This window comes from Desulfovibrio fairfieldensis (assembly GCF_001553605.1).
GTDB lineage: Bacteria > Desulfobacterota > Desulfovibrionia > Desulfovibrionales > Desulfovibrionaceae > Desulfovibrio > Desulfovibrio fairfieldensis.
The window spans coordinates 2,430,829-2,488,499 of record NZ_CP014229.1 but is presented as its reverse complement, the minus strand read 5'-3'; the positions used below and the strand labels follow the sequence as shown (position 1 = coordinate 2,488,499).

Below are 57,671 nucleotides of genomic sequence, written 5' to 3'. Positions count from 1 at the left end.
CCACCGCCGGGCGCGCCAGGGGGCCGCGCTTTCCGGAGAGCTCATGCGCCTGCCGGGCATCGGTCCGGCCACGGCGCGGCTGCTCTGGGAAACGTTCGGCAGCGTGGAGGCCATGCGCGCGGCGAGTCTGGAGGAATTGCGCGCCCTGCCGGGCATCGGCCCGGCCAAGGCGGCGCTGTTGCAGGAAAAGCTCAAAAATCTGGGCTTGGCCCTCATTAAAACGCCGTCCGCGAAAAGCTGAATTTTTTCGGGCAGCAAGGCGCAAAGGAGAAACCGGACGAAGCTGTGCTTTAGCCGTAGCGGTGCTGTCTTGATCCGTAACACTGCTTCGCCGTGAACGGCTCAAGCAAGCCGCTGGCGCGGCAACGGCCAGCGCATTTTTTAGGATTCTCCCGGCGCCAGCCATCCGCCTGCGCTTTGCTCCGGCGGAGCAAAGGTGGCTTCGGGCCTGTTAACGCTATGCCTTTTTGCCCTCCTGCCGCGTCAGATTTCACCTGCTTTTTCGGTCGAGTACCAGAAGAGTACACTCCCTCAAAGCAGGTTTATCTTCCTTGCAGGCGAACAAAAATTCTATAGTGTTAACAGACCCTCGCCTCTTTTTTGTTCGTTCCCCGATCTATCGGGGAATAAAGACTTTTTAGATGCGTCTGCCCTGTTGCCGTGAACATACCGCAAGGTCAATTTTTTTTGCAACGCCGCTGTACGGAAAAAGGCGGCTTTGCGGCAGGCGGGCAAACGCGGTGGGGAGTGGAGTATTTCAAGCCGTAAGTGCTAGTCGCGCGAGCCGTCAACCACCAGCCGCACGCTGCCGCTGGCCGGCTGCATCAGCAGGCCGTGCACCACGATGTCCGGCGGAAAGGCCGGGTGGGTGCGGAGCAGCTGCACCACGCGGCGGACATTTTGTTCCGGATCGGTGTGCGGATCCAGATAGGTTTCCAGAGGGCCGCGCATGGTTTCCACGGCTTCCTCGCCGATGCCGCGTCGGCGCATCTTGTCCAGCAGCACCGCCGAGGAGGCGTGGGTAAAGCCGCAGTCCTCGTGTCCCACCACTATGATCTCCTCAATATTTTGCATGAAGACAGCCACCAGCAGGCTGATGATCATGGTGCCCTCAAGCGTGCCGATGATGTTGCCGGCGTTGCGCAGCACCACGGCGTCGCCGCGTCGGATGCCCAGGGCGGGTTCCACCATTTCCACCAGGCGGGCGTCCATGCAGGTAAAGATGGCGCAGCGCCTGTGCGGAGTCTTTTTCAGAGCCACGGCCGCCGCGCGTCGGGCTTCACCCTCTTTCTCCGTAACGGCCCGATTGTGAGCCAGAATATCCTGCAATAATGTGGTCATGGTATTCCTTATGAATAAACTGTGTTTAAGGGGGACAAAAAAGAAGCGGGGAAGAATTTTCCGGTGACGGCAGGCGTGTTCAGCGGCCCCAGAGGGCCAGGAGGGGACGGGCCTGGAGCAGTTCCTCCAGAGGCATGTTGACCTTCTGCACACCGGCGGCCCAGGGTGCGACCTGATAGGGCTGGAAGTTGATGCAAATGCCTTCGGGCGTGAGGGTCAGGCTGGAGAAGTTCTCCACCAGGGGCTCAGTGCCGTCTTTGAGCATCTGGGCCGGGCGGCCCGCGCCGAAGCGGCGGGCCAGTTCCTGGCGGGACCAGGCGGACATCAGGTTGAGGGCTGTTTCCGGCGTTTCGAACAGGTCTACCAGGCCCAGGCGCTGGCCTGTGATCAGGCTGTAATTGAGAGTCATGATGTCCAGGTTGCCGTGCGCGCCGCCGGTATAATTCCAGATCTCAAAAGTGATGCTCACGGCCGCGTCGGACGGCCAGGACACGCTGTAGGAACCCCAGAGCTCAAAAGCCGGGCCGCTCTCGCCGCTTTGTTCCGTGCTGGGCAGGCCGAAGGCGTTGATGTCAAGGTGTTCCTCGAAGGCGTCGGCAATGCCCGTGACCCATTGACGGATGTCCGCGTCAATGTCGCTGCGGCCCAGTGAAGGATAGTTGATGTTGATTTCAGCGGCTCTGGGGTGTCCCGCCGGGCCGTCCGGCAGAGGGCGCTGCAGGAGATGGTCGATGACGCCGGGTCGCCGCGAGCCGGAAATTTCAGCCGCCGCGGCTTCCTTGCCGGAGGAATCTCCGGCGGCCGGGCCGTCCGTCGCTCCGATCGCCGCTTCGTCCACTGAAGTCCGGGAGGCCGCGAGGAGCGGCCCGTTTAACGCATCCGCGCCGGGCAGGGCCAGAGCCGTTACGGCCGGAAGACAGAGAAGCAGTCCCGTCAGGAGACAATACAATACGCGAGGCATGGATACTGACCTCATCCGGATGGAGTCCGACCTGACAGGCCGGACTCCATGTCAGTCTTTTAGAGCAGATTAACTTTGAGAATTACCATTCTCGACGTCTGCGCCGCCCTTATCCTATCGTTGCTGTCGTCATCCCAAGCCGCCCGGCGGCAACGGCTGACGCGTGATGGAAACGCGGTCCATCATTGCTCTCTTTATCCGTAGCGATGCTGTCCTTATCCGTTACGGCTCCTGCGGCGCCTACAGCTAAGGCAACGCTCGCTTTGCTCACGAACGGCTAAAGGCACCTTGGCTTCGGGCGCGGGCGTCTGCTTTTGCGGTTGCCGGAGTAAAGCAACTTTTCAACGTTGCGTTACTTTGCAACAGGGGCCTGGGGCCAGATCCGGGCTTCGGGACCGGCGGCGGCCAGTTCCGCCAGAGGCATGTCCACGCGCTGCGGCCCGGCGGCCCAAGGCGCGACCTGATAGGGCTGGAACTCAATGCGCAGTCCCTGCGGCGTCAGGGTCAGATTGGCGAAATTGCGCAGATCCGGGGCCACGCCGTCCCGGATCATGTCCTCGTCCGTATCTTCGCCCAAGCTGCGGGCGAGCTCTTTTTGGGACCAGGAGGACATCAGTTGCAGGGCCTTTTCCGGATCCTTGAACAGGTCCGCCAAGTCCAGACGCCGTCCCGTGCGCAGGTCATAATTCAGACAGGTGATTTCCAGGTTGCCGTGCGCGCCGCCGGTATAGCTGTAGACACTGAAGGTCACGCTGACCACGCCTTCCGACGGGCGCGTGAGCTCAAACAGGCCGGTGAGATCCCACATGCCGTAGCTGCTCGGCTTTTCTCCGTCCGGGCCGTCGGCTTTGCCGACCTCTTTTTCATAGGCGTCGGCCACGTCCGTGGCCCAGCGGCGAATGGCCTCGTCCACGGCGGTCTGATGCAGCACCGGATAATAAAGACTGACCGCCGGATTGCCGTTGCCGCCGCGCTGGATGTGCTCATTGAGCACATCGGGGTAGACGGCTTGCTCGGGCCCGCTGTCCTCGGTGTCCGGCGCGGCGGAATCAGCCGGAGGCGGCGTTTCCTCGGCCGCCCCGGCGGGCGAGAAAGCCGCCGGGATGCAGGCGCAGGCCAGCAGAAGGATCAGCAGCCATCCCGCCGCTGCCGGCGGGATGGCCCGGATATGGGAAAAAGCATGCGGCATGGCGCATCCTCCATGTATATTTAAAGGAGGGGGGGGCCAAATGCCGAACCTCTCTCCTTAAACTTTGAATCCCAGGCGCAACTGCCAGACCTTGCGCCAGTTCTTGATCATCAGTATCGCGGCCAGGGACAGATAGACCTGGGCGTAGAAATAATGCAGGCGCAACGGGTCGTGTGCCAGGCCCAGCATAGCTTCCAACTGTGCGTCGTACAAGGGCGACAACAACTGGGCCGCGAAGAGCACCAGCAGCCAGAAGGCCTCACGCACGTGCAGACGCAGATCCAGCAGCAGGGCCACCGCGAAGATGGACTGCCCGGCGGTCAGTAATATTTCCTGGAACTGGTGAGTGTCAAGGTTTATGGAAGGAGAAAGTCCGCCCGAGGACACCGCGTACACGCCGGGGATCATGCCCACCAGCAGGGTCCACTGATTGAGCTTGGAGGAGAGCAGGCTGCCCAGGGCCAGTCCGGCGTTGCCCCGGAAGGCGAACATCAGGGCCACGATGAATTCCGGCGCTTCCGAGGCGATGGGCGCAAGCCACTGCACCAGCAGGAATTCATTGACGCCCAGCAGCTTGCCACTGGCCACCAGGCTTTCGCTGAACGGTTCGGCATTGCAGAGAATCACCAGGGCGGCGAAGAGGAAAATGGCGATCACGGTCCGCAGCCGCCTCTTCTTGGGCAATTGGGCCAGCACGGCGGCCGGGCCTTCGGGTTGCTCCTCCTCGCAGGGACGGCGGGCGATGATCCAGATGTACCAGGCGTAAATGGCCAGAAAAACCACGCCGTCCACCCAGGTCAACGAGCCCTTGAGCGGGATCAGCAGGGCGTAGAGGGTCGCCAGTCCCAGAAAAAGCACGTCCGTGCGCTTGTCGTCGTGCAGGGCCACGGCCGAATGGTAGCGCCCGGCGAAAATCAGCACGATGGCCGACCAGCCCACGCCGATGAGCAGCCGGTTGGCCCCGGTCATGTTGGCGATGGCGTAGTGGGAATAGGCGCTTTCCGGGTGCTGGCCCGCCATCCAGGTGAAGTACATGTCCACCGCGTATTCCGGCAGCACGGCGATAAAGGCCACCACGGCCACGGCCACGGCCTGGGGGATGTCCAGCTGGGCCACTTCACAGGCCCAGGTCAGCAGGAAGGAAGCCCCCAGAATAGCTATGCCCGAAAGCACGGCCACCCAGATCGGTGAAAGGTCGGGATGCGCGAAACGCAGGGCCAGACCCGGCAATGTGAGCACTATCGCCAGAATGTAGGGGCGCAGAGCGCGGAGTGACATGGCGTCTCCTTGGGCAAAAGATGTACGGTCCGGGGCGCGGGCCGGAAAACAAAAAAAGACCCTGGCATTGCTGCCAAGGTCTCACTGATCGGCGTGGCCGACGACGGCACCAGACCAATAAGGTCATGCTGTTGATGCCGTCCAGGTTTCGGGAACCTAGTTACTCCCCTTGAGTGAGAAGAATGTATCCATAGCCCTCGGAGCTGTCAAGCGGGCTTTGTCCTCGTTTACTCCTCATTGGGCGGTTCGACGGGGTCCGGGCTCTTTTTCCGTTCCAGCCATTCCTTGCGCAGGGTGATGAACAGGGAGAGCGCGGTCAGGGCGATGAAGAACCAGCAAATGGGCGTGCTCCAGAGAATGCCGACATCGCCGTGGGAAATGAGCAGGGAGCGGCGCAGATTGTCCTCAAAGAGCGGGCCGAGGATGAAGGCCACCAGAAAGGGCGCTTCCGCGATGTGGTTTTTGCCCATGTACATGCTCACCAGGCCCATGCAGAGCAGCACCAGGATGTCGAAGGCGTTGTTGTTGATGGAGAACGCGCCGAACAGGCAGATGCAGAGGATGGCCGGAAACAGGACCATTCGGGGCGCTCTGGTGATCTTGTCGGCACCGCGCAGGCAGAAAAAGCCGGAGATCAGCAGAAAGAGAGAACTCAGGATGATGCCGAAGTAGAGCGCGTACACCAGGGGCAGATTTTCTTCGAAGAGCAGAGGGCCGGGCGTGATGTTGTGCATCATGAACGCGCCGAGCATCACGGCCGTGACGATGTCGCCGGGCACGCCCAGCGAGAGCAGGGGAATCAGGGTGGCTCCGCAGACGCCGTTGTTCCCGGACTCGGCGGCGGCGATGCCTTCCAGTTCGCCCTTGCCGAAATTGGCCGCGCGTTTGGAGTAGCGGCGGGCCTCGCTGTAGGAGAGATAGGCTGCGGGCGCGCCGCCGATGCCGGGAATGGCCCCCATGACCACGCCGATGAGGCTGCCCCGGAAAATGGAGGTGAAGCAGCGTTTGAAATCCGCCCAGGTCAGGCGGCTGTGCCCCATGTCCGCCTGGATGGCGGGCGGCGGGGTCGGCGAGGTGGCCTTGATGATTTCGGGGATGGCGAAAAGGCCGATGAGCAGGGGAATGAAGCTGAAGCCCGCCATCAGATTCACGTCGTTGAAGGTCATCCTGCCGGTGCCGAAGACGATGTCCATGCCCACGCTGGCCAGCAGCAGGCCGAAACAGGCCGAGATGAGCCCCTTGAGCAGGGACGCGCCGGACAGCCCGGCCACAATGGTCAGGGAAAAGCAGATCAGGGAAAAGAATTCCGCCGGTCCGAAGCGCAGGGCGAAGCTGGCGATCATGCCGGTGCAGAAAATCAGGGCCAGATTGGACACCATGTCCGCGAAGCAGGAGGAGTACAAGGCCATGTACAGGGCCTGTCCCGCCTTGCCCTGCCGGGCCAGGGGATAGCCGTCCAGCACGGTGCAGGCGGCCGCCGCCGTGCCCGGCGTGCGGATCAGGATGGCGGAAATGGAGCCTCCGTACATGGAGCCCTTGTAGATGCCCAGCAAAAGCATCAGGGAGGTGATGGGAGGCATGTAAAAGGTGAAGGGCAGGGCCAGAGTCACGGCCATGGCCCCGGTCAGTCCGGGCAGGGCTCCGATGATCACGCCGCCGAGCATGCCGCCGAACAGGGCGAGGATGTTTTCCACGGAGGCGATGAGGTGCAGTCCTTGTTGCAGTGCTTCAAGCATGGGCGTCTCCTGGGGACTGTTGCTAAATCGGTTCTTTTGCCTTCCAACTTCGGTGCAACGGTTGAAGCGAGTGCCATTGGGAATACATTTTTTTTGTAAAAAGCCTATTTCCCTCTCTGGAAAGGCAAAACTCCACAATTTGGAAGCAGTCCCTAAAGCTGTTTACACTGATGGTTGTCGTGTGCCGTATGCTGTTTTGCGGCGCGGAGTATACTGAATTCAGAGCGGAGCGATGGAACCTTTGTGACAGTACACCGTGCCGGAGCGAGGTGCGCCGGTTTTCAGAGGAAGGATTGCAGAATGCCCAAAGGAACGGGCACGGCGGCGATGCGGACGAAAAAGACGTAAAGCGCGGCGGTAAGGATGCAGTCCGTCAGCAGCAGGCGCAGCCAGTTGCGTTCGCCGCAGAGCCGGGCAAAGGCCGCGTACAGAATAAAACTGCCCAGCACCATGCCCACGTCGTCAATGAAGAAGTAAAAGAGAAAGAGCAGCCCGAAGGCCAGAAGGGTATGAATCAATGCGCCCCAACTCCGGGGCCCGGCTTTGTCCAGGCTTGCGGGTGGCGCGGCGGCGCGGCGCAGCCGTAAATGCTTCAGGATTGTGTTGGCCGTGAGCAGCAGCGAGGCGCCCAGTCCCGCCAGGGCGATCCAGGAAGGATAGGCCGCCGGGGAAAGCTGGCCGGGGTCATGGGAATGGGGAACCTCGATGCCCAGAGGGATAAGTACGAAATAGACCATGCAGAAAAATGCCGTGAGCGTCAGCCCCAGGATCAGATCTTGCCGTACTGTCGCGTGCATATGGCCTCCTTGGCGGCGGGGAGGGGCTCCTCCCCGCGCGGCGTCCGGAATATGTCGGAAGAGGTCAGGCCGGAAATTTCCCGCCGTGAAAGGTATGTTACCGGATGACCAGGCCCAGGGCCTGCCCCAGTTGTTCGAACTTCTGCACCTGGGCCCGCACAAAGGCTTCGGTTTCGGCCGGGGACAGAATATCGGGGATGGCTCCCATGTTTTCCGTGGGCTCCAGCCACTCCTTGTTGGTCTTGACGGCCTGCAGGGCCTGTGCCCACTTGTCCACGGCCTCCTGGGGCAAGCCCTTGATGCCGTACAGGGCGTTCCAGCCCAAAATGTTTTCCAGTTCAGGGAAACCGGCCTCGCGCACGGTGGGAATATCCGGATACTTGGGCAGGCGCTTGGCCGTGGTCACGGCCAGGGCGCGCAGCTTGCCGCCTTCGCCGAGCTGGTCAAAGGCCGCCGCCAGGTTGATGGCCCCGAAGTCCACATGCCCGCCCAGAATGGCGTTCTTGCCCGCCGCGTCGCTCTGGAAGGGCACGCTCACCGCGCCGTCCTTGCCCAGGCCTACGGCGTGCAGCAGCATATAGGAGGCGATTTCCTGAATGTTCAGGGCTCCGGCCGTGCTGAAGGTCAGCTTGCCGGGATTGGCCTTGACGGCGTCGGCCAGGTCCCGCAGCGTCTTGTAGGGCGAATCCTTGTGGACCACGACCACCAGGGGATTAAGATCCAGCAGGCCCAGAAAGACAAAGCTGTCCCACTTGTACTGAATGGTCTTGTTCAGCGCCGGGATGATGGCGGCGTTGGCAACGCGTCCGATGAGCAGGGTCTGGCCGTCGGGCTTGCTGCGAAAGGCCACGGTGGTGCCCAGCACACCGGCCGCGCCGGGTTTGTTGACCACGACCACGGGCTTGGCGAAGTCGTTCTTGACGGCGTTGGCCAGAATGCGGGCCGCCAGATCGCCCGCGCCGCCCGCGCCGAAGGGGCAGATGATGGAAATGGGGCCCTTGGGGTATTCGGCATGGGCCGTGCCCGTGAAACAGAGAGCCAGCAGGGCTAAAGCCAGAATGCGTGTGAATCGGTGCGACATGACGGTTCTCCTTTACGGCTGGTTTTATTCTGATCCACCCCCCGGTTCATTCCGGGGATGGCTTCCGTGCACATTGAGAACGGATTAATGTCCTCGCAAAAAATACAGGCCCTCGGCCACGGGGCGGAGTTCTCCGGCCGGGAATTTGAAGCCGCTGTCCAGATCCACCGCCGTCACCGCCGCCGTGGAGGTGAAGAGTTCCGGCGGGATGGACAGGGGCGCGCCCACGGCGTCGGGACCGGCCATGTACAGGGCGATGCTCTCGCCGTTTTGGCGGGTCCGGAGCCAGCGGCCCTTGGCTTCCATTTCCTCCACAGGGCCGATGTCTCCCCGGCCTTCGTTGAGCGCGGCGTGCAGATGGCCGATGACCCCGGCGGCCCGCCGGGGATTGCAGGTCTGGTCCAGCACGCCGTTGCGCACGAAATAGCCCCGGTCGATATCCGTAAGGGCGTCGGCAAAAACCGTGACGCCCGTGCCCGCGGCGCAGAACAGGGCCTCGGCCGTGCGCTGCGCCGCCCATGTGTCGTCGCGCATTGCCCCGGCCGGATTGAAGCCGGTCAGGCGCAGATGCAGGGAGGCGGGCAGACCGCGCGCGGCACAGGTTTTGTGGGCAAAGGCCGTGAGGGTGGGGAGGTCGTCGTGGCTCATGGCCCGGAATACCAGCCCGATGCCTTCCAGCCCCCGGAGCGCGGCCAAGCGGGCGATTCTGCCCGCGTCTCCCGCGGTGAATCCGTGGTTCATGACGTGAAAATAGCGGCCGTCAGGCGCGCGGTTGTCCTCATGCTCCCACATCCGGCTGAGCAGGATGGGCAGCTTCAGTTCGCGTCGCAATTCGCGTAGCCCGGCGGCAAGCCGCGCCAGTTCCTGCTCACGGAAGCTGATTTCCCAGCCGGAGAGCAGGGCGGCGTTGTCCAGAATGAGCTTTGCGTCGCGCGGCGTGGGCAGGCCGTAGGAATAGAGGGTGAAGGTCTGCCCCATCGGCAGAAGGCCGCGTATGCGCCGCCGGGCCTCGGCGTTGCGCAGGTCCTGAAGGGGGATGCGCAGATGGCGCACGCCCATTTCCCAGAGCGCCAGCAGGGGGTAGTCGTTGCGGACCTGCTTTCTGTCGAATTCATCCAGCGCGCCGCTGGGCGGGATGCCCACGGCTTCGGCCCAGCTCTGGCGCAGATCAAAGCCCAGGGCCGCGTAACGGTTGCGGGCGGGCGCGACCGGAGTCACGCTCATGGGCGGCGTTTCCAGCGGGTCGTCCGGGGCCGCGCACGCGCCGTAGGTCCGGACCATTTCACAGAGGTGCCCGCGCTCGTGCACGTGCACCAGAAAATAGCCCAGCTTGGCCGCGTCATTGCGCCCGGCTTCGGTTTCCTCCAGGGCGGGCGGGGCCTTGAACATTTCGCTGTAGTCCTGGCGCACAAAGGAAGTGGAGGGCAGGAGATAATGCCTGGTGGCGCCTTCGTTCAGGTACCAGAAATTATGGACGTGCCCGGCGAACAGGCCTTCCACGCCGCAACGGGCCATCAGCTCAAGCAGCCGGCCGCGCTCCGGCTCCGCGATATTGTCGTAATGCTCGGCCTCGTCCGTTTCGCAGAGAAAGGGCGGGTAATGGGTGCAGATGAAAATCCGTTGTCCGGCGTGGGCAAGAAGGTCGTCCTCCAGCCAGCGTTTCTGCTCCGCTTCGGCGGGCAGGCCGCTGTTCATCAACTGCGCGTTGATGACCACCATATGGATGCCGTTGTGGTCAAAGGAATAATAGTCGTCGCCGAAAGTCTCCCGCCAGAGCCGGATATAGTCTTCCGTAATGGAGCCCGCCGGGGCCCAGGGCATGGGTTTGTCGCCGATGTCGTGGTTGCCGGGGGTGAGGTGGAGGGGGGCGTTCAGTTCCCTGACCTGGGCGTGAAAACGCGCGGCCGCTCCGGCATACAGCTCCTTGACGGCGGGAACCGGGTGGATCAGGTCGCCCAGATGGACCACAAAGGCCACATCCCGCCGGTTCAGATCGCGGACCACATGGCGCATGCGCCTGTTGGCCAGCTTGTTGACCGGGAAGGGCGAATTGCAGTCCAATTCATCCTGATTGAGATGTGAATCAGCAATAACGGCAAATGTAAAAAGCCGTTTTCCCAAGTCATGAGGCTGCATGCTGTATCCTCCCTGCGGGTTGGGCCGTGGAGCGCCGCCAGCGGCGGCGGGGGGAGCGCAAAATCGCATTTTTTGCGCTGCGGCCTCCACGCCTGTTACGGCAGTACAGGCGTGAAATTTCAGTAGGAGCGGGAGAGCTTTCTGCCGGGGACGCAGAAACTCTGCCGGTATTCATAGGGTATCTCGTTGTAGGAGCAGGAAAGCATTTCAAGAAAAAGAACAGGGGAGTTTTCAGGCAGTTGCAGCACAGCGGCCACTTCCGGCAAGGCGGTGGCGGCGCAGCACAATTCACTGGCCGACATGGTGGGCGTGCCGTAATCCTCTTCAATGATCAGGGTCAGGGCCTCGCTTTCAAAGCGGCGCGGGTCCGTGCGCGCCAGTTCCGGAAAGCGCGCGGCCTCGAAATAGGAATGCACCAGCACAAAGGGCCGGTCGTCAATGGAAATGAGCCGTTCCAGCTTGAGCAGGGGCGTGCCTTCCTCCAGTTGCAGATAGCGGCAGATGAAGTCCTGCCCCGGTTCCGTGGAAGAGCGCAGAAAAGTGAAGCGCCGTTCCGGATCAGGTTCGCCGAAGGCGGCGTGGGTGCGGTAGAAACGGTGGTCTTTGCTGCGGATGAAGCTGCCCGCCACATAGGTTCCCTTGCCCTGCACCCGGTAGAGAAAACCGGCAATGACCAGCTCCTGCAAGGCCTTGCGCACGGTGCCGATGCTGACGCCGTACTCTTTGGACAACCGGCTTTCCGTGGGGATCAGGTCGCCCGGCTGCCAGGCCTTGCTTTCTATCTGGCGGCGCAGGCTCTGGCTGATTCTGGCATAGGCGGGCAGGTGATTGTCGGGATTGTGCCGGGATTGGAGGGATGGCTCATGGTATTGCATACGGCTTCCTTGTGCGCGGCGCTTATCGGAATACGCGTGGCCGGATAAATTCATATATATGACTAGTTGACTATAGTTCTGCTTACCCGCATTCCCAAAAACTTGTCAAGGCGAAAATGCGGACCGAGGAATTTTTTGGGCTTTGCCGTGCCGAAAGCGGCCATGGCCGGGTCGACCGGCTTCGGGCACGTCCGTGGCGGACTTGCCAGCACGCCTGCCTGCGGCTAATAGAGAAGGTACATTCGGCCGCGTGGCGGCCTCCGGGAAGCGCGCTTTCCGGTCTTCAAGCGTCTGGAGCATTTCCAAGCGTTAAATGCTCTATTGAGATGTGCCGCCGTTCTTCGGAATCCGGGCGGCGCGAGAGGAGCCAGTAGTGAATATTACCTGCCCGCAGTGCGGCTTCAGCCGAGAACTGCCCGCCGACCGCCTGCCCGCGCGCGCTGTCATTGCCACCTGTCCCAAATGCGCCTGCCGCTTCCGCTTTTCGCCCGAGGACGGGGTGCTGGAAACCCTTGACGCGCCCGCGCCACGCGACGGGACCACGGCGGGCTCGGCAGGGCAGGATGATCCCCTGCCGCCCGGCGCCATTGTGCCGGGCCGCCAAGTACGGGAAGAAGAGCCTGAGCGCGCCGCGAGCGAAGCGGAGGGCAAGCGCCGGGAGCCGCGAAGCGAAGACGGCGGCGCCTTCGCCGACCGCCCGGATGCCGCGCCGGAACAGGAGGAGGAAGAGGACATCCGCCGGACTGCCAGCCGGGCCTATGCCCGTGAGGCCGCCCGCCTGCGGGAGCCGGAGCGGGATGCGGACCCCCATGCGGAGCATGACTATGAGGCCAATCCCTGGGAGACGGCACCCGGACATGACGGCTGGCTGGCTTCCTTTTATCAGACGGTCATGCGGGTCATGTTCGCCGCGCCGCGCTTTTTCGGCTCGCTCAACCCGGAAGCGCCGCAACTGCGGGCCCTGTGCTTCTACCTTATTATCTGCGTGGTGCAGACGGTGGTGGAGCGTTTCTGGGGCGGCATACTGCTGGCGATCATGGCCCCCAGCGCGGCCACGGACCCGCAGCTGGAAAAAATGCTGGCTCTCCTGGCCCCACAGAGCAATCTGGCTATGACCCTGCTGCTGCGCACGGCCATGCTGGTTCTGCAACTCTATGTTTTCAGCGGCCTGACCCATCTGGCCTACCGTTTCGTGGCGCCGGACCGGGCCAGCTTTCCCCTGGTTTTCCAGGTCATGGTCTACAGTTCGGCCCCGGCGCTGCTCTGCGTCATTCCTGCGCTGGGCTCCCTGGCGGGCATGGTCTGGGGCCTCGCCTGCATGGCCGTGGGCTGCCGCGCGGCCCTGCGCCTGAACTGGCCGCAGACCCTGCTGGGTTTTGTGCCAGTCTGCATGGTGATGGGGCCCATGATCCTTCAACTGCTGTACGCGGTCCAATCCTGAGGCAATGGGCATGGCCCGGTTGTGGCGACGAATCCGCTTTCTCTGGCATGAATTTCGCAAACGTCGGAAATATGGCGCGGCGATCCGGCCCGAGGGCATCCGTGCCCAGGCCGAGGAGCTGGGGCATCTGGCGGAACTTGCCGGCAGAAGCGTGCCCCTGGCCGGACCGGAGGCGCGCCAACTGGCGGAACTGGCGCAGGCCATGGCGCACCTTGCCGACATGACCCGCACGGCGGATTTCTGCCGCCTGTCGGCCGACAGACGCCTTGCCCTCTACGACAACCTGCGCGACGCGCGGGAAAAATTGCTCGCCTCGATTCAGAAGGCGCGCCTAGCCTCGGAGAAACCGCAATGAAATCGTTGCCGCGGCGCGTATGCCCCTGGCTGCCGGGCCTGCTCCCGGTCCTGGCCCTGGTTCTGGCTTTTGCCGCCGGTTGCGCCAGCACCCCGGACGACAGCCGTTCCTCCATCTCCCTGGCCGGAGATTTCAGCACGCCTTTCCAGATCCAGATCGACAATTTCGTGCGCCGTCAGCCGCCCGCCGTCTATGTGTCCCCGCTCGGTCCGGCCGGGCACCGCCCACGCGCGCTTTTCGTGCCCCTGCGCGCCGTGCAGCAGATCACCAATGCCGTGACCTTCAGCGACCTGCTTTCGCGCCAGGTCTGGCAGATCTGGCTTTCGCTCAATGCCTTCGAGGCCCTGGAATACGCGCCCGAAGCCGGTCCCTTTGAACGCTCGCGCGCTCTGGCCCTGGCCCGGCAGCGCGGCGCGGAACTTCTGGTGGGCGGCTATATCAATCACTATATGGACGGCGGCAGCGGCGGCGACAGCTCCCTGTCCCTGGCGATTGAAGTGTATGACGTGAAGACCGGCACGCAGCTCTGGTCCCTGGCCCAGGGCGGCATGATGGAAGCCCGCCAGGTGCACGATTTTTATCTCTTTTCTATCAAGGAACGCAATCCGGCGGACCCGTCGGGGCTTATTGCGCGCTCTCTGGCCTGGGATATGGGCCGGGTGGTGCTGGCCTGGGTGGACCCGGCCGCCGCGCGTGAGCGCGGTTCCTCGTGGGGCAGCGTGTTCGGCCGGAAGGCATTTTAGGGGAGGATGGGCGTGTCCGGCGTCAGGCCGGAACCCCGGCCCGCGGGCTGAGATTGCCCCCGGCGGGCACGGTGGAGGAAACCAAGCTATTCCTTACAGGTAACAATAAATCCTTCAGTAAGATTGTATTTTGGTTTTTCGTTGTATGGGATCAATATTAGATTATAATTTTCATCTAACAAATATGCAGCACTAGATTTTTTTTCTCTTTGATAATCGTTCAACACCCTAATCATATCTGAGACATTTGTAAATTTTTTAGTGATTCCGCCAACACATCTCCTTTCCAAAAATGCACTTTCTGTACATTCCTCAATATAGATATTTTCACCTTTGTAATTTTCTGGAATCAGCGAGATTGCATCATCGCACCCATTTTTTAATAAAAAACCTCTATGGTTCGTCATATAGATAAGGACATCATTCCCAGTTCTATTTATAATAAACGCACTGCCCGGAGAATCGTTTGACGCGATCAGGTATGCTGCCCCTTTGTTTATCAAGGAGCATGCCGAACCTAGCAAAATGCTTATGGATATTACAAGGGTATACGATATACGGACTATCATATTGTCTGTATAATACATTTGTAAATCAAATCCTTTCTCTTGAAGTTGTGTAAATTTTCTTATTTACAAATAAGCCTTCCATTTTCTAATCTTTGTCCCTTAAATGGCCCATCATATGGAACCAATAAAAGATTAAAATTCTCGTCCAAGAGATACGCCGCACGTTTTCCTGTTTTCTCTTGGAAGTTATGCAGAGCATCAATCTTTTCAGCTACATTGCCAAAATCTTTGGATTGTATGTCAGGACATTTCCATGTCCTGTATAGCGCGGCAGGACACTCCTTTATTCTCAATCTTTCTGTCGTAAAATAAGAAGATCTTAGAGGGCTATAAATATCATCACAGCCATCTTTCAAAATACTTCCTATATTTTTTGTATATACAACAACATCCTTTCCACTTCTATTTACAATAAATGCTTCTCCAGGAAGTGTACATGATGTAAGTAGCACCACTGAAGTGATTGCAATAAAAATATTATTCATATCTCCATCCATTTTGAATTTTTTCATATATTCCAAGTGCTTTCATTCTTTCTCGTGCGTTGCTATTTGCACCTTGCTCAAAAGGATTTGAATTAGTCCACCATCCACCCATTATAAGATAAGCTGGGATATAAAGTGGTCCAAGAGCCTCTTGTTGAGGTATATATGCCCGAGTTCGTGCAAGCCAAGAACTATTTGGTCAGGACTATTATAATACTTCCATACATCAGTCTCTTTCGCACTTCCAAAATACATAATGGCATGGCCAAGTGTTACACCATCACCATCTATTCCAAATGGATGCCCTGTAAACTGCAAAGCCCCATCTTTATACTCTGTCTGTACGTCACCAAATATGCTTCCAAGAAAACCATAGGAAAGCCCGGCCAATGTATTTACTCCGGTCCAGGCCGTTTTCCATGTGGAGCCGTCTGCAAGATTACTGTCAAAATAAATTCCCATCCGTATCTTATCGTCCTGAGTCATTTCCTGCGCAAGGCCTGTGTCCCGATTAAGGCTTGTGAGGCTATCCACGGAACCGTCACGGGTGATGATAAGGCCGTCGCCCACGGTGGCGCGATTGATCTGCTCCTGATCTGTTTTGCTGTAATCGAGAGAGGTGACAAGGTTGTTCATCAGACCGCCGACCCCCAACCCTCCGGAAATGGATTCGCTTCGATTGGAATCGTGCAAATTGGAATGCGTCAACGTCCCGGTGTTCAACGTCAGATTGCCGTTGTCCGCCGCGATGACCGCGCCCTTGATGTCCGTATTTTTTTCAGTGTAGATATCCAGGTCTTCTTTGGCCGTAATGCTGGTCTGGCCGTTGACCCAGGCCATGGAACCGCTGCTGGTGCCGCCGCCGATGTTCAATCCGGAGCCGTTGCTTCCGGTCACCGGTATTCCCATGATTTTGTCGGGTACAAGACCCGTAGCGTCAAAGCCGATGCTGCCGCCCAGGGACCAGGAGTTGCCGGAGCTCTGGGCCGTGTCTTGCAGACTGTGCACATTCAGATCGCGGCCCACAGCCATATCCACCGTGTTGCCCTGCACCTGCGCACCCTTGATGTTGGTGTCGCGTCCGGAAGTGGTTTCCAGATGATTGCCCGCCGCTACCAGGGCATTGGTGTAGCTTGTGCCGCTGCTCTTGCCCTGGCTGCCGGACGCGGAGGCGGACACGCTGCCGGAAACGGCCATGCCGCTGGAGCCGAAGCCCACGCTCACGTTCACGCCGCCCGAGGCGGATGAGGCGGATTGTTTGCTGTCGTAGGTATTGGTGGCCGCGACGATGTTCAGGTCACGGCCAGCCCCCAAGGCCATGTCATGACCGGCCTGCACACGGCCGCCTTCAATAGTGATGTCCCGCCCGCTGACGGCCTCAAGGTCGCGCCCGGCCAGCAGCGTGGAGGGGGAAGCCGTGCTTGAGGATGAGGAAGATTTTTGCCGGGACGTGGAACCGCCGACAGACAATGACGCGCTGACCACCTGAAAGATGGAATTATAGACGCTGGTGACGGCTTTCAGCCCGGCGCTGGCGGCGGTGACGCCCTGATATCCCAGACCGCCCTGACCGCTTCCCATGGCTTGCGGCAGATCGGCCACAGCCTGCACGGCGGAAGAAACATTCTGCTGCAAGGAAAGCGTGATTCCGGCCTGCACATCCTTCCGCCAGGCCGATGCGCTCTGGGAATCCTGACCGGCAAGCATGTTCCAGTCGCGCCCGGTGTTCAGGTTCACATCACGTGCGGCTTCCATGTGCGACGCTATCTGGTTGATGTCGCGCCCGGCCGTTATGGAGATATCGTTGCCTGCCTGTACCAGGCTGCCCGCATTCTGGGCCGCGTTCTGTTTGCTGCCCTTGGCCGTGCTCTGGTAGCCGAGACTGAGACTGGCCCCGCTGGAACTCAGCGCCGCGCCTATGCCGACTTCACTCTTTTTGCTGGACTCAAACGCATATGACGTATCATTGCCGGGAAGCAGGTTGACGTCGCGCCCGGATTGTATCTGGACGTTGTTGCCGGCGGAAATCAACGATCCCACGGAGGTAACGTCATGTTGGGCCGACATTGTGATATCTTCTCCCGCCATAATGGCGGAACCAATATTTTTACTGACGCCATCGCCTTTTTGCTTTTGTTTGCTGCTGGCAAATGAAATTCCCGAGCTGCCGCCGAAAATCCCTGCCCGGGATGAGCTGGATTTATAGTATGACGATTGCGTGTTCTGCGCGGCATCAAGAAGGATATTCCCCTTTTCAGCGTTCAGTTGCACATTCCGCGAGGCAAAAATATTGCTCGCTGTGGCAGTAATATCGTTACCGGCAGAAATTTTTACATTTTCTCCGCTCAAGGTGGACCCGACCTGGGTAACAGAGGATTTTTCCTCCCTTTTGGAAGAGGAACTGAGGCCCAGCGCGCCCACGGTGGACTTGGTGTGGCTGAAATAGGAACTGTTCTGTGCCGAGGCCACGTTGACGTTGCCGCTGGCGGCCACGGTAAGGTCCTTGCCGCTGACCAGATTGGAGCCCACCACCGAGACATGGCCGGTTGACGCGGGCGCGCCGGAGGCAGCGGACGCGCCCGGCGTCAAACCGGTGACCCCGGCCAGCAGGCTGAGATTGCCGCCGGAGGCCACTGTGGAGGATTTGGAGGTGCGGTAGTCCTGGGTATAGGTGGACTTGGAGCTGGAGGAGAACAGGCCGCCCTTGCCGGACTCGGCCTTGACAAAGGAGCTGAACGTATCCTGCACGGCCACCACGGACAGATTGCCGCCCGCCGCGAGTTGGGCGTCGCCGCCCGCGCCCACCTGGGAACCGGCCACGGTCATGTCCCGCCCGGCGGTCATGTTCAGGTTGCCGCCCGCCGCCACAGTGGAGCCGGTGTGGGTGACGCGGTGCTCCCAACTGCGTGAGCCGCCGTCAAGGTGAAACTCCTCGGTAACGGTGCCCACAGTCATGTCCCGCCCGGCGGCCAGGGTCACGTCGCCGCCCGCGCTGAGCGTGGAGCCCCGGATGGCCAGGTCGTTGCCCGCCACGGCCGTCACAGTGCCCGTGGCCTCGATGCCGCCTTGGGCCAGCACGTGCTGGTGGGCGGCATTGCCCGCGTCGGGGCGGGTCAGGGTCTGCGAGACGATATTGCCCCCGGCCTTCAGGCTGATGTCCCCGCCCTGGATGAAGCCGCTGTTGTTGGCAATGTCGTTCAGGGCCGTGAGGTTCAGGCTGCCGCCGCGCAGCAGGCCGCCGGTGTTTTCGATACTGACCGAGGCCAGGTTCACGTTTTCGCCGTTGATGCGGCCTTCGTTCAGAAGGCTTTTGCCCGCGTTGATGTAGACGTTTTTGGCCTGCACGCCGCCGCCGGGCGCGATGTCCTGCTGGGTGGCCGAGGCCAGGTAGAGGTGGGGCACAAGCACCTTCCGGCCCATGTGCTCTTCTTCTTCCAGCCAGATGATGTCCTGGGTCAGGGCCGCCACCTGGGTCGGCGTGAGGGCCATATAAGATAGAAATCCTTATTGGAATTATTTATTGTACTAAGACAAAAAAATCTGTTTCCTCAAAATATTAAACTCCCCATTTATATCCGCAGAATGAAGTATTTTCATGACATTTTCCTTATCTTCAATAAAAAATTGGTATAAACATATGCCGATAAGAATGTTTTTCCCATGTTAATACAGCGGTAACCAGGCATGATAAATATATAGATAATATTTTATCATCTATTTCAATTTTATCATGCATAACTATAATTTTTTTTGTTTAATATGTTCTAGATCGCATAATGTGCATCATTTAAAGCATCCCAATTCCATCCAAATGCTGGGGATTTAAATTGCTTGTTAAGGAAATAAAATAAATCCTTCTTATTTTTTATAGTATTTTGTACAAAACAAAATGCTATTGATGCATACGACAGTTTTTGGGGGCGCTGTACGAAATAAAAAAGATTCTCCGCTCAGCTCGCCACCAACCACATTTCGTATCTTATTCATTCAAATGTAGATCGTTACAAATAATTTCAAAACGTCTCTGCAATTTATCAGAATAAAGAATTTTTATAATTTTTTCTTTATCATTTTCTGAAAAAATAGGTAAAAATATATGTTTATTTGAATATTTTTTCCATGTCAATGCTGCCGCCATAAGACAAGACAGATAATAAAAAAGTATATTATTATTCATAGATGTAGTTTCGTGCATTATAATAATATACTTTTCTTTTACATCTTCAAAATCACATAATGTATCCATCAGTGCATCCCAATTCCCTCCAAAGACCTGCAAGTTTAGTTGTTGATTAAGGGAATGAAATAATTCATCTGCCGATATTATATTTTTTGGTATATAACAAAACAATATAGAAGAAATATTTGGAATCTTTTTTGGATGTCGTATAAAACGAAAGAGATTCTCTATCTTCATAACAGACTCACTTTATTTTTATAAAATTGAGATAATGATCCGGCGTATAATACGTTTCTCCATTTTTCCCAATGACAAGCCTTTGAGGACCAACTTTCTCAATCCCAGGTGTTCTAATAACATACTCCATATAGTATCCATCTTCATGCATAGGAAGCTGATTTTTATTATTGAAAAATGTACTTCCATCACGGTTATGTGGATCAGCTATCCCTTTTGCTATTCTATCAAGCGTCGGTTGAATATCAATTGTCGAAGGGAGTTTCACACCTGTTTGAGGATCAACATAATTGATGCCAGAAATTTTCGTACCCGCAACTGATGGCGTTTTGCCAACAGACTTAATTCCCCCGGCCAGAACTCCTACCCCGACACCGAGGCCGAGATCAAGAAAGATTATGTGGCTTTGAGCAATGGAGAGGCCGGGTCTTACGAGTCCGGCCTCTCCATTGCGTCCCTGTTACCATATGAAACCGTTAGAGTTATTTCTTTAAGCCGAGGTTTTCACAAAAAACTTTAAACCATTCTTGTGGCTCATCAGTATAAAGAATTTTCATAATTTTTTCTCTATCTTCAACTGAAAAAATAGGGAAAAATCTATGTTTATTGGAATGCTTTTTCCATACTAACGCTGCAGACATGAGGCATAATAAATAGTTATAAAGTACTGAATTGTTCATATTTATAGCTTCATGCATTATAACAATATTTCTTTTTTTTTCATTATCGAATCCACAAAGTGCATCTTTCAGAGCATCCCAATTCCAACCAAAAACACAAAATTTAAATTGATTATCGAGCGCATAGAATAACTCATCAGTCGTTTTTACATCCTTTTCTATAAAACAAAATGCAATTGATGAATATGATAATTTTTTGGGGTGTTGTACGAAATAAAAAAGATTCTCCATTTTCATATATATCTCACTTTACCTTAATGAAGTTAATGTAATGATCTGGTGTATAGTAGACTTCTCCATTTTTACCAAGGACAAGTCTCTGAGGGCCAGCGTTTCCAACTCCAGGAGTTCTTATGACGTATTCTGTATAATATCCGGCACCTTGCACAGGGAGCTTAGACTTGTTATTGAAAAAAGTGACTCCATCATTGCTATGTGGATCAGCTATCCCTTTTGCTATTCTATCAAGCGTCGGTTGAATATCAATTGTCGAAGGGAGTTTCACACCTGTTTGAGGATCAACATAATTGATGCCAGAAATTTTCGTACCCGCAACTGATGGCGTTTTGCCAACAGACTTAATCCCCCCGGCCAGAACTCCTACCCCGACACCGAGGCCGAGATCAAGAAAGAGTTGCGTGGCTTTGATCTCTGTCGCCAAGCCTTCCGGGGTTGTTTCTCTTTGGGCGCTCTGCGACCCGCCATGGAACTTGTCGACTATAAGATATGAAGCCAGTTCCTGGGTCGCAGCCCCCATCAGCTCGCCACCAACCACATTTTTGATGATGCTTATCGGGCCCGCGCATATCGCCTGTAGCCCCATGAGGGCAACGGAAACTGTATCTTTATATGGAATAGTTTCTAAGTACTCGTAAACTTGCACCATCTGTCTAACCAAATATGACGCATCACTGGGGGGTATGTTAACCGTCCAGACTCCATTTTCTCCTTTCTGGACCTGTCCTGGAACAGAATTAGAGCCTTCTGGGGGTACAGATCCGAGGCCCGTGATAAGCCTTTGAAACTCCGGGTCACTCATTAACTGCTCTACCTGTTCGGACGACGCGCCGCTGCGGAGCATGGCCTGCATTGCATCCAGGCCCGCCTGACCAAGGCCTTTGGCGTTCTCGGGCAAGGCGGCGGTAATGGCTTTCCATTCCCTGACGATCTGCTGGAGGTTTTCCCCCAAGTTTTCGACGCCTTCTATGGTTCCTGCAAAGCCGCTCGCCAGTTCTTTGATCGACGTGCTGTCCACATAGACCGTGACGCTGACTTTTTCGTTTTTAGTCAGTTCCTGGGCCTTGGCGATATCTCTGTTCAGGCCCTCCAATCCCTGGGCGGGATCAGAGCGGATAATCACCGTCCCTTGGCCCACCGTGGCGCGGTTGATCTGCTCCTGATCCGTTTTGCCGTAGTCTCCCGAAAGAGAAGCGTTCTCCAACTGGCCACCGAGGCCGATATTGGCGGAGATATTTTCCTGCTTGTTTTTATCCTGAATATCGGAATATGTCAGGCTGCCGGTGTTCAACGTCAGATTGCCGTTGTCCGCCGCGATGACCGCGCCCTTGATGTCCGTATTTTTTTCAGTGTAGATATCCAGGTCTTCTTTGGCCGTAATGCTGGTCTGGCCGTTGACCCAGGCCATGGAACCGCTGCTGGTGCCGCCGCCGATGTTCAATCCGGAGCCGTTGCTTCCGGTCACCGGTATTCCCATGATTTTGTCGGGTACAAGACCCGTAGCGTCAAAGCCGATGCTGCCGCCCAGGGACCAGGAGTTGCCGGAGCTCTGGGCCGTGTCTTGCAGACTGTGCACATTCAGATCGCGGCCCACAGCCATATCCACCGTGTTGCCCTGCACCTGCGCACCCTTGATGTTGGTGTCGCGTCCGGAAGTGGTTTCCAGATGATTGCCCGCCGCTACCAGGGCATTGGTGTAGCTTGTGCCGCTGCTCTTGCCCTGGCTGCCGGACGCGGAGGCGGACACGCTGCCGGAAACGGCCATGCCGCTGGAGCCGAAGCCCACGCTCACGTTCACGCCGCCCGAGGCGGATGAGGCGGATTGCTTGCTGTCGTAGGTATTGGTGGCTGCGACGATGTTCAGGTCATGGCCAGCCCCCAAGGCCATGTCATGACCGGCCTGCACACGGCCGCCTTCAATAGTGATGTCCCGCCCGCTGACGGCCTCAAGGTCGCGCCCGGCCAGCAGCGTGGAGGGGGAAGCCGTGCTTGAGGATGAGGAAGATTTTTGCCGGGACGTGGAACCGCCGACAGACAATGACGCGCTGACCACCTGAAAGATGGAATTATAGACGCTGGTGACGGCTTTCAGCCCGGCGCTGGCGGCGGTGACGCCCTGATATCCCAGACCGCCCTGACCGCTTCCCATGGCTTGCGGCAGATCGGCCACAGCCTGCACGGCGGAAGAAACATTCTGCTGCAAGGAAAGCGTGATTCCGGCCTGCACATCCTTCCGCCAGGCCGATGCGCTCTGGGAATCCTGACCGGCAAGCATGTTCCAGTCGCGCCCGGTGTTCAGGTTCACATCACGTGCGGCTTCCATGTGCGACGCTATCTGGTTGATGTCGCGCCCGGCCGTTATGGAGATATCGTTGCCTGCCTGTACCAGGCTGCCCGCATTCTGGGCCGCGTTCTGTTTGCTGCCCTTGGCCGTGCTCTGGTAGCCGAGACTGAGACTGGCCCCGCTGGAACTCAGCGCCGCGCCTATGCCGACTTCACTCTTTTTGCTGGACTCAAACGCATATGACGTATCATTGCCGGGAAGCAGGTTGACGTCGCGCCCGGATTGTATCTGGACGTTGTTGCCGGCGGAAATCAACGATCCCACGGAGGTAACGTCATGTTGGGCCGACATTGTGATATCTTCTCCCGCCATAATGGCGGAACCAATATTTTTACTGACGCCATCGCCTTTTTGCTTTTGTTTGCTGCTGGCAAATGAAATTCCCGAGCTGCCGCCGAAAATCCCTGCCCGGGATGAGCTGGATTTATAGTATGACGATTGCGTGTTCTGCGCGGCATCAAGAAGGATATTCCCCTTTTCAGCGTTCAGTTGCACATTCCGCGAGGCAAAAATATTGCTCGCTGTGGCAGTAATATCGTTACCGGCAGAAATTTTTACATTTTCTCCGCTCAAGGTGGACCCGACCTGGGTAACAGAGGATTTTTCCTCCCTTTTGGAAGAGGAACTGAGGCCCAGCGCGCCCACGGTGGACTTGGTGTGGCTGAAATAGGAACTGTTCTGTGCCGAGGCCACGTTGACGTTGCCGCTGGCGGCCACGGTAAGGTCCTTGCCGCTGGCCAGGTTGGAGCCCACCACCGAGGCATGGCCGGTTGACGCGGGCGCGCCGGAGGCAGCGGACGCGCCCGGCGTCAAACCGGTGACCCCGGCCAGCAGGCTGAGATTGCCGCCGGAGGCCACTGTGGAGGATTTGGAGGTGCGGTAGTCCTGGGTATAGGTGGACTTGGAGCTGGAGGAGAACAGGCCGCCCTTGCCGGACTCGGCCTTGACAAAGGAGCTGAACGTATCCTGCACGGCCACCACGGACAGATCGCCGCCCGCCGCGAGTTGGGCGTCGCCGCCCGCGCCCACCTGGGAACCGGCCACGGTCATGTCCCGCCCGGCGGTCATGTTCAGGTTGCCGCCCGCCGCCACAGTGGAGCCGGTGTGGGTGACGCGGTGCTCCCAACTGCGCGAGCCGCCGTCAAGGTGAAATTCCTCGGTGACGGTGCCCACAGTCATGTCCCGCCCGGCGGCCAGGGTCACGTCGCCGCCCGCGCTGAGCGTGGAGCCCCGGATGGCCAGGTCGTTGCCCGCCACGGCCGTCACAGTGCCCGTGGCCTCGATGCGGCCTTGGGCCAGCACATGCTGGTGGGCGGCATTGCCCGCGTCGGGGCGGGTCAGGGTTTGCGAGACAATGTCGCCCCCGGCCTTCAGGCTGATGTCCCCGCCCTGGATGAAGCCGCTGTTGTTGGCAATGTCGTTCAGGGCCGTGAGGTTCAGGCTGCCGCCGCGCAGCAGGCCGCCGGTGTTTTCGATACTGACCGAGGCCAGGTTCACATTTTCGCCGTTGATGCGGCCTTCGTTCAGAATGCCTTTACCGGCATTGATGTAGACGTTTTTGGCCTGCACGCCGCCGCCGGGCGCGATGTCCTGCTGGGTGGCCGAGGCCAGGTAGAGGTGGGGCACAAGCACCTTCCGGCCCATGTGCTCTTCTTCTTCCAGCCAGATGATGTCCTGGGTCAGGGCCGCCACCTGGGTCGGCGTGAGGGCCACGCCGACGCTGAGATCAAGCCCCTGGGCCTGGGCCGCCGCCGCGTCCATGAGCCCGCGCATCTGGTCCGCGTCCGAACTGTAGCCGTTGAGGAAGCGCTGGCCCGTGGCGGCCAGAATCTGCTGCTGCACAAGACGCGTTTCATAAAAGGCGTCGCCCAGCAGGACCACCTGCTGGCGGTCCTGGTCCAGGCCGATGCGGCTCAGGAAATAATCCGAACCGTAAAAAAGGCCCATATTCGTGAACATGGGGTTGGTTTCAATGAGGTAACGATGGCCCGGCGACGTGGACGGGCGGAACATGGGACTGCCCGCAAAAGGATAGCCCGCGCTCTCCGAACTGCCGTTGGGCAGCGAAATGCCCTGGCGGTCGCTGTAATTGTTGAAGGTATCCGCAACGTCCATATACAACCCGGACTTGGCGGAAAGCACGACGGGGGAACGCCCGATCTCTTCGTAGGTTTCATTGTAGGACCGGAAATATTCGCCGGTGAAGTCATCATCGGAGTCCCAGCCCTTCATGGTTTCCCTGACCGTGCGCGTCCGTTGCAGCACGGCGTCCTTGTTGTCGACGTTGGTCGCCTTGACGGCGAGATTATTTCCGGCGGCAATGGTGCTGTAGTGGTTTTCAAGCAGGTCCGCGCTGATGAGAATGTCTCCGCCCGCAAGCATCTGGGCGGACGGCGAATCCTTCAGGATGTAGTCTTCATAGACGTTGACGTAATACCACAGTTGCCTTCTGTCGCAACCGTGACCGAGCAACGGCTTGTTGCATTCATACCATTCGTTGTATGAAATGTGCCTGCCTCGTTCCGCCACTTCAAATTCACGTTTTTTGTTTTCCACGGTTTTTGCGCTGATGGAAAGCTCGTTCCCGGCGGAGATCGTGCCCGAGAGATTGCGCACGGCGTTCTCTCCCTTGCCGTCGGCGTCGGCGATCAGAATGTCGCGCCCGGCGTAAATTTCGCCGCCGTCGTTGAGCAGCAGGCCGGATGTGTACAGGCGCTGGTCCCGCGCCGCGTACAGGACGCCGCTCATATTGCTCAGGCTTTCGCCGGAATATTCAAGGTCCTGCCCGGCCGCCAGAAACGCGCCGTTCAGGGTTACATCCGTGCCGCGCAGGGTCAGGTCATTGCCGGAAGAAAGGCTGCTTTGAACGTCAAAGAGGGCTTTTCCCACATCCAGAAGCAAGTCGGAACCGGCGCTCAAGCTTGCGTCGTTCAGCTCCGCTTGGGCCACCCGAAAGGCCAGATCCGTGACGGCTTCCGCCTTGGATTTTTCCGTCAGTTTCACGTGCTCCAGGTCCAGCCCCACGCGTCCGCCCTGTACCAGGGTGTTCAGAAGGGCGAGCTCCCCGCCGGAGAGCACGACGTCGCCCCGGCCCGCAATGGTTGAAGAGGCGGCATTGGCCGTGGCGGCCGCGATGGTGATCGATCCGCCGGACAGGACTTTGGCCCGCTTTGCCTCCACTGTGCCGGCGGCGATAGTTGTGTTGCCGTCTTTTGTCAGGCCGCCGGAACTGTCCACCCCGGACGCCGCCTGCGCGTCTTCGCCGAGAACCAGGGTATTGGCTTTGATCGACAGATTGCCGCCCGCATAAAGTCCGGAGGATTTTTCCGGTTCCGGCTCGGGCGTCGGGCCTGTCAGGCCCGACGCCGGTGCGGAAGCCGCACCGGCGGTTACGCTTCCGGCCTGTTTTTTGGCCTTGCGGGCTTCATATTGCGGTTCAAACACGCCCTTTTCCAGACGCAGGTTGTCAGCCGTCACCGTCAGGTCGCGCGCCGCCGTGACGGCGGCTCCGGTCAGTTCGATATCCCCCTTGCCGGCCAGCACCGCGTCGCCGCCCGAGACGGCCTCGCGCAGGCGCAGCTTGCCGTCGGCGGTGATCACCATCTGGTCCGCGCTCTGCACCGTGCCTTCCAGGTTCACGCCCACGCCCTTTTCCGTGGCGATAAGGGTGATGCGGTTGGCGTACATACCGCCCAGGGCCGAGGAGTCAATGCCCACTTCCGGTTTTTCCTCGGCGGCGGGATTGCCGGGATCAGCCGGGGCAGGGGAGGGATCGGCCAGGGGCGTCACCGTGCCGTCGGCGGCCACGCTGTTTTTGCCCGTGACCACGGCCAGGCTGCTGGCGCGCACCTGGGCCTCCACATGGGCCGTGCGCGCCAGCAGGGTAAAGGCGTCCGTGTTGTCGGCGTTGATGCCCGCGCCTTCAATGCGGATGTCGCCCTGGCGCACCTCATAGCCGCGCAACGCGCCGCCGGGGTCCACCTCCGGCTTGCCCGTGGTGATGGTGGCGCGCGGCACGTTGATGAAGCCGCCGCCGTTGACCGTCACGCCGTTGGGATTGGCCAGAATCACGTCCGCCGCCCGGCCGTTGACTTCGATATAGCCTTCAATGCGCGAGCGGTTGGCGCTGGTCACCTCATTGAGGATGGTGCGCGCCTCGGCCCCACGGTTGCCGTGGAAGTTGGGATTGCCCGCCACAATGCCGCCGAGCTGCGAATTGGCGGCCCCGCTGCATCCGGCAGGCGAGAGAAATAAAAAAAGACACAGCATGCGGCCATTTGTTTTACGGCGGCGCTGCGGGGCGGAAAAATCCGAAAAAGAGGGGAGGGCCGGGCTAGCTCTTCAGATGGCTCTGGGGCGTCATGCGCTCCTTGGACAGAGAGGCCAGATCGTTTTCCTGGGCCAGGTTGCGGTTCCAGGCGCGGATGGCCGCTCCCTGGGAAACCGACCACTGCTGCGAAGTCTGGCCGCAGGCGCAGACCACGCGCCAGACTTCCTGCCGACGGCCCGGCGGCAACATGGATTCCAGATGGGCATTGGTGCCCCCGCAGGCGAGGCAGGGACGGATAGTATGCGGATCAAGCTCTTTCATGCCGGAACGATAGCAGTTTTGCCCCGGCTCCACAAGGGCGCATTCCCGCCTCGGGGCGCCGCGTGCTGACGCTTTGCTGACGCCTGCCGGAGCAGAGTATTTTCGCGGGCGGCAACGGATGTTGCCGAGAAGCAAGCCCGCAATGCAGGAGGAAACTATGCGTTATTTACTTTTCCTGGCGCTGGCGGTCATGCTGGCGGTTCCCGTATACGCGGCTGAAACGGCGGCCCCGGCCCTGCCCGGCGGCGGCTTTCAGGGCCCCGGCGGGACCGTGAGCACAGACACTGTTGCCAAGGCCCTGGTTGCTCCCAACAAAACTCCGGTGGTGCTGACCGGACATGTTGTGGAACGCGTGGCCGGCAAGGACGACAAATACCTGTTTCAGGACGAAAGCGGCAAAATCATGGTGGAGATCGACCACAAGGTTTTCGCCGGGCGGGACATCACTCCCGAGAGCAACGTGCGTCTGTTCGGCAAGCTGAAGAAGTATCCTAAAAAGCCGCTGCGGGTGGACGTGAAGGTGCTGCAGCTGTTGCAGTAGGCTCTCGTCTCGCCTCAATCCACTTTAAACATATACGGTAAAATCCGGAGGACAAAATGCGTTATCTGCTTACTTTCGTCATGCTGGCCGTGCTGGCCGTCCCCGCTTATGCGGCATTTGAAGGTCCCAATTCCGGCGGCCAGAGCATGGGCGGCTTCCAGGGCCCCACCGGCGGCGTGCAGGCTGATACGGTGAAAAAGGCTCAAAGTTCCTGGGACGACGCGCCCGTGGTGCTTGTCGGCAACATTGTGGAGCGCCTGGCCGGCAGCGACGACAAATATCTGTTCAAGGACGCCACGGGCCAGATCATCGTGGATATCGACCACGAGACTTTCGCGGGCCGCACCGTGACCCCGCAGACCAAGGTGCGTCTTTCCGGCAAGGTGGACAAGGATATGATGGAACCCATCAAGATTGATGTGAAGGTTCTGGAAATCCTGAAGTAAAGCATTTCAACTTTGAAATTGGCATAACTTCAAAGTGAATCTGCTCTAGAGCAAAGTAAATCTGCTCTAAAAGAACGGCGGAACGCGGGGCGGGCTTATCCCGCCCCGGCTTTGCCCGGAGTATGCCCATGCGTGTATTGGCATTGCTGCTTTTCTTCCTGTGCGTTGCCGTTCCTGTGCGCGCCGCCGGTTTTGAGGGGCCGGGCGTCTCGCCCACGGTGACCCGGGCCGCGGATGTGCTGGACGCCCAGGACGATGCCCCCTGCGTGCTGGAAGGGCATATTTTGGAAAAAATCCCCTTCCGCAAAAACAGGTACCTGTTCGGTGACGGAAGCGGCCGCGTGGTGGTGGAGATCGAGAATGACATTTTCGGCCACCTCACGATCACGCCGCACGACCGGGTGCGTCTTATGGGCCATGTGAATTGGAGCCGCAAGCGCTCCAATGAAGTGGAAGTGGACGCCCTGGCCCTCATCGACTAAACTGACGGTCCGGAGCGGATTAACTTTGAAAAGTTACCTTGCTCTAACTTCGCCGCAGGTGCGTCATGCCCGTCTCCCTTCTGCTCATTGAAGACAATGAGGACATCCTGGCCAATCTCTATGCCTACCTGGAACCCCTGGGCTATGAGCTGGATTGCGCCCGTCACGGCCGGACCGGCCTGAGCATGGCCCTGGAAGGGCGTTTTGACTGCATTGTGCTGGACGTCATGCTGCCCGGACTGGACGGCGTGAGCCTGTGCCGGAATCTGCGCGAGGAACACCATTCCGCTGTGCCCGTGCTGATGCTCACGGCCCGCGACACCGTGGCCGACCGGGTACGCGGCCTGGAGGCCGGGGCCGATGATTATCTGGTCAAGCCTTTTGCCCTCAAGGAACTTGAGGCCCGCATCCGGGCCCTGCTGCGGCGGGGCCGTCTGAACGCCGTGGGTGGCGGTCCGGCGGCGGAAGCGGGCGTCTGGACCTTTGCCGATCTCAGTCTGAACAATGCCGAGCACCGGGCCGTGCGCCAGGGCCGTGAACTGCGCCTGAGCCCTTCGGGCTTCCGCATCCTGGCCGAACTGATCCGCGCGGCCCCGGCGCTGGTCCGGCGCGAGACCCTGGAACACCTGCTCTGGGGCGACGAAGCGCCGGAAGGCAGCGCGTTGCGCACCCATATCCATGAGCTGCGGCGCGAGCTGGACAAGCCCTTTGCCGTGCCCCTGCTGCAAACCGTGCCGCATGTGGGCTACCGCCTGAGTCTCGCCGGGGAGACTCAGGCGTGAGGCAGGGGGCCAGCATCCGCCAGCGCATGCTGGCGGCCTTTGTGCTGCTGGCGCTGGGCATGGGCCTGACCCTGGGCCTGGTGGGCCTGTTTTCCTATGACCGGCTGGGTGCGTATCTGGTGAGCTGGCATGCCCGGCCCGTCATGGAGGCGCTTATCGAAGCCGAACGGCGCGCCTGGGAAGCCGAGGACCGGGGCCGCCGCAATCTCTATTACGGCGAGGATCTGGCAGCGGCCATGCACTGGCGTTTTCTGGTGGGCAAGCAGATTCCCCCGGCCTGGGAGGAATTGCCCGACGGCCTGCATTTCTTCAAACAGATGGAGGAATTTGTTCTCCTGGTCCGGCGCAACGGCGTGGTCTACGCCCTGAGCGGCCGGACCGGCGCGTTCCAGGCCCTGAAGGCCCGTCTGGGCGGGCTGCTGCTGCTCTGCGCAGCCGCCGGGCTGGCCGTGGCCGTGCTGCTGGCCGTGCTGCTTTCCCGCAGGCTCACCCGTCCGCTCAGTCGCCTGACCGGCGCGGTGGAGAGCCGCGATCCTCGGGACCCCGCCGCGGTCACGCCCGTGCCGCCGGATATCCTGGGGCTGGAGGACGAGGTGGGCGTGCTGGCCCGCGCTCTGGCCGCGCGGGAGGCGGATTTACAGCGTTTCGTGCGGCGGGAGAGTTTTTTCACCGGCGACGTAAGCCATGAACTGCGCACGCCGCTCACGGTCATGCAGGGCGGTCTGGAAATTCTGGAACTGCGCCTGGCGGCTCTGTCCGAGACATCCGGCAACGCGGAACTCATGGCCGTGGTGGAGCGGCTTTCGCGCACCACGGCGCGCATGTCCGCCACGGTGCGCACGCTCTTGCTGCTGGCCCGGCGGCCCGAAGATATTGAACGCGGGCCCCTGGATCTCAGCGGGCAGATGCGGGGCCTGATCCGGGGGGGCGAGCGCGGCGGGCTGCTGCGTTTGGCCGGGCCGGAGGCGAACGGGCCGGGAAAAGGCGGGGGCGAGCGGGGTGCCGCGTCCCTGCCTGTGGACGGTGGTCCGGCGTTGCTTTTCGCGGATGTGGCGGACGGCGTCCAGGCCGTGGGCCAGAAGGAACTGGCGGCCATTGTGTTCAAGAATTTGCTGGACAATGCTTGTCGCTATACGGAAAATGGCCGCGTTTATCTGCGTTTGACGCCGGAAATGCTGGAGGTCCGCAACAGCGGGCGCATTCCCGGAGATCTGGATATTTTCGCGCGCGGCGTGCGCGGCCCGCAAGCGAACTGTGCCGGTGATCCGGCTCGGTCCGGGCACGAACGCGCCGCCGGTTCGGCGGGCAGCGGCCTAGGGCTCTCCCTGGCGTTGCGGGCCTGCGAGCATCTGGGCTGGCGGCTGGAACGGGACAGGGTCGCGCCAAGGGAAGAAAGCGTGTTTCGTGTGTTTTTTCCGCCGTTGCGCGCTGAAGAAGGAGACAGAGAGTGAAGGCATGGGCTCAACGCACTACGGGCCGCCGTCGCATATACATCTGGCTGGCGCTGGCCCTGGCGGCCGCGCTGATCGTCTGGCGTCTGTTTTTCGCGGGCGGCGGCGCCCGGCCCGGCATGAGCATGGACGCGCCCCCGGTGCGCGTGGCCACGGCTCTGGCCCAGAACGTGCCGCATTTTCTCAACGGTCTGGGCACGGTGATCCCTTCCAGTGACGTGCTGGTCAAAAGCCGGGTGGACGGGCAACTGGTCCGCCTGCACTTTCAGGAAGGGCAGCGCGTGAAGGCCGGGGATTTGCTGGCGGAAATCGACCCCCGGCCCTTCCAGGCCGCGCTGGACGAGGCCCAGGGCAATCTTGCCAAGGACCAGGCCCAGCTGGACAACGCCCGCCGCGACCTGGCGCGCTATGCCAAGCTGGCCAAGGGCGACTTTATCGCGGCCCAGCAGTATGAGACCCAGCGCGCCCTGGTGCGCCAGTATGAAGGCACGGTGGAGGCGGACAAGGCCGCGGTGGACTCGGCCCGCCTGCAACTGGACTACAGCCGGATCACCGCGCCCGTGGGCGGGCGGCTGGGCCTGCGCAACGTGGACGAGGGCAATCAGATCAAGAGTTCGGACAGCGACGGCCTGGTGCGCATCACCGAGGTCAGCCCCTGCGACGTGCTGTTCACGCTGCCCGAGAGCCAGGTGCCCCTGGTGGCGCGGGCCCTGCGCGAGCGTGAGGAAAATCCCTCTCTGCCGCCCCTGCCCGTGCAGGCCTGGGACAGGGAGCAGAAGCATCTGCTGGCCGTGGGCAGCCTGCTGTCCCTGGATAACCAGATCGACGCGGCCACGGGCACGGTCAAGCTCAAGGCCCGTTTTCCCAATCAGGACGGCGCGCTCTATCCCAACCAGTTCGTCAATGCCCGGCTGATGGTCCGGATGCTCAAGGACGCCGTGACCATTCCGGCTTCGGCGGTGCAATTGGGCTCGCGCGGCTCGTATGTCTATGTGGTGAGCAAGGACGACAAGGGCGACGAAATCGCCCATGTGCGCGAGGTGACGCCGGGCATCAGCACGGACCGGCTCACGGTCATCGACAAGGGCCTGAAGGCCGGGGAAGTGGTGGTGGTGGACGGCCTGGACCGCCTGCGCGACGGCATCACGGTCAAGGTGGCGGCGACCGTGGAGACGCCGAAGGCGGAAGCCGTGGAGTAGTCTCCGGCTGCCGCTGATCAGTTTTTAGGGGGTTGTCATACGGGTGACGTTTTGTGTGCCCTGTGCCCGAAGGGCAAAGAAAATATTGTCCGAGTGACAAGCCCCGTTCCCCTTGGGGACGTGGCAAGGTGTCTATACCATGAACCTCTCCCGCATCTTCATTCTCCGTCCCATCGCCACCTCCCTGTTGATGGTGGCCCTGCTGCTCTCGGGCCTGCTGGCCTACCGTTCCCTGCCGGTGGCGGCCCTGCCGCAGATCGACTACCCCACCATTCAGGTGCAGACCCTCTATCCCGGCGCGTCGCCGGACGTCATCGCGGCGGTGGTCACGGCCCCGCTGGAACGCCAGTTCGGGATCATGCCCGGCCTGGTGCAGATGAGTTCCCTGTCCTCGGCCGGGGCCTCGGTCATCACCCTGCAATTCGACCTTTCCATCGCCCTGGACGTGGCCGAGCAGGAAGTGCAGGCGGCCATCAACGCGGCGGACAACCTGCTGCCCAACGACTTGCCCAATCCGCCGGTCTACAACAAGGTCAATCCGGCGGACCCGCCCATCGTCACCCTGGCCGTGACCAGCGACGCCATGCCCCTGACCCGCCTGGAAGACCTGGTGGACACCCGGCTGGCCCAGAAGATTTCGCAACTGCCCGGCGTGGGCCTGGTCACGCTGTCCGGCGGCCAGCGCCCGGCCGTGCGCGTGCGGGTCAATCCCAAGGCCCTGGCCGGGGCGGGCCTGACCCTGGCCGACGTGCGCTCGGCCATTGCCTCGGCCAACGTCAACGACGCCAAGGGCAGTTTTGACGGGCCGGAGCGGGCCAGCACCATTGACGCCAACGACCAGCTCTCCTCGGCGCAGGAATATGCCCGGACCATCATCGGTTACAAGGACGGCGCGCCGCTGCGCCTCAAGGATGTGGCCGACGTGCTGGAAGGCGCGGAAAACGCGCGCCTGGCCGCCTATGTGGCCTCGGCGGGCGCGGACGGCAAAGACGCCTTTCGCCCGGCCATAGTGCTCTCGGTGCAGCGCCAGCCCGGAGCCAACGTCATCAACGTGGCCGACAGCGTGACCCGCCTGCTGCCCGTGCTGCAACAGACCCTGCCCGGCAATGTGGAAGTGCGCGTGGTTACGGACCGCACCACCACCATCCGCGCCACGGTGCACGACGTGCAGCTGGAACTGCTCCTGGCCGTGGCCCTGGTCATCTGGGTCATCTGGCTCTTCCTGCGCAATGTGGAGGCCACCATCATCCCGGCCTTGGCCGTGCCGCTTTCCCTGGTGGGTTCGCTGGGCGTCATGTATCTGGCCGGATTTTCCCTGAACAATCTCACTCTCATGGCCCTGGTCATCGCCACCGGCTTTGTGGTGGACGATGCCATTGTGGTCATTGAAAACATTTCCCGCTACCTGGAGCAGGGCGAGCGGCCCCTGCAGGCCGCGCTCAAGGGCGCGGGCCAGATCGGCTTCACCATCATTTCCCTGACCATCTCCCTGGTGGCCGTGCTCATTCCGCTGTTGTTCATGGGCGACGTGGCCGGGCGGCTGTTCCGCGAATTCGCCGTGACCCTGGCCGTGACCATATTGATCTCGGCGGTGATCTCCCTCACGCTCACGCCCATGCTCTGCGCGGTCATGCTCCGGCCCGAGCGCCACGCCGGGGAAAAGGAAGAGGGCCGTTTCTTCAGCCGCCTGCTTCTCTGGTACGAGCACAGGCTGGACTGGGTCTTCGCTCATCAGCGCCTGACCCTGGGCGTGGCCCTGGGCACCCTGGCGCTCACGGTCGTGCTGTACATCGTGGTGCCCAAGGGCTTCTTCCCGGTGCAGGACACGGGCGTGATCCAGGGCATTGCCGAGGCTCCGCAGGACACGTCCTTCACGGCCATGGCCGAGCGCCAGCGCCAACTGGCGGATCTGATCCTGCAGGACCCGGCCGTGGAAAGCGTGGTTTTTTTCGTGGGCGTGGACGGCATCAACCAGAGCCTGGGCACTTCGCGCCTGACCGTGGAACTCAAGCCCCTGTCCGAACGCGACGCCCGCGCCCCGGCCATTGCCAAGCGCCTCATGGAGCGGGCCGCGAGCCTGCCGGGGCTGACCCTCTACATGCAGCCCGTGCAGGATCTGACCATTGAGGATCGCGTCTCGCGCACCCAGTACCAGTTCACTGTTGAAGCCCTGAGCCGCGAGCAGTTGCAGGAATGGGTGCCGCGCGTGGTGCGGGCATTGTCCGAGCGGCCCGAACTGGAACACGTGACCAGCGACCTCCAGAAGCCGGGGCGCATGGCCTGGCTGAACATCAACCGCGACGCGGCCGGGCGGCTGGGCATCAGCATGTCGGACATCGACAACGCCCTGTACGACGCTCTGGGCCAGCGCCTGATTTCCACCATCTTCACCCAGACCAACCAGTACAAGGTGGTGCTGGAAGTGGCCCCGCGCTTCCGTCTGGGCCCGGCCGCCATTGAGAATATCCATGTGCGCGGCTCCACGGGCGATCCCGTGCCCCTGACCAGCATCGCCACTCTGGAGGAACGCCCGGCCCAGCTTTCCGTGGCGCGCCAGGGTCAGTTCCCGGTGGCCACCATCTCCTTCAACGTGGCCCATGACTCCTCGCTGGGCGCGGCCGTGAACGCGGTTCTGGCCGTGGAAAAGGAGCTGGGCCTGCCCCCGGCCCTGCGCACCCAGTTCCAGGGCGCGGCCCAGGCCTTTTTGTCCTCCACGGACAACCAGATCTGGCTGATCCTGGCGGCCATCGTGACCATGTATATAGTGCTGGGCGTGCTCTATGAGAGCTACATCCACCCGGTGACCATCCTTTCCACCCTGCCCTCGGCCGGAGTAGGGGCCCTGCTGGCCCTGATGCTGGCGGACATGGAACTGGGCGTGGTGGGCGTTATCGGCATTATCCTGCTCATCGGCATCGTCAAGAAAAACGCCATCATGATGATCGACTTCGCCCTGGAGGCCGAGCGCAAGGAGGGCAAGCCGCCTCTGGCGGCCATCCGCCAGGCCTGCCTGCTGCGCCTGCGGCCCATTCTGATGACCACCATGGCCGCCCTGCTGGGGGCCCTGCCCCTGATGATCGGCTGGGGCATGGGCGCGGAGCTGCGGCGCCCCCTGGGCGTGACCATGGTGGGCGGCCTGGTCGTCAGCCAGGTGCTGACCCTGTTCACCACGCCGGTGATCTATCTCTGGTTCGACCGTATGAGCCTGCGCCTGCGCCATACATCCACGCGCGGCACGGAGTCCTCGGAGTCCACGGATTCCAGGGAATCGGGAACAGGGGACACGCGGGCGGAGGAGGGCGCATGAGCGCGTCCGGCAAGCCCGGCGCTTCGGACAAAGGCGGCGGGACGGGCACGGAAAGGCGCCGCCGTTTCGGGCCGGAATTCATTCCCCTGAATATTTCCGCGCCCTTTATCCGGCGGCCCGTGGCCACCACACTGCTGACCATCGCCATTGCCCTGGCCGGTATGGTGGCCTTCGGCCTGCTGCCCGTGGCCCCGCTGCCGGAAGTGGACTTTCCCGTGGTGGTGGTGCGCGCGCGCATGCCCGGCGCCAGCCCGGAAACCATGGCCGCCACCGTGGCCACGCCGCTGGAGCGGGCCCTGGGGCGCATCGCCGGGGTCACGGAAATGACCTCCTCCAGCAGCCTGGGTTCCAGCAATGTGATTTTGCAATTTGATCTGGACCGGGATATCGACGGCGCGGCCCGAGACGTGCAGGGGGCCATCAACGCGGCCCGCTCCACCCTGCCGACCATGCCGTCCAACCCATCCTACCGCAAGGTCAATCCCTCGGGCGCGCCGATCATGATTTTGTCCATCACCTCGGACGTGCTGACCCGCGCCCAGTTGTACGACGCGGCTTCCACGGTGCTGGCCCAGAAAATTTCGCAGATTCCCGGCGTGGGCGAAGTGACCGTGGGCGGCGGGGCCCTGCCCGCCGTGCGGGTGGAGGCCATCCCCGACGCCCTGAACCGCGCGGGCGTGAGCATGGAGGACGTGCGCAAATCCCTGGCCGCGGCCAATGCCTTTCTGCCCAAGGGCATGTTGGAAAACGGAGAAAATTTCTGGCTGGTGGGGGCCAACGACCAGTTGCAGAAGGCCGAGGACTACAAACCGCTGATTGTGGCCCAGAAGGACGGCAAAACCATCCGGCTCTCGGACGTGGCGCGCGTAGAAGATTCCTCCCAGGACGTGCGCAACATGGCCGTGGCCAACGGCAAACCGGCCATCCTGCTGATCGTCTTTCGCTCGCCCGGAGCCAACATCATTGAGACTGTGGACCGGGTCAAGGCCATGATCCCGCAACTGCGCTCCTGGCTGCCGGAAAGCGCGGATCTGGAACTGCGCATGGACCGTTCCCTGACCATCCGGGCCTCTTTGCGCGAAGTGGAAAAAAGCCTCATGCTGGCCATGGGCCTGGTGGTGCTGGTGACCTTTCTGTTCCTGCGCAACGCCAGGGCCACCAGCATTCCGGCCGTGGCCGCGCCGGTTTCGCTTATCGCCACTTTCGGGGTCATGTACCTCTGCGGCTACAGTTTGGACAACCTCTCGCTCATGGCGCTCACCGTGTCCACGGGTTTTGTGGTGGACGACGCCATCGTGGTGCTGGAAAACATCGTCCGCCGTCTGGAAATGGGCGAAAGCCCCCTGCGCGCGGCCCTGCGCGGCGCGCGCGAAGTGGGTTTCACCGTGGTGTCCATTTCTATTTCCCTGGTGGCGGTGTTCACGCCCATTCTGTTCATGGGCGGCATTGTGGGCCGTCTGTTCCGCGAGTTTTCCGTGGTGCTCACCACGGCGGTGCTGGTCTCCATGCTGGTTTCCCTGACCACCACGCCCATGATGTGCGCCAAGCTGCTGCGGCCTTTTGACGCGGATCTGGCCCGGCGCAAGGAGCGCCTGCTGCAAGCCCGGGGCGGCTTTCTGAAACCGCTGCGGCAGTGGTGTACCCGCGTTGGGCAGGCCTGGGGGGCCATGCTGGCGGGCATGCAGCGCGGCTACGCGGCCAGCCTGGCCGTGGTGCTGCGCCATCCGCGCCTGACCATGCTTTCCCTGCTTCTGATCATTGCCGGAAATGTCTGGCTGTATATTATAGTGCCCAAGGGCTTTTTCCCCCAGCAGGACACGGGCGTGATCATGGGCGGCATCCGGGCGGACCAGAGCGCTTCCTTTCAGGCCATGCAGACCAAGCTGGCGAAGCTGGTGGACGTGATCCGCGCGGACCCGGCCGTGGAACAGGTTTCGGCCCATATTTCCGGCGGGCGCGGCGGGGGCGGGGTGTTCATCTCGCTCAAGCCTCTGGAAGAGCGCAAAATCGGCGCCCAGGCGGTCATCGGGCGGCTGCGCGGCAAACTCTCGTCCGAACCGGGCCTGCAGATTTTCCTGCAACCGGCCCAGGACATCATGATGGGCGGGCGCAGCGCGCGCTCCCAGTACCAGTATACCCTGCAGGCCGACAATCTGGACGATCTGCGCACCTGGGGCCGCCGCCTCCAGCAGGCCCTGGCGGCCCTGCCCCTGTTCAAGGACGTGGACAGCGACATTGAGGAGCGCGGCCTCCAGACCATGCTCACGGTGAACCGCGACGCTCTGGCCCGCCTGGGCCTGACCATGCGGGATGTGGACGCGGCCCTGAACAATGCCTTCGGGCAGCGCCAGGTGTCCACCATCTACCAGGATAAAAACCAGTACCGCGTGGTGCTGGAATACGGGCCGGACTGGCTGGAAGGCGCGCAGGCTCTGGACAAGGTGCGCCTGCCGGGCAAGGACGGCCTGGTGCCGCTGCTCAGCGTGGCCGGCGTGGGCCCGGCTTTCGCGCCGCTCTCCGTGGCGCATCAGGGCCAGTTCGCCGCCGTGACCATTTCCTTCAATCTGGCTCAGGGGGCCTCCCTTTCCCAGGCCCAGGCGGCCATTGCCGAGGCGCGGGTCAAAATCGGCATGCCCTCCACCATCGTGGGCAGTTTTCAGGGCACGGCCAAGATATTCAGCGACACCATGAGCAGCCAGATCATTCTGATTCTGGCGGCCCTGGCCGCGCTGTACATTGTGCTGGGCGTGCTCTACGAGAGCCTGATCCACCCCCTGACCATCCTTTCCACTATTCCCTCGGCGGGCGGCGGGGCCCTGCTGGCCCTGATGCTTTTCAAGATGGAGTTCAGCGTCATCGCGCTGATCGGCGTGCTTTTGCTGGCGGGCATCGTCAAAAAGAACGCCATCATGATGATCGACTTTGCCCTGGAGGCCTCCCGCACCCGCCATCTGCCGCCGGACAAGGCCATTTACGAAGCCTGCCTGCTGCGCTTCCGGCCGATTATGATGACCACGGCGGCTGCCATTCTCGGCGCGGTGCCCCTGGCCATGGGGCAGGGCGACGGCGCGGAGATCCGCCAGCCTCTGGGCATCACCATTGTGGGCGGCCTGTTGGTCAGCCAGCTGCTGACTCTCTACACCACGCCCGTGGTCTACCTCTGCCTGGACCGCGCCCGCCTGCGCGCGCGGCGCTTCTGGTGGCGGCTGCGCTACGGCAATGCCAGAGCCGCGCGCCTGGCGTTGCTCAGCCGCCGTTCCTGAGTTGATTTATCCCTGATATCCCGTATGGTTTTCAGAAACATGTTATTCCGTCAGATTGGAATACTTGCTTAAATCCTACTTTTGAGCGAAGAAATATACTAGACGGTGCGCGTCCGTCGGAGCCTGCTCCGGCGAAGGAGGCTAAGGCGGCATGTACCAGTGTACATTACGGATCAGAATCTGCGGCGCTGATGCGGAGCTGGAAAATATTCTGCGTTCCGTGCCGCCGCGTGAGCGCTTTGAGCATGTCTTCGTCAGCGGCGGCCCCGGTCCGGACTGCCGTGATCTGGAGCGGGACGACGTCATTTTTCTGAAGGCCGGGCGGATTTCCTGCCTGCCCGAAATACGCGGCGCGGCCAAAGCGGGCGCTCGCATCATCCTTCTGGCCCCTGACCCGGCGGAGGCCGCCGGGCTGCCGGACGGCATCTGGGATCATATCGACGATCTCTGGGCCGGGCCGTGCGGCGCGGCGGCGCTTGCCGCCCGTTTCGGAAGGCTGCTTGACGGCCTGAAGCTGCAACGGGATTCCCGCCTCACGCACTACTATCTGGATGCGGTCATCAACGCCACGCCCTCCCTGATCTGGTTCAAGGACGCGGTGGGCGCGCACCTCAAGGTCAACGACAGTTTTTGCCGGACCGTGGGCAAAAGCAAAGAAGACATTGAAGGGCGGGGCCATTATTATATCTGGGATCTGAAAAAGGAAGAATACGAAAAGGGCGAGTACGTCTGTCTGGAAACAGACACCGTGGTCATGGAAGAGGGCAAGACCCGCGTTTTTGACGAATTCGTCAAGAGCAAGCAGGGCATGCGCCAGTTCAAAACCTGGAAGTCGCCTCTTTTCGACGATGACGGACGGATCATGGGCACAGTGGGCGTGGCCCATGACGTGACCAACCTGGCCACCATGAGCGCCGAGCTGGAGCTGCTGCTGGGCAGCCTGCCTTTTGCCGTGATGATCACCGACGCGGAGGATCACATCGTCAATATCAACGAAAAATTCAAGGAATTTTTCGCGGTGGCCGACAGCGATGTGCTGGGCGGCGATTGCCGGGCATGGCGGGAAAATGCCATGTCCGGAGGCCAGCTGGTCCGGGAGGAAGAGCGCGCGGAACTGCGCTGGAAACTCAACGGCCGGGAGATTGTCCTGGATGTCCAGGAACAGGATATTCTGGATGTTTTTTCCAACAGAATCGGGGCCATCGTAATTTTTCGCGACGTCACGCTGGAGCGGGAGTTCGAGCGGCGGCTGTCGCGCCACGCCAATACCGACGTCCTGACCGGGCTGTACAACCGGCGCTATTTCTATGAGCATGCGCAGCCCGGAGGGACGAACGGGGCTGAAAGCCTGCTTTATGTGGACCTGGACCATTTCAAGAGCGTCAATGACCGCTGGGGGCATCAGGCGGGCGATCAGGCCCTGGTCACGGTGGCGGAGCTTTTGCGCGCCTCCTGTCCCCAGGCCGTGGTGGCTCGCCTGGGCGGCGACGAATTCGCCCTTTACTGGGGCGACCGGCCTCTGGATTTTCTGATCCGCAAGGCGCGGCTCCTGGTGAAACTGGTGCGTGAAGCCTTTCGCTCTTCAGAGGCCTTGCGGCTCATTGCCCCCAGCATCGGCATCGTGCGTTGCGACGAAGCCGGTCTGACCCTGGACGAGCTGATCCGCCGGGCGGATGTGGCCATGTATACGGCCAAGCGCGGCAAACTGGGCTACTGCGTCTACGAACCGGGTCTGGAAAAGCGTTCGGACGAAGCTCTCCGGAGCGGCGCGCCGGACGATGAGGGAGCGCATGCGGATTCCCGATTTTGAACTGGAAGTGTTTTTCGGCAAGCATGAATTTTCCGCGCCCCACCTTCTGGCCCAGTCCGACTGCGAGGCCTTGAGCATCGCGGAACTGCTGGCCTTGGAGCCGGACCCGGCCGGAGCGCGCGAGGCCTTTCTGCAAACTCGGCTCGGCTATGCCGAAAATGACGGCAAACCGGAACTCAGGCAGGCCATAGCCCGTCTGTACCGGAATGCGGACAATGACCGGGTGTTGGTGCAGACCGGCGCGCAGGAAGGCATTTTTTCCTGCCTGAATGTGCTGCTGGAAAAGGGCGATCACGTGATCTGCATGTTCCCGGCCTACCAATCCCTGTATGAGGTGGCGCGGGCCGTGGGCTGCGAGCTGTCTTTCTGGCGCTTCCGCCAGACAGGGCAAGGCTGGGCCCTGGATTTCGACGCATTGGAATCCCTGCTCCGTCCCCATACCAGGGCCATTGTCGTCAACACTCCCCACAATCCCACGGGCTACGCTCTGAGTGACGCGGAACTGCGCGCGCTCTGCGCCCTTGCGGCCGGGCGCGGCATCCATGTGATCGCCGATGAGGTTTACAAAGGCCTGGAAGACCCGGACGGCTCGGATGAAAACGCCTGGCATGCCCGTCCCGCGATCTGCGAGCTGTATGAGCGGGGCGTTTCCATCGGCGTGCTCTCCAAGGCCTACGGCCTGCCGGGCCTGCGCATCGGCTGGGCCGTCAGCCGCGACCGGGGCCTGCTTACGGCCATGAGCCGCTTCAAAAATTATCTGAGCATCTGTTGCGCCGCGCCCTCGGAGGAGCTGGCCCTGGTGGCCCTGTGCCACGCTCCGGCCATTCTGGCGCGCAACCGGGGCATTGTCCGGGCTAATCTGGCTCTGGCCGACGCTTTTTTCGCCCGGCACGCGGGCCTGTTTACCCACAACCGCCCCCTGGCCGGGCCCATCGGCTTCCACAAAATCCATATCGACGGCCCGATGGAGGGCTTTTGCGAGCGCCTGGCGCGTGAGGCCGGGGTATTGCTCCTGCCCGGCAGCGTCTACGGCATGGACGAGCCCTATTTCCGCATGGGCTACGGCCGCCGCAACTTCGGGGAGAATCTGGCGCGGTTCGAGTCTTGGCTGGCCGAAGCCAAACTGGATTGAAGCCCGTGCGTCCCGTGGAACTGGCGCTCAACGCCCGCTATGCCGCACAGCCGGATGCCGCCGTTCCGGTTCCGCCGTCCGCTTTCGGTCCGGCGCGGGCACGTAATGTCCGTGGTTTTCACGCCGGCTTCCCGGAATATAGCCCCACGCCCCTGTGCAGTCTGGCTGGCCTGGCCGCCCGGCTCGGTCTGGGCCGGGTCCTGGTCAAGGACGAATCCCGCCGTTTCGGGCTCAAGGCCTTCAAAGGGTTGGGCGCGTCCTGGGCCGTGGCCCGGATTCTGGCTCGCCGTCTGAATCTGCCGCCGGACGGTCTCAGCCGCGCGGCCCTTTGCGGGCCCGAGGCACGGGACCGGCTGGGAGAGATCACTCTTGTCACGGCCACGGACGGCAATCACGGGCGGGGCCTGGCCTGGGCCGCCCGGCAGTTCGGACAGCGGGCCGTGGTCTTCATGCCCAAAGGCTCGGCCGAGGCCAGAGCGGCGGCCATCCGCGCCTTGGGCGCATACTGTGAAATTACGGATCTGGCTTATGACGACGCGGTGCGCCATGCCGCCGCGCATGCGCGGGCTATGGGCGGCGTGCTGGTGCAGGACACGGCCTGGGACGGTTATGAGGAAATCCCGCGCTGGATCATGCAGGGCTACACGACCCTGGCTCTGGAAGCGCGGGAGCAGATGCGCGCCATGGGACTCACGCGGCCCACGCATCTGCTGTTGCAGGCGGGCGTGGGTTCCTTTGCCGCCGCCGTACTGAGTTTTTTCGCCGTTGCCGGCACGGAAGAGGGCGGTCCTGCCCCGCTGGCCGTCATTATGGAGCCGCACAGCGCCGATTGCATTTTCCGCTCCATTCGAAGTGAGGACGGCCGCGCCCATGCCGCGGCCGGGGAGATGCGCACCATCATGGCCGGTCTGGCCTGCGGCGAGCCCAGCAGCCTGGCCTGGGGGATTCTGCGGGAGCACGCTTTCGCGGCAGTGGCCTGTCCGGACGGCCTGGCGGCCAACGGCATGCGCATGCTGGCCGCGCCCCTGCCCGGCGATCCGGCGTTGGTTTCCGGCGAATCCGGAGCCGTGGGCGTGGGCCTGCTGGATTATCTGGCGCGCGCGCCGGAGGCGGCCGCCATGCGTTCGGCTCTGGGCTTGAACGAATCCTCGGTGGTGCTGCTGATCAGCACCGAGGGCGACACCGAACCGGACATGTACCGGCGGGTGGTCCAGGATGGCGCTTGCGCCTTTGATTTTCAGAGCCGTTAGAGCATTCCAAAGGTAATCTGCTCTACGACTCGGCGACCTGCCTTTAACAACGGATTGCCCCGCGCGGAACCATACCATCCGCGCGGGGCAATCCGCTTCAAGCCTGAACGGCTTCAACAGTCCGGCACGTGCGCCGGGCGGCCCGCCTGAACCGCGTCCAGATAATCGGCCCAGGCTTCGCCCACGGCGACAAGCCGCTCCTTGGGCAGGCGCGCGCTGTCGTAGAGAATCAGCACCGAGCCGCTGACGGTATTGAAGTCCACGGAAAGCACACCGTCAATGGCGGCCAGTTTTTCTCTGGCCGTGGCGGCCACGGCTTCACGGCGCAGGGCCGGGTGACGGATGCGTACCCGGCCGTCCGAAAAACTGGTCACGTATTTGAGCAGGCGCAGGCTGTTCAGCATGGGCTGTCCTCCACAGGGGCAACGGCTTCGGTGCTCCGCAGGTGCGGGCGCATGGCGTTGAGCGACACGCCCAAGGTGGTCAGGTTATGCAGCAGGGCCGAGACGCCGGGCTGCAAGAGCATGAACAGGCCGCCCGCCAAAAAGAGGCTGTTCAGGGTCAGGGTGGCCGCGAAGTTCACGTGGATGCGGCGCAGGGTGCTGCGGGCCAGCCGCCGCGCGTCGATGAGCCCGCCCAGATCCGGCCTGGTCAGCAGCACATTGGCAACTTCCCGCGCCAGATCCGTGCCGTCGATCATGGCCACGCCCACATGGGAGGCCGAAAGGGCCGGGGCGTCGTTGATGCCGTCGCCCACCATGAGCACCTTGCAGCCGTCGGCCGTCAGTTCCTGCACCACCTTGGCCTTGTCCGTGGGCAGGACCTGGGCGCGGAATTCCGTAATGCCCGCTCGCTCGGCCACGGCCCGTGCCGTGCGCTCATCGTCGCCGGTGAGCATCAGCACGCGTTTGAAGCCCATGCCGCGCAGGGTTTCCACCACTCCGGCGGCCTCGGGGCGCAACGGGTCTTCAATGGCCAGAATGCCGGCCAGTTTGCCGTCCTCGGCCAGATAGAGCAGGGAACGTCCTTGAGCCGCCTGGCAGGCGATCTCCGCCTCCATAGGCGAGACGTCCACGCCCTCGTCGTGCTCAATATAGTGGCGGCTGCCCACCCGCAGCTTTCTGCCGTACAGGGAGGACGCCACGCCGTGGGCCACCACGTATTCCACCTGGGCGTGCTCTTCCTCATGCTGGAGGCCCTCTTCCTGGGCCTTGCGCACCACGGCGCGGGCCACAGGATGGGGAAAATGTTCTTCCAGGCAGGCCATGATCCGCAGGACCTCGTCCCGCTCATGCCCGGCGGCGGGAATGACCGCAACCACCTTGGGGGTGGCGTTGGTCAGCGTGCCTGTTTTGTCGAAAACCAGGGTATCCGCATCGCTCAGGGCTTCCAGATAGCGACCGCCCTTGATAGCCATGCCGTGGCGCGCCCCCTCGCGCATGGCGGCCAGCACGGCCAGGGGCGTGGCCAGTTTGAGCGCGCAGGAATAATCCACCAGCAGCACCGAAGCGGCGCGCATGGGATTGCGCGTGATCAGCCAGACCAGTGCCGCCAGGCCGAAGGTAAAGGGCACGGCCAGATCGGCCAGCCGTTCGGTCTTGCCCTGGATGCCGGCCTTGAGCGCCTCGGACTGTTCAATGAAGGTGACCACCTGGCGCAGGCGGGTGCCGTCGCCCACCTGGCTGACCCGGATCACCAGACGACCTTCCTCCACCACGGTTCCGGCAAAGACCGCCGCGCCCTTGCCGCGCGGCACGCCCAGCGGTTCGCCGGTCATGGAGGATTGATTGACCAGCGCGCAGCCGTCCTCCACAATGCCGTCCACCGGGATGGAGCCGCCGTCGCGCACCACCACCAGATCGCCCTCGCGGACCTGGCCCAGAGGCACGGAGACTTCCGTGCCGTCCTCGCCGAGCAGCCAGGCGCTGTCCACATTCAGGGCAAGGCTTTCGGTCAGACTGTCCAGAGAGCGGCGGCGGGTCCAGTATTCCAGAGCCTCGCCCAGTCCCAGCAGCAGTGTCAGCACGCTGACCGTGCGGAAGTCGCGCATAAGCAGCGAAACGGTGATGGCCGCCGCATCCAGCACCTCCACGCTGAGCCTGCCGCGCAGCAGGGAGCCGAGACCCTTGAGCAAAAAAGGCACGGCCGTGGCGACGCTGGTGACCATGCGCCAGACCGTGGGCAAAAAGGGACGGATGATAAAAAAGCGTACCAGCGGCAACAGGCCGCCCGCAGGCGGCTCTTCAGGCAGAAGCTCCGCCGTGGTGGCCGGGAGATCCGCGCGGCCCGCGTCGCCCACGGCGTCCACGGCATCATGGGCGGCCAGCAGGCGCAGGGCAGACACGCGGCTTTCCTGGCCGGCGTAGAAAAAAAGCAGGCTGCCCACGCGGGGGTTGACGTGCACCCCACTGATGCCGGGCAGTTCTTCCAGGTTCCGGGCCAGGTCGGCGGCCGGAATCGGGGACAGGGGGCGGCTGGCGCGCACGCGCATCCTGCCGGCGGCGCCGTCGAGACCCTGAAGTTCATGGACGATGGAAAAGGACATGCGCGCTCCAGTCTGAAAAAGAAAGCCCTGAACCGGGCCGGAAAAAACGGTCCCGGCCCTGAGGCGCATGCGGGAGATGCCGCAAGGCCGGGAATGGAATGACTGCGGGAGTTCCGGTTAGGCCTGGGCTTGCTCGGTTTCCTGGCTCTCTTTGGCCGCCTTGCGCTTTTCCGAAGCCTGACGGGCTTCAGCGGCGAGGTCTTCCATGTCTTCCTTGACCGCTTCCACCTTGCTCATCAGGGCGTCTTTCACATCCATGCCCCGGCTGATCAGGTCGGCGGCCACGGGCTTGAGGTTCAGCTTGCCCTTGCTCAAGGCCACGGCGCCCAGCGCGCCAAAGGCTATGCCGCCCAGAAAAATCAGTCCGAATTTGATGCCGCTGTTCATAAACTCCTCCTTTTACGTTGCAACTTGCTTTGCAACCCGCGCGATGGACGCCGACGGGCGATACTCCCCCGAACGCAGACAACACGTCCCGTCCTCCGCAGCTAGCCCGCGCGGCGGAGGCGAGATTGGACAAAACTGCCCCAACTGATGCAGGATAAAAAATTAGCGGGCCACGCCGGACACATCGACCTTGATGTAGTCCGCCTCGCTGTTGCGCAGGGAAATGGTCACCCCGGAAAGGCGCAGGGCCACCGGATCTTTGAGCGGCGCGCGTCCCACCACGGAAACGGTGGTGCCGGGAATCAGGCCCATGTCGCGAATGCGCCGGTTCATTTCGCCCAGCGCCTCCACTGTGGCGATCTTCCCCTGTTGGCCCACGTGCATCTGACGGAGACTGACAATCTGACTCATGCGCGTTCCCTCTCGTCGGCATTGTGCCGGTTGACTGTGATGGTGCCGGGTGCTGCCAGTCCGGCGCGGCGCCCCGTGGCGCGGAGAACCCCGCGCGCCGTTTGGGGGTCGGTCTTGATGGACGCCGCGCCGGAATATGGATCCCGGCTCAGAAGAGAGCTTGCACTAAATTTAATTATGGGTCAAGAAAAAAGAAAGTCATTTTCAAATAACTCCTGAAGTTACAAAGGGGGACTCATGCCGACATACCTTGTGCATGCTATGGAAGGCCGGGCGCGGCTGCGCCATCCGGCCCTGGCCGGGACCGCCGGGCGGGAACGGGCTTTGGCTGTTCTGTCCGGCAAGAGCGACGTGCTGGAAGCGCGTTGCGGTTCGGGCTCCATTCTGCTGCTTTTGACGCCGGACGCGGATCTGGGCGGCATCTGTCGGGATCTGGAGGCGGCCCTGCCGGAGTTGTGTCGCCCGGCAAAGACCTGTCGGGGCGCGCGGTCCGGCGCATCCGCAAACGGACCCGCAGGCGGCCCCATGACCGTTTGGTCCGGCCTGTTGCGGCGGGGACAAACTGTCTCCTTAGGGCTGAGTCCGCGTAAACTGGAGCTGCGCGCTCTGCTGGCCGCCTGCGGCCTGAGCATCGCACTTGGCTTCACGGGTAACGGGCGCGCCCATCTGGTGGCCGGGACGGCCTTCGGCCTGCTGGCCGCGCGTCACGTCTGGATCCGGCGCAAGGCCTTGTAGCATATCCGCGCTGCGCGAGGCTGTCGGTTGGCCGCCGGAGTGCGTATCCACGACGGATTTGCGGCAGTGAAAAAGGGTCGGCAAATGCCGACCCTTTTGGAGTTACGCAACAGTATGAGAGATAGTTATGCGCCCGCCGGGGCCCCTTCCTTGGCGTCCGGAGTCGGTTCATCCCCGGCCGGTGTGGCGGTTTCGTGCTGGCCCTGGAGGAGATTCTGGTGGCCGATGATGATGGCCTCCAGCACATGGGGATCGGCCAGGGCCGTGGTGTCGCCCATATCCTCATACGTGTCGCCGGCGATTTTGCGCAGCATGCGGCGGATGATTTTGCCCGAGGTGGTCTTGGGCATGGCCTCCACAAACTGGATGTATTCGGGGTTGGCCAGCGCGCCGATGTCGCGTCGCACGGTGTCGCGCAGTTTCTTGCGCAACTCCTCGCTCCAGGGCACTTCGTCGCGGGTGAGCACATAGGCGTAGATGGCCTCGCCCTTGAGCCGGTGGGGCATGGGCACCACAGCCGCTTCGCCCACTTCGGGGCAGGCGGCCAGCACGGCTTCGATTTCCGCCGTGGACAGACGGTGGCCGGAGACGTTGATGGAGTCGTCAATACGGCCCAGAATCCAGAAATAACCGTCCGCGTCCACCTGCGCGCCGTCGCCGGACTCGTAGCAGCCGAAGCGCGAGAAGTAGGACTGGTATTTTTCCTCATCGTTGAATACGCCGAGCATCATGCCGGGCCAGGGTTTGCGGATCACCAGATGGCCCGCGCCGGTGGTTTCCTCGCCGTCGCGTCCCGCGCTGCCCATGACGGCGGCGTCGATGCCGGGCAGGGGCTTGCTCGCCGAGCCGGGCTTGAGTTTGGTGGCGTAGGGCATGGGGCTGATCATGGCCCCGCCGGTTTCGGTCTGCCACCAGGTGTCCACAATGGGCAGTTCGCCCGCGCCGATGTGCTTGTGGTACCACTGCCAGGCTTCGGGGTTGATGGGTTCGCCCACCGACCCCAGAATGCGCAGGCTGCGCAGGTCATAGCGCTCTGCCCAGGCTTCGCCCAGGCGCATCAGGGAGCGGATCACCGTAGGCGCGGTATACAGGATGTTGACCCGGAAGTTTTCCACAATGCGCCAGTAGCGGTCGGGCTTGGGCCAGGTGGGCACGCCCTCGAACATCATGGTGGTGGCTCCCAGGGCCAGGGGGCCGTATACGCCGTAGGTGTGGCCGGTGATCCAGCCCATGTCGGCGGTGCACCAGTAGACGTCGTCGTCGCGCATGTCGAAGCACCACTGGGTGGTGTGGGCCGCATAGGTCAGATAGCCGCCCGTGGAATGCATGATGCCCGTGGGTTTGCCCGTGCTGCCGCTGGTGTGCAGCAGAAAGAGCGTGTCGTTGGCGTCCATGGGCTCGCAGGGATAGTCGGCATTGAGGGTGAAGTCGTCGATAAGGTCGTGCCACCAGATGTCGCGGTTGGGCTGCATGGTGACGTTGTCCAACCCGGCGCGCCGCACGACCACCACATGGGCCACGGAGGGGCATTTTTCCAGAATGGGGTCCAGGTTGGCCTTGAGCGGCTTGAACTTGCCCGCGCGCACGGTGGCGTCGGCGGTGATCACCACCCTGGCCTTGGAGCCCTGGATGCGGCTGCGCACGCCGCCCTCGGCGTATCCGGAGAAGATGGCCGTATGAATGGCCCCGATGCGCGCGCAGGCCAGCATGGCGATGACCAGTTCCGGAATCATGGGCATGTACAGGGCCACGTGGTCGCCCTTGCGGATATGCAGGGAGCTCAGGGCGTGGGCCATGCGGCAGACTTCGGTGTACAGCATCTGATAGGTGTAGCAGCGCACATCCATTTCATCTTCGCCCTGCCAGATCAGGGCGGCCTTGTTGCGGCGGCCTGAAATCAGATGGCGGTCGATGCAGTTGAAGGAGGCGTTGAGTTTGGCGCCGGTAAACCATCTGTACTTATGCCGTTGCTCGTCGGCATCCAGGACTTTGTCCCAGCGCTTGAACCAATGTATCAACTGAGAGGCGCGAGCCCCCCAGAAGTCGCTGGGGTCTTCCAGTGCGCGGCGGCACAGGGCGTCGTACTCTTCCTGGCCACAGATCCAGGCTGAGGATTTGCCGTGTTCCGGCGGCAGATAGCTGCGCTTCTCGGTCAACAATGTGGTGATGCGTTCCTGGGACATGGTCGCGCCCTCCCTCCTAGTGTGGACGTTATGAAAAAAGTTGGCACACCAGCCATGTTACTGGCGTAAAGGGATTCTCTTTGCGCGTCAAGCACCCGTAATTGTTTGTTCTTTCAGTCATGGCTGTGCAAAATGGCACAAGCGTGAGGCGTAGGCGTTGTTTTTCATAGAGAAATCGTTGGTCGGAGGCGGTGGAGTATAAGGAATTTTTTCACAAAAAGTTGAAAAAATTTTTTATCGGGACGTGCCGGGAGATTCGGCAAGAGCTCCGTATGGCTGAAGAGAGATGGAGCATGGCTTTGTTCCGTCCACATTCCGTCCGTGGAGCAGATTACCTTTGAAACGTTTTGCGTTTCAAAGGGGGCATTCCGGAAAAACGCGGTTTTTCCGGAATCCACGCCGCGTTGCTCTTGATGTCTGTACGCCCTTTGGGCTACAGGCACGGCCCTACGGGCCGCCAGTCGGGTCGGTCTTCGCGGCGCGCCGCACCGTGTGCGGCGTTAGAGCATTTCAACTTTGAAATACCCTATTGAAAGGTTACTCCCGCGTACTCAGCGGAAAAGCTGATCAGAGCAATCCACGTTTGAGATGTGTAACATTTCAAACGCAAAATGCTGTGGGAAGCGGATTGGCGTCCGCCGGAGACATCAGGCCCCGTTCCAGCAGGATTTGGACCAGGGGCGTCACGGGCAGGCCCACCACCGTGCTCCACGAGCCTTCCACCCGCTCCACCAGAAAGGCCCCTTGCCCTTGAATGGCATAAGCCCCGGCCTTGTCGTCCGGCTCGTGGGTGCGGGCGTAGGCGGCCAGCACGGATTCGGGCCAGGCGTGGAAGAAAACCCGGCTCACGTCGCTGAACAGTTCGCCGGGGAGGCCGGGCCACCCCCGGGGCAGCAGCAGGCAGACGGCGCTGATGACCTCATGCCCCCGGCCCGCCAGGCGCGTGAGCATGTCCAGAGCATGAGGGGTATCGCGCGGCTTGCCCAGAATGTCGTCGTCCACGGCCACCACCGTGTCCGCCGCCAGAATCAGGCTGCGGGCGCGGGCAGTCGGGGAAAGGGCGCTTTCCACGGCCCGGGCTTTGGCCTGCGCGGCACGGCGGGTATAGGACGCGGGGTTTTCTCCGGCTTCGGGGCGCGGTTCCACGCCCCGCGGCCGGGCCGTGGCAAAAGGCAGGCCCCATTCCATCAGAAACTGCCGCCGTCGGGGCGAGGCCGAGGCCAGGACCAGCTCCACATCCGGCGCAAGGCGGAACAGAGGAGTGAATTGGGTCGCGAATTGGGGGCAAAAGCCCGTTTCCGGCGCGGGTGTGGGGGACTGGGCGGCGGGCACGGGCTTTACGCTCCGCCCGGCTGATGCCGCAGAACTTCGCGGCCGTGCGTGTCCAGCACGCGGAAGACGCCGTCCTCGCACAGGCCGTAGCTGCGCGGCGAACCGCCCTTGGGCAGGGAAAGGGAGCCGGGGTTCCAGAAATGCAGTCCGTCCAGGGTTTCGCCGCGCGGCACATGGGTGTGCCCGCGCAGAATTACCGTGCCCTGGGGCATGCCCGGCAGCGGCGGGCGTTCGGGCAGATGGTGCCCGTGGCTGGCGAAAATGCGCAGGCCGTCGGCGTTGATCCAGGCGTTTTCCGTCACCGGAAATGGCAGCAGGGCCAGGTCCACCTCGGCGTCGCAATTGCCGCGCACCGCCGTGATGGGGCAGGGCAGGGCGTTGAGGTCGGCCATTTCCTTGAGGACCGTGGGCGTGTTGTAACTTTCGGGCAGGGGGTTGCGCGGACCGTGATAGACCAAGTCTCCCAGGAGCACCAGCAGGTCCGGTTGCAGTTCGCGGGCTTTGCCCAGCAGAAAGCGCAGGCTCTCCAGCGAGCCGTGCAGGTCGGAAGCGATGAGCAGGCGCATCAGTCCAGTTCCCCGGCCCGCTCCCCGACATGTTCCGAGGCTGATTTTTCCCGTGCGCCCTGATCCCACTGCGCGCGGGGCACGGCTTCCTCAATCAGCATGACCGGGATGTCGTCGCGTACCGGATAGACCACCTGGCAGGCCTGACAGGCGAAGCCTTGGGTACGCCCGTCCCGCGCCAGGGCTTCCAATGTGCCCAGGCAGCGCGGGCAGGCCAGGATCCGCAATAATTCTTCGGTATTCATGGGCATGGTATTTTCCTTTTGATAAAAACGATCCACAGCATACCTTGATGCTCCCCAGGCTTCAAGGGGCGGCCGGAGGTCCGGCAGGGCAGACGCATCTAAAAAAAGTATTTATTCCCCGGTAGATCGGGGAACGAACAAAAAAGCGAAGCCATCTTTGCTCCGCCGGAGCGAAGCGCAGGCGGATGGCTGGTGCCGGGAGAATCCTAAAAAATAAGATTTTTGCGCGCTGGCAAGAAAAATGGCACTTTTTGCGCGGAATGTACTCAAGTACATGAGCAGCAAAAAGCGCCAAGTGACGCAGCCAGCGCACAAAAGGCTGGTTTTGACGGATCATCACGGCAGATAAGGGGCCTGCAAGGGCTGGAATTAGATGCGTCTGCCCTGGGAGGTCCGGCCGCGCTTGCATTTTTCAGGCACTGGCTTACCTTGGAAAGAAGAGATGAATTTTCCCATGAAACTGATCGACCTGCATACTCACACGCTGGCTTCGGACGGCACGGATAGCCCTTCAGCCCTGGTGCAAAAGGCCCATGCCGCTGGTCTGGCCGCTGTGGCCGTTACCGACCACGACACCGTCTCCGGCCTGGACGAGGCCGAGGAAGCCGGGCGTGACCTGGGCATCAAGGTGATCCGGGGCTGTGAACTTTCCACCCATACCGAGCACGGCGAGGTGCACATCCTGGGGCTCTGGCTGCCGCGTGACGCCGCCCCTCTTCAGGATCAACTCGGCTATCTGCGTCGCAAACGCTGTGAGCGTAACCGGGCTATTGTGGAGAAGCTGCGCGCCCTGGGGCTGGACATCAGCCTGGAAGAGGTGCGCGCCATCGCCAAGGAGAGCGTGGGACGGCCGCACATCGCGGCGGTGCTGGCATCCAAGGGCTATGTGCGCGACGTGGGCGAGGCCTTCCGGGAATATCTCGGCTTTTACGGCAAGGCCTATCTGCCCAAGGAAGTGCTGGAACCCGAAGCGGCCGTGCATCTGCTGGCCGGTCTGGGGGCCACGGTGAGCTTGGCCCATCCCCTCTTGCAGAAATACCCCCTGCCCTGGCTGGAAGGTTTTGTGGAGCATCTGTCCGGCTGCGGGCTCACAGCCATTGAAGCATGGCACAGCGAGCACTCGGACGCGGATACGCGCCTCTGCGTGGAATGGGCCCGGCGTTTCGGCCTGGGCCTCAGCGGCGGTTCGGACTACCACGGCGGCAACAAGCCCGGCATCCGTCTGGGCGTGGGCCGAGGCGGCCTGCGGGTGCCCCTGGATGTGCTGGAAAAGCTGGAGGCGCAACGCCGGGCGCAAGGGCTGCCGTGCTAGCATCCGGCGGTCTGCGGCGGAGGCTGCTCCGTCGGTTGTTTTTTCCGTTCTGCTGCCTGCTGGTTCTGGCCTGCGCACAGTTTTGTCCGGCCGGTCCCGCACGCGCTGCCTCGCTCGATCCTGCCGATTCCCCCTCTCTTGACCGCATGCTCGGCTCCATGCTGATGCTGGGCTTTCGCGGCGCGGAACTCGCGCCGGGCGATCCTTTTCTGGCGGCGGTGCGCTCCGGGAAAGTGGGACATGTGCTGCTTTTTGACCGCGATCTGCCCGGCGGAGGCGAGCGCAACATTCGCTCCCCGGAGCAGCTCCGTCGTCTGACGGCCGTGCTGCGGGCCGCCGCGCCCGGCCCCATGTTCATCGCCGTGGACCAGGAGGGCGGGCGCGTTCGGCGGCTCAAGCCGCGGCAGGGCTTTATGGATCTGCCCTCGGCCCGGCATATGGGGCAGGGCAGCCCGGCGGCCACCGGGGCACTGGCCGCGCGTCTGGGCGCGGAGCTGGCTTCACTGGGCATTTCCGTGGATCTCGCGCCCGTGGCGGACGTGGACAGCAATCCGGACAATCCGGCCATCGGCAGACTGGGGCGCAGTTTCAGTCCGAATCCCCGGCTGGCCGCCGAACACGCCCTGGCCTTCGGGCAGGGGCTGGCTCGCGCCGGAGTCATTCCCGTACTCAAGCACTTTCCCGGCCAGGGCGGCGCGCGGCACGATTCGCATCTGGGCCTCACCGACATCAGCCGTTGTTGGGACGGCGGCAGCGATCTGCTGCCCTATGCGGAGGCTTTCCGCCGGGGCTGGCCGGGCATGGTCATGGTGGGACATTTGTTTCACGCCGGGCTTGACCCCGAGCATCCGGCCACGCTGTCCGCAATGGTGGTCACCGGCCTGCTGCGCCGGGGCCTGGGCTGGCAGGGCGTGGTCATCAGCGATGATATGCAGATGAAGGCCGTTACCGACCACTACGGCCTGGAACAGGCCATTCTGCTGGCCGTGCGGGCCGGAGTGGACATTCTGGTCTTCGGCAACAATCTGCAATGGGACCCCGATCTGCCGGAAAAAGCCCACGCGGCCCTGCGCCGTCTGGTGGACAGCGGCAAGATCACGCCCGAGCGCATCCGGGCTTCCTGGGAGCGTATTGCCGCCCTGCATGCGGCCTATGCGCGTTAAGGAAGCACTGAATGGTCTTTTGCCATCTGCCCGCGTCCGGCTCGCTCCGGACGAAAGTCGGGGTTGAATATATTCCCTCCGCCCGGAGTTCCCCGTCCTTGGCGGAGAACAAAAATCTTCATTAATCAGTGCGTTCTTAAAAAAATCCGCGTAAAAAGCGGAAGAGGGAAGCCCTGGGGCTGCCCTCTTCCGCTTTTTCAGGTTTACCGGGGTGATGCCTCCGGCAGCCAAGGGGGCGCGGCCCCCTTGGAACCCCATTTTTAAAGTTGGGCTTTAGCGGCGTTGGTTGCCGCAGGCCCCAAGACGTATCTTGTTGTTCCGCTGTTGCCCGGCAAGGGGCCGTCCGTGAGCAGAACCACCTGGCCCGCCAGGCCGCCTCTGGCCGCGTCCTTGTCGCGCGGGCCGTTATCCTTGAGCACGAAGAAGGCGGCGTACATCTTGTCCGCAATCAGGGCGTCGTCTGCCTTGAGCGGCAGCATGGGCGCGTCCAGAGCCGCGATCCACCAGTTGCCGTCGGCCATGGCTGCCTCGGGACTGTAATGCAGCGGGCGCGTGCCCGACGCTCCGCTGCCGCCGTCCAGCAGGGTCATGTCACGGACCGGCCCGCCGTTGCCCAGAAAGCGCATCTGAAAAGCGGCCAGCTCGCCGTTGCGCACGTCCGCCTTGAAGGCATATGCGCCCAACGTTTTGTCCCGCGTTTCGTTGCGGCCCTCGGCGGGCGTCATGGGGCCGATTTCGGTCACCAGGGCCACCACGCTTTCCGTAGGCTGAATATAGGAACCCCGAGGCGCGTCGGCCAGCGTTTTGGAGCCGGGCGCAAAGCCGTAGACCGGCGTGTCGCCCACGATGGTCGTCATCACCCGCATCTCCGCCAGGCTCTGCGGCCGGGCGGCGGCCACGGCCAGCGGGTCTTCGGCCAGAATGGTGAAGTCCGCCAGCTTGCCGGGAGCTATGGAGCCGATCCGGTCGCTGAGCTTGTTCTGCCAGGCGGGCATGAGGGTGACCGCATGCAGAGCCTGCAGGGCGTTGACCCGGTGGTCATAGTTCCAGAAGGCGAAGGTGGTTTTGTCGCCGGTTTCCTCGGGATCGCGCGGCGGGAAGAGCGCCTTGGCCCCGAGATCGTGCCTCTGGCCGCTGAGCAGGGTGCCGCCCTCGTAAATGGCGGAATGGGCGCTGGTGCGCGTGACCGCGGATTGCAGGCTGCGCAGCGGCGAAATGGGCGTGATGTAGGTGTCGTTGTGGAAGCTGAACGGCTGGTTGTAAGCCACGCTCCAACCCACGGGGCTCATGTTCCGGGCCCGGCCCGGCCCGAAGAAGATCTGGTTGTGGCGGTCGCCCCAGAAATAGGTATGGGTCACAAAATAGGAATTGAAGAAGTGCTGATCGCGCATCAGGCGGCTCAACTGCCCGATGTCCCTGGCCCCCACTTCCTCCGGGGAAAGCCTGCCGTCCTTGAACGCGCCGGTCAGCTCCGTGTACATGGGGCCTGTGCCCGTCAGGTCCTGATAGTTGCCGGTCAGACGCTGGATGTGCTGTAACTCCATGGTCTGGGCGTGGATGGACGTGTCGCGGGTGTCCCTGACCTCGGGATGCCGGACCACGGCTTTTTCCAGGGCCGTGACCCAGCGCTCGGCGGCGGCGCTGCCGTTGGTATGCGTCTGAGTGCTCTGGCCGTTGCCGTGGTACATGGCGATCAGCGTTTCCAGAGCCGCCGGGGGCATGTTGTCCGTGCCCACGGCTCCGTTGAAGAAACCGGCCTGATTGAAGCTGTCCGCCGCCGTGTACTTGCCCCAGCGGTAGAAGCCGGGCTTTTTCATCCAGGCGGTATAGCCCTGGGGCGAGCCGTCAAAAGTGAACTTCCAGGCGCCGAGGAAGAGCCGGTTGTCCGCCGACAGCCCGGCAGGCGGCGCGACAGTGCCTTTAGCCGCCGCTGCGGGAGAGCCGTCGGCGTCCTTGTCCGCCGCGTAGGCGGGCATGGACAGCCGGGTGATGTCGCTGCCGCCGGCCACGGCCTTGCGGCCGTCGGCAAAGGGGACGTTGTTTTCGGTCATGACCGCTGTTTCGGCCCCGGCCAGCGAGAGCGCGGCGCTGGTCCAGCCCAGGGCCGCGCGATTGATCCAGCCCGCGCTGTCCACGGTTTTGCCCGAGGCCAGGGTGGTGGGATAATAGCCCAGAGGATGCAGCACCACGCGCAGGTCCAGATTGTTGCGCAGAATGCCGTTCTGCATCTTGGGCAGCTCCGTGAGCATGCGGATATTGGAGCAGTCCGCCGTGGTCACGCCCGCCGCCGCGTAAACCTCATTGGCGCGGGCCAGGCCGCGTTGGGCCGCCTCGGGCCCGGCGGGCGGGAAGTGGCGGCTGACCACCTGCATGGCACGGGGTTCGGTGAGCTTGCCGCTCCGCGCGTCCACGCCCACGGTGCTGAGTTCGTCCCTGGAGGCTTTGGCCAGGGCGGCGGAGTTGACCACCGCCATATGCCCGGAGACATGCCGCACAAAGACGGGGTTGCGCGGGCAGGCCGCGTCCAGATCGGCCCTGGTGGGGTGGCGCATTTCCGTGACCAGGGTGTCGTCGTAACCCCAGCCCAGCACCCAGGCGTCCTTGCCCGCGCTTTGGCAACGCCGGGCCAGGGCTTTCTTGTAATCCTCAATGGAGCGCATTTCGCCCAGGGGGAAGCTGTTCAGATTGACCTGAAAGAGGTCATAGCCGCCCTGGAGCGGGAAGTGGCCGTGCCCGTCGATAAGGCCGGGCAGCATGGTTTTGCCGCGCAGGTCCACAATGCGGGCCGCGTTGGCGAAGAGACCCTGTTGCCGCGCCGTGGCGGCGGACCCGGCAAAGATTATTTTGCCGTCCCTGGTGGCGACGACTTCCACTGTTTTGGCCTTGCGCGGGTCTTTGGCTTCGCGCATGCTCTCGGTGAGAGTGTAGATTTTGCCGTTGTGGTAGAGCGTGTCCACTGTGGCGGCGGCCAGGGGCCGCGCGCCCCAGCCCGCCCCCAGTATCATGACCAGTGCCAGGATTGGCGTGGCGAGCCTTTTGTACAGACGGATAAGGCCGTGTTCGCGCATCGTCGCTCCCCTTTGCAGTGTAATCCGGCGTTTTCCGGGATTGCCGTACTCCCTCTGCTCCCAAGGCAAAGTAGCTTTGAAAAGTTATTTTGCTCCGGATGCCTCTATGCAACACCTTGCATCCCCGCACCGGCTTGTCAAGCATGCCGTGCCGCGCCTGTTGACGATGGGTTTTTCCGGCCCTATCGTGAACAACAGCGAGAAGAGGAGCGCAATCCCATGCCTCATTTTTTATATCTTTCCGATGTGTTCTGCCCGTGGTGCTACGGCTTCGCACCCGTCATGCAGCGTCTTGCCGCCGAACATCCCGAACTGCCGGCGCGGGTGCTCGGCGGGGATCTGATGGACGAGCCCACGACTCTGGCGGAAATGAAAGCCCATTCTCCGAACATTCGGGATTTTTTCATCCGCCTGGCGAAAACTACCGCTCGGCCGGTGGACGGTTTTCTGGCGACCCTGGACGCGGAACGGCCCTTGCGCATGTATTCGCCGGACATGGCAGTGCTGCTGGCGGCCCTGAAGCGGCTTGCGCCGGGGCATGAGCTGGCCCAGATAGAGATCTTGCAGCAGATCCTCTACGGCGCGGGCCGGGACGTGTTTTCCGCCGAGGTGCGCGAGGAAATGGCGACCCGCTGGCAGGTGGACCCCATCCGATTGGAGCGCGCCCTGGCCGATCCCGCCGTGCGGGAAGAAGCCGGAAAAGAAACGCGCGAAGCCGCCGCCCTGATGGGCGAGTTCAAGCTCTATCCCACGCTCTATCTGGTGAAAGGCGACGAGCGCCGCCTGCTGGCTCGGGGCTATGCCT

At 61.9% G+C, this 57,671-nt stretch carries 46 protein-coding genes (2 of these 46 only partly in view); 19 read left to right on the top strand and 27 right to left on the bottom strand.

Annotated elements, in window-relative coordinates; translation table 11 throughout:
- Positions 1-241, top strand: the 3' end of a protein-coding gene (gene uvrC / locus AXF13_RS10540) for an excinuclease ABC subunit UvrC (protein ID WP_062253140.1). 1,745 nt of this gene lie to the left of the window's left edge; 241 of the gene's 1,986 nt are visible here — the last part of the coding sequence; the start codon falls outside the window, past its left edge; its stop codon occupies positions 239-241.
- 530 nt (positions 242-771) lie between these two features.
- On the opposite strand, the gene AXF13_RS10535 is transcribed toward uvrC, so the two are convergent.
- From AXF13_RS10535 to AXF13_RS10495, 9 genes are all read right to left on the bottom strand, one after another.
- Positions 772-1,341 carry a beta-class carbonic anhydrase gene (locus AXF13_RS10535; RefSeq protein WP_062253138.1) on the bottom strand — a complete coding sequence of 190 codons (570 nt, stop codon included), beginning with the start codon at positions 1,339-1,341 and terminating at the stop codon, positions 772-774.
- A gap of 79 nt (positions 1,342-1,420) precedes the next feature.
- Positions 1,421-2,302 (bottom strand): DUF3298 and DUF4163 domain-containing protein, encoded by an 882-nt coding sequence (locus AXF13_RS10530; protein ID WP_062253136.1) that lies wholly within the window; start codon positions 2,300-2,302, stop codon positions 1,421-1,423.
- Between the two features lie 352 nt (positions 2,303-2,654).
- Positions 2,655-3,491: a DUF3298 and DUF4163 domain-containing protein gene (locus AXF13_RS10525; RefSeq protein WP_062253135.1), complete on the bottom strand. Its 837-nt coding sequence runs from the start codon at positions 3,489-3,491 to the stop codon at positions 2,655-2,657.
- A gap of 57 nt (positions 3,492-3,548) precedes the next feature.
- On the bottom strand, positions 3,549-4,769 hold the full coding sequence (locus tag AXF13_RS10520; protein WP_062253132.1) for a sodium:calcium antiporter: 1,221 nt from the start codon (positions 4,767-4,769) through the stop codon (positions 3,549-3,551).
- A gap of 227 nt (positions 4,770-4,996) precedes the next feature.
- The gene (locus AXF13_RS10515) at positions 4,997-6,505 is read right to left on the bottom strand and encodes a tripartite tricarboxylate transporter permease (protein ID WP_062253130.1); all 1,509 of its coding nucleotides are present in this window, start codon (positions 6,503-6,505) and stop codon (positions 4,997-4,999) included.
- Positions 6,506-6,786: 281 nt separating this feature from the next.
- On the bottom strand, positions 6,787-7,302 hold the full coding sequence (locus AXF13_RS10510; RefSeq protein ID WP_062253128.1) for a tripartite tricarboxylate transporter TctB family protein: 516 nt from the start codon (positions 7,300-7,302) through the stop codon (positions 6,787-6,789).
- A gap of 97 nt (positions 7,303-7,399) precedes the next feature.
- A complete protein-coding gene (locus AXF13_RS10505; RefSeq protein ID WP_062253126.1) occupies positions 7,400-8,383 on the bottom strand; it encodes a tripartite tricarboxylate transporter substrate binding protein in 984 nt (327 codons plus the stop codon).
- An 84-nt stretch (positions 8,384-8,467) separates the two neighbouring features.
- Entirely contained in the window at positions 8,468-10,519 is a 2,052-nt protein-coding gene (locus tag AXF13_RS10500; protein WP_062253124.1) for a metallophosphoesterase family protein, read from the bottom strand.
- 119 nt (positions 10,520-10,638) lie between these two features.
- Positions 10,639-11,394 carry a GntR family transcriptional regulator gene (locus tag AXF13_RS10495; protein ID WP_062253122.1) on the bottom strand — a complete coding sequence of 252 codons (756 nt, stop codon included), beginning with the start codon at positions 11,392-11,394 and terminating at the stop codon, positions 10,639-10,641.
- Positions 11,395-11,767: 373 nt separating this feature from the next.
- On the opposite strand from AXF13_RS10495, the gene AXF13_RS10490 reads away from it, so the two are divergent.
- From AXF13_RS10490 to AXF13_RS10480, 3 genes are read left to right on the top strand one after another with little or no spacing between them, the layout of a single operon-like run.
- Entirely contained in the window at positions 11,768-12,835 is a 1,068-nt protein-coding gene (locus AXF13_RS10490) for a zinc-ribbon domain-containing protein (protein ID WP_062253121.1), read from the top strand.
- A 10-nt stretch (positions 12,836-12,845) separates the two neighbouring features.
- Positions 12,846-13,190, top strand: a complete 345-nt coding sequence (locus AXF13_RS10485) for a hypothetical protein (RefSeq protein ID WP_062253119.1) — start codon at positions 12,846-12,848, stop codon at positions 13,188-13,190.
- Complete coding sequence (locus AXF13_RS10480; protein ID WP_008681714.1) at positions 13,187-13,933, top strand: hypothetical protein; 747 nt, start codon at positions 13,187-13,189, stop codon at positions 13,931-13,933. Before AXF13_RS10485 ends, AXF13_RS10480 begins: the two co-directional genes overlap by 4 nt.
- 86 nt (positions 13,934-14,019) lie before the next feature.
- On the opposite strand, the gene AXF13_RS16810 is transcribed toward AXF13_RS10480, so the two are convergent.
- From AXF13_RS16810 to AXF13_RS10465, 9 genes are all read right to left on the bottom strand, one after another.
- Positions 14,020-14,520, bottom strand: coding sequence for a hypothetical protein (locus AXF13_RS16810; protein ID WP_150116157.1), 501 nt, complete (start codon positions 14,518-14,520; stop codon positions 14,020-14,022).
- A 41-nt stretch (positions 14,521-14,561) separates the two neighbouring features.
- On the bottom strand, positions 14,562-15,014 hold the full coding sequence (locus AXF13_RS16805) for a hypothetical protein (protein ID WP_150116156.1): 453 nt from the start codon (positions 15,012-15,014) through the stop codon (positions 14,562-14,564).
- A gap of 84 nt (positions 15,015-15,098) precedes the next feature.
- Positions 15,099-18,476, bottom strand: coding sequence for a hemagglutinin repeat-containing protein (locus AXF13_RS10475; protein WP_062253117.1), 3,378 nt, complete (start codon positions 18,474-18,476; stop codon positions 15,099-15,101).
- A 275-nt stretch (positions 18,477-18,751) separates the two neighbouring features.
- A complete protein-coding gene (locus tag AXF13_RS17465) occupies positions 18,752-18,856 on the bottom strand; it encodes a barstar family protein (RefSeq protein ID WP_223300015.1) in 105 nt (34 codons plus the stop codon).
- A gap of 110 nt (positions 18,857-18,966) precedes the next feature.
- Positions 18,967-19,404 (bottom strand): barstar family protein, encoded by a 438-nt coding sequence (locus tag AXF13_RS16125; RefSeq protein WP_083522070.1) that lies wholly within the window; start codon positions 19,402-19,404, stop codon positions 18,967-18,969.
- 7 nt (positions 19,405-19,411) lie between these two features.
- Positions 19,412-19,672 carry a ribonuclease domain-containing protein gene (locus tag AXF13_RS16120; protein WP_083522069.1) on the bottom strand — a complete coding sequence of 87 codons (261 nt, stop codon included), beginning with the start codon at positions 19,670-19,672 and terminating at the stop codon, positions 19,412-19,414.
- Between the two features lie 214 nt (positions 19,673-19,886).
- Positions 19,887-20,321: a barstar family protein gene (locus AXF13_RS16115; protein WP_083522068.1), complete on the bottom strand. Its 435-nt coding sequence runs from the start codon at positions 20,319-20,321 to the stop codon at positions 19,887-19,889.
- A gap of 7 nt (positions 20,322-20,328) precedes the next feature.
- Positions 20,329-26,862: a hemagglutinin repeat-containing protein gene (locus tag AXF13_RS10470; RefSeq protein WP_190276345.1), complete on the bottom strand. Its 6,534-nt coding sequence runs from the start codon at positions 26,860-26,862 to the stop codon at positions 20,329-20,331.
- Positions 26,863-26,998: 136 nt separating this feature from the next.
- Positions 26,999-27,256, bottom strand: a complete 258-nt coding sequence (locus AXF13_RS10465; RefSeq protein ID WP_009301914.1) for a hypothetical protein — start codon at positions 27,254-27,256, stop codon at positions 26,999-27,001.
- Between the two features lie 157 nt (positions 27,257-27,413).
- Between AXF13_RS10465 and AXF13_RS10460 the strand changes: the two genes are divergently transcribed.
- The 11 genes from AXF13_RS10460 to AXF13_RS10410 all read left to right on the top strand — a co-directional run bounded on the left by AXF13_RS10460 (position 27,414) and on the right by AXF13_RS10410 (position 42,919).
- Positions 27,414-27,797 carry a NirD/YgiW/YdeI family stress tolerance protein gene (locus AXF13_RS10460; protein ID WP_062253113.1) on the top strand — a complete coding sequence of 128 codons (384 nt, stop codon included), beginning with the start codon at positions 27,414-27,416 and terminating at the stop codon, positions 27,795-27,797.
- 56 nt (positions 27,798-27,853) lie between these two features.
- Positions 27,854-28,243 (top strand): NirD/YgiW/YdeI family stress tolerance protein, encoded by a 390-nt coding sequence (locus AXF13_RS10455; protein WP_062253111.1) that lies wholly within the window; start codon positions 27,854-27,856, stop codon positions 28,241-28,243.
- Between the two features lie 128 nt (positions 28,244-28,371).
- On the top strand, positions 28,372-28,725 hold the full coding sequence (locus AXF13_RS10450) for a NirD/YgiW/YdeI family stress tolerance protein (RefSeq protein WP_009301917.1): 354 nt from the start codon (positions 28,372-28,374) through the stop codon (positions 28,723-28,725).
- Positions 28,726-28,790: 65 nt separating this feature from the next.
- Entirely contained in the window at positions 28,791-29,507 is a 717-nt protein-coding gene (locus tag AXF13_RS10445; protein WP_062253108.1) for a response regulator transcription factor, read from the top strand.
- Complete coding sequence (locus tag AXF13_RS10440; RefSeq protein WP_062253106.1) at positions 29,504-30,958, top strand: sensor histidine kinase; 1,455 nt, start codon at positions 29,504-29,506, stop codon at positions 30,956-30,958. The genes AXF13_RS10445 and AXF13_RS10440 overlap by 4 nt, the downstream gene beginning before the upstream one ends.
- The gene (locus tag AXF13_RS10435) at positions 30,955-32,157 is read left to right on the top strand and encodes an MdtA/MuxA family multidrug efflux RND transporter periplasmic adaptor subunit (protein ID WP_062253104.1); all 1,203 of its coding nucleotides are present in this window, start codon (positions 30,955-30,957) and stop codon (positions 32,155-32,157) included. Before AXF13_RS10440 ends, AXF13_RS10435 begins: the two co-directional genes overlap by 4 nt.
- Before the next feature lie 139 nt (positions 32,158-32,296).
- Positions 32,297-35,464: an MdtB/MuxB family multidrug efflux RND transporter permease subunit gene (locus AXF13_RS10430; protein WP_190276344.1), complete on the top strand. Its 3,168-nt coding sequence runs from the start codon at positions 32,297-32,299 to the stop codon at positions 35,462-35,464.
- On the top strand, positions 35,461-38,727 hold the full coding sequence (locus tag AXF13_RS10425; protein ID WP_062253100.1) for an efflux RND transporter permease subunit: 3,267 nt from the start codon (positions 35,461-35,463) through the stop codon (positions 38,725-38,727). The genes AXF13_RS10430 and AXF13_RS10425 overlap by 4 nt, the downstream gene beginning before the upstream one ends.
- Before the next feature lie 151 nt (positions 38,728-38,878).
- Entirely contained in the window at positions 38,879-40,537 is a 1,659-nt protein-coding gene (locus AXF13_RS10420; RefSeq protein ID WP_062253098.1) for a diguanylate cyclase domain-containing protein, read from the top strand.
- Positions 40,518-41,669, top strand: a complete 1,152-nt coding sequence (locus tag AXF13_RS10415) for an aminotransferase class I/II-fold pyridoxal phosphate-dependent enzyme (protein ID WP_062253097.1) — start codon at positions 40,518-40,520, stop codon at positions 41,667-41,669. The genes AXF13_RS10420 and AXF13_RS10415 overlap by 20 nt, the downstream gene beginning before the upstream one ends.
- A 5-nt stretch (positions 41,670-41,674) precedes the next feature.
- On the top strand, positions 41,675-42,919 hold the full coding sequence (locus AXF13_RS10410; protein ID WP_062254840.1) for a diaminopropionate ammonia-lyase: 1,245 nt from the start codon (positions 41,675-41,677) through the stop codon (positions 42,917-42,919).
- A 113-nt stretch (positions 42,920-43,032) separates the two neighbouring features.
- Here AXF13_RS10410 and AXF13_RS10405 read toward each other — a convergent pair whose 3' ends face one another.
- From AXF13_RS10405 to AXF13_RS10390, 4 genes are all read right to left on the bottom strand, one after another.
- The gene (locus tag AXF13_RS10405) at positions 43,033-43,323 is read right to left on the bottom strand and encodes an HMA2 domain-containing protein (protein ID WP_062253095.1); all 291 of its coding nucleotides are present in this window, start codon (positions 43,321-43,323) and stop codon (positions 43,033-43,035) included.
- On the bottom strand, positions 43,317-45,464 hold the full coding sequence (locus tag AXF13_RS10400) for a heavy metal translocating P-type ATPase (RefSeq protein ID WP_062253093.1): 2,148 nt from the start codon (positions 45,462-45,464) through the stop codon (positions 43,317-43,319). Before AXF13_RS10400 ends, AXF13_RS10405 begins: the two co-directional genes overlap by 7 nt.
- Positions 45,465-45,581: 117 nt before the next feature.
- A complete protein-coding gene (locus AXF13_RS10395; RefSeq protein ID WP_062253091.1) occupies positions 45,582-45,851 on the bottom strand; it encodes a DUF6110 family protein in 270 nt (89 codons plus the stop codon).
- Positions 45,852-46,013: 162 nt separating this feature from the next.
- The gene (locus AXF13_RS10390; protein ID WP_062253089.1) at positions 46,014-46,262 is read right to left on the bottom strand and encodes a FeoA family protein; all 249 of its coding nucleotides are present in this window, start codon (positions 46,260-46,262) and stop codon (positions 46,014-46,016) included.
- Between the two features lie 237 nt (positions 46,263-46,499).
- Between AXF13_RS10390 and AXF13_RS10385 the strand changes: the two genes are divergently transcribed.
- Entirely contained in the window at positions 46,500-46,997 is a 498-nt protein-coding gene (locus AXF13_RS10385; RefSeq protein WP_062253088.1) for a hypothetical protein, read from the top strand.
- A gap of 125 nt (positions 46,998-47,122) precedes the next feature.
- On the opposite strand, the gene acs is transcribed toward AXF13_RS10385, so the two are convergent.
- The 4 genes from acs to AXF13_RS10365 form a co-directional block, all read right to left on the bottom strand.
- Complete coding sequence (acs, locus tag AXF13_RS10380) at positions 47,123-49,180, bottom strand: acetate--CoA ligase (protein WP_062253085.1); 2,058 nt, start codon at positions 49,178-49,180, stop codon at positions 47,123-47,125.
- Positions 49,181-49,780: 600 nt separating this feature from the next.
- Entirely contained in the window at positions 49,781-50,437 is a 657-nt protein-coding gene (locus tag AXF13_RS10375; RefSeq protein WP_190276405.1) for a Maf family nucleotide pyrophosphatase, read from the bottom strand.
- 80 nt (positions 50,438-50,517) lie between these two features.
- Entirely contained in the window at positions 50,518-51,078 is a 561-nt protein-coding gene (yfcE, locus tag AXF13_RS10370; protein ID WP_009301929.1) for a phosphodiesterase, read from the bottom strand.
- The gene (locus tag AXF13_RS10365) at positions 51,078-51,329 is read right to left on the bottom strand and encodes a Trm112 family protein (RefSeq protein ID WP_062253082.1); all 252 of its coding nucleotides are present in this window, start codon (positions 51,327-51,329) and stop codon (positions 51,078-51,080) included. The genes yfcE and AXF13_RS10365 overlap by 1 nt, the downstream gene beginning before the upstream one ends.
- Positions 51,330-51,765: 436 nt before the next feature.
- Between AXF13_RS10365 and AXF13_RS10360 the strand changes: the two genes are divergently transcribed.
- Both AXF13_RS10360 and AXF13_RS10355 read left to right on the top strand, forming a co-directional pair.
- The gene (locus tag AXF13_RS10360) at positions 51,766-52,635 is read left to right on the top strand and encodes a PHP domain-containing protein (protein WP_223299904.1); all 870 of its coding nucleotides are present in this window, start codon (positions 51,766-51,768) and stop codon (positions 52,633-52,635) included.
- A 35-nt stretch (positions 52,636-52,670) separates the two neighbouring features.
- Positions 52,671-53,798, top strand: a complete 1,128-nt coding sequence (locus AXF13_RS10355; RefSeq protein ID WP_223299903.1) for a glycoside hydrolase family 3 protein — start codon at positions 52,671-52,673, stop codon at positions 53,796-53,798.
- A gap of 260 nt (positions 53,799-54,058) precedes the next feature.
- Here AXF13_RS10355 and AXF13_RS10350 read toward each other — a convergent pair whose 3' ends face one another.
- Positions 54,059-56,866 (bottom strand): amidohydrolase, encoded by a 2,808-nt coding sequence (locus AXF13_RS10350; protein ID WP_062253078.1) that lies wholly within the window; start codon positions 56,864-56,866, stop codon positions 54,059-54,061.
- A 219-nt stretch (positions 56,867-57,085) separates the two neighbouring features.
- On the opposite strand from AXF13_RS10350, the gene AXF13_RS10345 reads away from it, so the two are divergent.
- Positions 57,086-57,671 carry the 5' portion of a DsbA family protein gene (locus AXF13_RS10345; protein WP_062253076.1) on the top strand. Its footprint extends 104 nt past the window's final position, so the window shows 586 of its 690 coding nt (coding positions 1-586); the start codon lies at positions 57,086-57,088; its stop codon lies off the right edge, out of view.

Excerpts from the sequence above, each read along its gene's own strand:
- AXF13_RS10445 (WP_062253108.1), top strand. The coding sequence starts at position 28,791 with ATGCCCGTCTCCCTTCTGCTCATTGAAGACAATGAGGACATCCTGGCC.
- AXF13_RS10415 (WP_062253097.1), top strand. The coding sequence starts at position 40,518 with ATGCGGATTCCCGATTTTGAACTGGAAGTGTTTTTCGGCAAGCATGAA.
- AXF13_RS10535 (WP_062253138.1), bottom strand. The coding sequence starts at position 1,341 with ATGACCACATTATTGCAGGATATTCTGGCTCACAATCGGGCCGTTACG.
- AXF13_RS10350 (WP_062253078.1), bottom strand. The coding sequence starts at position 56,866 with ATGCGCGAACACGGCCTTATCCGTCTGTACAAAAGGCTCGCCACGCCA.
- AXF13_RS10390 (WP_062253089.1), bottom strand. The coding sequence starts at position 46,262 with ATGAGTCAGATTGTCAGTCTCCGTCAGATGCACGTGGGCCAACAGGGG.
- AXF13_RS10360 (WP_223299904.1), top strand. The coding sequence starts at position 51,766 with ATGAATTTTCCCATGAAACTGATCGACCTGCATACTCACACGCTGGCT.
- AXF13_RS10460 (WP_062253113.1), top strand. The coding sequence starts at position 27,414 with ATGCGTTATTTACTTTTCCTGGCGCTGGCGGTCATGCTGGCGGTTCCC.
- AXF13_RS10420 (WP_062253098.1), top strand. The coding sequence starts at position 38,879 with ATGTACCAGTGTACATTACGGATCAGAATCTGCGGCGCTGATGCGGAG.
- AXF13_RS10385 (WP_062253088.1), top strand. The coding sequence starts at position 46,500 with ATGCCGACATACCTTGTGCATGCTATGGAAGGCCGGGCGCGGCTGCGC.
- AXF13_RS10365 (WP_062253082.1), bottom strand. The coding sequence starts at position 51,329 with ATGCCCATGAATACCGAAGAATTATTGCGGATCCTGGCCTGCCCGCGC.
- AXF13_RS10520 (WP_062253132.1), bottom strand. The coding sequence starts at position 4,769 with ATGTCACTCCGCGCTCTGCGCCCCTACATTCTGGCGATAGTGCTCACA.
- AXF13_RS10430 (WP_190276344.1), top strand. The coding sequence starts at position 32,297 with ATGAACCTCTCCCGCATCTTCATTCTCCGTCCCATCGCCACCTCCCTG.
- AXF13_RS16125 (WP_083522070.1), bottom strand. The coding sequence starts at position 19,404 with ATGAAGATAGAGAATCTCTTTCGTTTTATACGACATCCAAAAAAGATT.
- AXF13_RS10500 (WP_062253124.1), bottom strand. The coding sequence starts at position 10,519 with ATGCAGCCTCATGACTTGGGAAAACGGCTTTTTACATTTGCCGTTATT.
- acs (WP_062253085.1), bottom strand. The coding sequence starts at position 49,180 with ATGTCCCAGGAACGCATCACCACATTGTTGACCGAGAAGCGCAGCTAT.
- AXF13_RS10405 (WP_062253095.1), bottom strand. The coding sequence starts at position 43,323 with ATGCTGAACAGCCTGCGCCTGCTCAAATACGTGACCAGTTTTTCGGAC.
- AXF13_RS10455 (WP_062253111.1), top strand. The coding sequence starts at position 27,854 with ATGCGTTATCTGCTTACTTTCGTCATGCTGGCCGTGCTGGCCGTCCCC.
- AXF13_RS10480 (WP_008681714.1), top strand. The coding sequence starts at position 13,187 with ATGAAATCGTTGCCGCGGCGCGTATGCCCCTGGCTGCCGGGCCTGCTC.
- AXF13_RS16115 (WP_083522068.1), bottom strand. The coding sequence starts at position 20,321 with ATGAAAATGGAGAATCTTTTTTATTTCGTACAACACCCCAAAAAATTA.
- AXF13_RS10400 (WP_062253093.1), bottom strand. The coding sequence starts at position 45,464 with ATGTCCTTTTCCATCGTCCATGAACTTCAGGGTCTCGACGGCGCCGCC.
- AXF13_RS10425 (WP_062253100.1), top strand. The coding sequence starts at position 35,461 with ATGAGCGCGTCCGGCAAGCCCGGCGCTTCGGACAAAGGCGGCGGGACG.
- yfcE (WP_009301929.1), bottom strand. The coding sequence starts at position 51,078 with ATGCGCCTGCTCATCGCTTCCGACCTGCACGGCTCGCTGGAGAGCCTG.
- AXF13_RS10495 (WP_062253122.1), bottom strand. The coding sequence starts at position 11,394 with ATGCAATACCATGAGCCATCCCTCCAATCCCGGCACAATCCCGACAAT.
- AXF13_RS16805 (WP_150116156.1), bottom strand. The coding sequence starts at position 15,014 with ATGAAAAAATTCAAAATGGATGGAGATATGAATAATATTTTTATTGCA.
- AXF13_RS10465 (WP_009301914.1), bottom strand. The coding sequence starts at position 27,256 with ATGAAAGAGCTTGATCCGCATACTATCCGTCCCTGCCTCGCCTGCGGG.
- AXF13_RS10450 (WP_009301917.1), top strand. The coding sequence starts at position 28,372 with ATGCGTGTATTGGCATTGCTGCTTTTCTTCCTGTGCGTTGCCGTTCCT.
- AXF13_RS10525 (WP_062253135.1), bottom strand. The coding sequence starts at position 3,491 with ATGCCGCATGCTTTTTCCCATATCCGGGCCATCCCGCCGGCAGCGGCG.
- AXF13_RS10515 (WP_062253130.1), bottom strand. The coding sequence starts at position 6,505 with ATGCTTGAAGCACTGCAACAAGGACTGCACCTCATCGCCTCCGTGGAA.
- AXF13_RS10505 (WP_062253126.1), bottom strand. The coding sequence starts at position 8,383 with ATGTCGCACCGATTCACACGCATTCTGGCTTTAGCCCTGCTGGCTCTC.
- AXF13_RS16810 (WP_150116157.1), bottom strand. The coding sequence starts at position 14,520 with ATGTATTATACAGACAATATGATAGTCCGTATATCGTATACCCTTGTA.
- AXF13_RS10530 (WP_062253136.1), bottom strand. The coding sequence starts at position 2,302 with ATGCCTCGCGTATTGTATTGTCTCCTGACGGGACTGCTTCTCTGTCTT.
- AXF13_RS10475 (WP_062253117.1), bottom strand. The coding sequence starts at position 18,476 with ATGGCCCTCACGCCGACCCAGGTGGCGGCCCTGACCCAGGACATCATC.
- AXF13_RS10395 (WP_062253091.1), bottom strand. The coding sequence starts at position 45,851 with ATGAACAGCGGCATCAAATTCGGACTGATTTTTCTGGGCGGCATAGCC.
- AXF13_RS10485 (WP_062253119.1), top strand. The coding sequence starts at position 12,846 with ATGGCCCGGTTGTGGCGACGAATCCGCTTTCTCTGGCATGAATTTCGC.
- AXF13_RS10510 (WP_062253128.1), bottom strand. The coding sequence starts at position 7,302 with ATGCACGCGACAGTACGGCAAGATCTGATCCTGGGGCTGACGCTCACG.